This window comes from Streptomyces sp. 4F14, from assembly GCF_048159485.1.
Classification (GTDB): domain Bacteria; phylum Actinomycetota; class Actinomycetes; order Streptomycetales; family Streptomycetaceae; genus Streptomyces.
Genome location: NZ_JBLRVY010000001.1, coordinates 457401 through 514939 on the forward strand (window position 1 = coordinate 457401; position 57539 = coordinate 514939).

Annotated in this window: 48 protein-coding genes, 2 pseudogenes and 1 riboswitch (2 of these 51 cut by a window edge); of the genes and pseudogenes, 33 read left to right on the forward strand and 17 right to left on the reverse strand. The window is 72.4% G+C overall.

The genetic code is table 11. From position 1 onward, the window contains the following. On the forward strand, positions 1–589 hold the 3' portion of the coding sequence (locus ACLZOT_RS01870; RefSeq protein WP_416966861.1) for a helix-turn-helix domain-containing protein. 290 nt of this gene lie to the left of the window's left edge; the window shows 589 of its 879 coding nt (coding positions 291–879); the start codon falls outside the window, past its left edge; it ends in the stop codon at positions 587–589. 67 nt (positions 590–656) lie between these two features. Here ACLZOT_RS01870 and ACLZOT_RS01875 read toward each other — a convergent pair whose 3' ends face one another. Together ACLZOT_RS01875 and ACLZOT_RS01880 are read right to left on the reverse strand one after the other, a co-directional pair. Further along, positions 657–1205, reverse strand: a complete 549-nt coding sequence (locus ACLZOT_RS01875) for an RICIN domain-containing protein (protein ID WP_416966862.1) — start codon at positions 1203–1205, stop codon at positions 657–659. 193 nt (positions 1206–1398) lie between these two features. After that, positions 1399–2046 carry a TetR/AcrR family transcriptional regulator gene (locus ACLZOT_RS01880; protein WP_416966863.1) on the reverse strand — a complete coding sequence of 216 codons (648 nt, stop codon included), beginning with the start codon at positions 2044–2046 and terminating at the stop codon, positions 1399–1401. 151 nt (positions 2047–2197) lie between these two features. On the opposite strand from ACLZOT_RS01880, the gene ACLZOT_RS01885 reads away from it, so the two are divergent. Beyond that, entirely contained in the window at positions 2198–3277 is a 1080-nt protein-coding gene (locus tag ACLZOT_RS01885) for an alkene reductase (protein ID WP_416966864.1), read from the forward strand. Between the two features lie 151 nt (positions 3278–3428). Then, positions 3429–5690, forward strand: coding sequence for a PA14 domain-containing protein (locus ACLZOT_RS01890; RefSeq protein WP_416966865.1), 2262 nt, complete (start codon positions 3429–3431; stop codon positions 5688–5690). A 45-nt stretch (positions 5691–5735) separates the two neighbouring features. Here the strand turns inward: ACLZOT_RS01890 and ACLZOT_RS01895 are convergent, their stop codons facing one another. Further along, a complete protein-coding gene (locus ACLZOT_RS01895; RefSeq protein ID WP_416966866.1) occupies positions 5736–6386 on the reverse strand; it encodes an HAD family hydrolase in 651 nt (216 codons plus the stop codon). Between the two features lie 208 nt (positions 6387–6594). On the opposite strand from ACLZOT_RS01895, the gene ACLZOT_RS01900 reads away from it, so the two are divergent. Next, positions 6595–7164, forward strand: coding sequence for a snapalysin family zinc-dependent metalloprotease (locus ACLZOT_RS01900; RefSeq protein WP_416966867.1), 570 nt, complete (start codon positions 6595–6597; stop codon positions 7162–7164). A 39-nt stretch (positions 7165–7203) separates the two neighbouring features. Here ACLZOT_RS01900 and ACLZOT_RS01905 read toward each other — a convergent pair whose 3' ends face one another. After that, entirely contained in the window at positions 7204–7689 is a 486-nt protein-coding gene (locus ACLZOT_RS01905; RefSeq protein ID WP_416966868.1) for a hypothetical protein, read from the reverse strand. A 312-nt stretch (positions 7690–8001) separates the two neighbouring features. Here ACLZOT_RS01905 and ACLZOT_RS01910 point away from each other — a divergent pair, with 312 nt between their 5' ends. Genes ACLZOT_RS01910 through ACLZOT_RS01920 form a run of 3 tightly spaced genes read left to right on the forward strand, consistent with a single transcriptional unit; the run spans position 8002 to position 14059 of the window. Next, on the forward strand, positions 8002–11820 hold the full coding sequence (locus ACLZOT_RS01910) for a beta-ketoacyl synthase N-terminal-like domain-containing protein (RefSeq protein WP_416966869.1): 3819 nt from the start codon (positions 8002–8004) through the stop codon (positions 11818–11820). Positions 11821–11868: 48 nt separating this feature from the next. Then, on the forward strand, positions 11869–13308 hold the full coding sequence (locus tag ACLZOT_RS01915; RefSeq protein ID WP_416966870.1) for a coproporphyrinogen-III oxidase family protein: 1440 nt from the start codon (positions 11869–11871) through the stop codon (positions 13306–13308). Continuing rightward, positions 13298–14059: an SDR family oxidoreductase gene (locus tag ACLZOT_RS01920; RefSeq protein ID WP_416966871.1), complete on the forward strand. Its 762-nt coding sequence runs from the start codon at positions 13298–13300 to the stop codon at positions 14057–14059. The genes ACLZOT_RS01915 and ACLZOT_RS01920 overlap by 11 nt, the downstream gene beginning before the upstream one ends. Here the strand turns inward: ACLZOT_RS01920 and ACLZOT_RS01925 are convergent. Beyond that, a complete protein-coding gene (locus tag ACLZOT_RS01925) occupies positions 14056–14928 on the reverse strand; it encodes an acyl-CoA thioesterase (protein ID WP_416966872.1) in 873 nt (290 codons plus the stop codon). The genes ACLZOT_RS01920 and ACLZOT_RS01925 overlap by 4 nt on opposite strands. A gap of 119 nt (positions 14929–15047) precedes the next feature. Here ACLZOT_RS01925 and ACLZOT_RS01930 point away from each other — a divergent pair, with 119 nt between their 5' ends. From ACLZOT_RS01930 to ACLZOT_RS01940, 3 genes are all read left to right on the forward strand, one after another. Next, the gene (locus ACLZOT_RS01930) at positions 15048–17201 is read left to right on the forward strand and encodes an MMPL family transporter (RefSeq protein WP_416966873.1); all 2154 of its coding nucleotides are present in this window, start codon (positions 15048–15050) and stop codon (positions 17199–17201) included. Between the two features lie 132 nt (positions 17202–17333). Next, on the forward strand, positions 17334–20081 hold the full coding sequence (locus ACLZOT_RS01935) for a hypothetical protein (protein WP_416966874.1): 2748 nt from the start codon (positions 17334–17336) through the stop codon (positions 20079–20081). A gap of 21 nt (positions 20082–20102) precedes the next feature. After that, positions 20103–21848: a hypothetical protein gene (locus tag ACLZOT_RS01940; protein WP_416966875.1), complete on the forward strand. Its 1746-nt coding sequence runs from the start codon at positions 20103–20105 to the stop codon at positions 21846–21848. A gap of 19 nt (positions 21849–21867) precedes the next feature. On the opposite strand, the gene ACLZOT_RS01945 is transcribed toward ACLZOT_RS01940, so the two are convergent. The 3 genes from ACLZOT_RS01945 to tsaD are packed head-to-tail and all read right to left on the reverse strand — an operon-like array spanning position 21868 to position 23923. Further along, positions 21868–22278: a hypothetical protein gene (locus ACLZOT_RS01945; protein WP_416966876.1), complete on the reverse strand. Its 411-nt coding sequence runs from the start codon at positions 22276–22278 to the stop codon at positions 21868–21870. 47 nt (positions 22279–22325) lie between these two features. Beyond that, on the reverse strand, positions 22326–22892 hold the full coding sequence (locus ACLZOT_RS01950; RefSeq protein ID WP_416966877.1) for a GNAT family N-acetyltransferase: 567 nt from the start codon (positions 22890–22892) through the stop codon (positions 22326–22328). Continuing rightward, entirely contained in the window at positions 22889–23923 is a 1035-nt protein-coding gene (gene tsaD / locus ACLZOT_RS01955) for a tRNA (adenosine(37)-N6)-threonylcarbamoyltransferase complex transferase subunit TsaD (protein ID WP_416966878.1), read from the reverse strand. Before tsaD ends, ACLZOT_RS01950 begins: the two co-directional genes overlap by 4 nt. A gap of 154 nt (positions 23924–24077) precedes the next feature. Here tsaD and cbiT point away from each other — a divergent pair. Both cbiT and cobM read left to right on the forward strand, forming a co-directional pair. Further along, positions 24078–24668 (forward strand): annotated as a pseudogene (cbiT, locus tag ACLZOT_RS01960) (precorrin-6Y C5,15-methyltransferase (decarboxylating) subunit CbiT); the annotation flags it as partial. Continuing rightward, positions 24665–25414, forward strand: coding sequence for a precorrin-4 C(11)-methyltransferase (gene cobM, locus ACLZOT_RS01965; RefSeq protein WP_416966879.1), 750 nt, complete (start codon positions 24665–24667; stop codon positions 25412–25414). The pseudogene cbiT and the gene cobM, both read left to right, overlap by 4 nt. A 4-nt stretch (positions 25415–25418) precedes the next feature. Here cobM and ACLZOT_RS01970 read toward each other — a convergent pair whose 3' ends face one another. Then, positions 25419–26534: a cobalt-precorrin-5B (C(1))-methyltransferase gene (locus ACLZOT_RS01970; protein ID WP_416966880.1), complete on the reverse strand. Its 1116-nt coding sequence runs from the start codon at positions 26532–26534 to the stop codon at positions 25419–25421. Between the two features lie 14 nt (positions 26535–26548). On the opposite strand from ACLZOT_RS01970, the gene ACLZOT_RS01975 reads away from it, so the two are divergent. Continuing rightward, a complete protein-coding gene (locus tag ACLZOT_RS01975; protein WP_416966881.1) occupies positions 26549–27292 on the forward strand; it encodes a cobalt-precorrin-6A reductase in 744 nt (247 codons plus the stop codon). Between the two features lie 79 nt (positions 27293–27371). On the opposite strand, the gene ACLZOT_RS01980 is transcribed toward ACLZOT_RS01975, so the two are convergent. Genes ACLZOT_RS01980 through cobG form a run of 3 tightly spaced genes read right to left on the reverse strand, consistent with a single transcriptional unit; the run spans position 27372 to position 30723 of the window. Then, entirely contained in the window at positions 27372–28865 is a 1494-nt protein-coding gene (locus ACLZOT_RS01980) for a precorrin-2 C(20)-methyltransferase (protein WP_416966882.1), read from the reverse strand. Then, the gene (locus tag ACLZOT_RS01985) at positions 28862–29506 is read right to left on the reverse strand and encodes a precorrin-8X methylmutase (RefSeq protein ID WP_416966883.1); all 645 of its coding nucleotides are present in this window, start codon (positions 29504–29506) and stop codon (positions 28862–28864) included. The genes ACLZOT_RS01980 and ACLZOT_RS01985 overlap by 4 nt, the downstream gene beginning before the upstream one ends. Next, positions 29503–30723: a precorrin-3B synthase gene (gene cobG / locus ACLZOT_RS01990; protein WP_416966884.1), complete on the reverse strand. Its 1221-nt coding sequence runs from the start codon at positions 30721–30723 to the stop codon at positions 29503–29505. Before cobG ends, ACLZOT_RS01985 begins: the two co-directional genes overlap by 4 nt. A gap of 45 nt (positions 30724–30768) precedes the next feature. After that, positions 30769–30906, forward strand: a riboswitch (cobalamin riboswitch). Positions 30907–30939: 33 nt separating this feature from the next. On the opposite strand from cobG, the gene cobN reads away from it, so the two are divergent. After that, positions 30940–34521 (forward strand): cobaltochelatase subunit CobN, encoded by a 3582-nt coding sequence (gene cobN / locus ACLZOT_RS01995; protein ID WP_416966885.1) that lies wholly within the window; start codon positions 30940–30942, stop codon positions 34519–34521. 41 nt (positions 34522–34562) lie between these two features. On the opposite strand, the gene ACLZOT_RS02000 is transcribed toward cobN, so the two are convergent. Then, the gene (locus tag ACLZOT_RS02000; protein ID WP_416966886.1) at positions 34563–35537 is read right to left on the reverse strand and encodes a helix-turn-helix transcriptional regulator; all 975 of its coding nucleotides are present in this window, start codon (positions 35535–35537) and stop codon (positions 34563–34565) included. Positions 35538–35600: 63 nt separating this feature from the next. On the opposite strand from ACLZOT_RS02000, the gene ACLZOT_RS02005 reads away from it, so the two are divergent. Next, positions 35601–36560 (forward strand): alpha/beta fold hydrolase, encoded by a 960-nt coding sequence (locus tag ACLZOT_RS02005; protein ID WP_416966887.1) that lies wholly within the window; start codon positions 35601–35603, stop codon positions 36558–36560. A 132-nt stretch (positions 36561–36692) separates the two neighbouring features. Here ACLZOT_RS02005 and ACLZOT_RS02010 read toward each other — a convergent pair whose 3' ends face one another. Next, complete coding sequence (locus ACLZOT_RS02010; protein WP_416966888.1) at positions 36693–37148, reverse strand: Fur family transcriptional regulator; 456 nt, start codon at positions 37146–37148, stop codon at positions 36693–36695. A gap of 133 nt (positions 37149–37281) precedes the next feature. On the opposite strand from ACLZOT_RS02010, the gene ACLZOT_RS02015 reads away from it, so the two are divergent. The 3 genes from ACLZOT_RS02015 (at position 37282) to ACLZOT_RS02025 (ending at position 39634) form a co-directional block, all read left to right on the forward strand. After that, positions 37282–37923, forward strand: a complete 642-nt coding sequence (locus ACLZOT_RS02015; RefSeq protein WP_416966889.1) for a superoxide dismutase — start codon at positions 37282–37284, stop codon at positions 37921–37923. 278 nt (positions 37924–38201) lie between these two features. Then, the gene (locus ACLZOT_RS02020) at positions 38202–39008 is read left to right on the forward strand and encodes a hypothetical protein (protein WP_416966890.1); all 807 of its coding nucleotides are present in this window, start codon (positions 38202–38204) and stop codon (positions 39006–39008) included. Further along, on the forward strand, positions 39005–39634 hold the full coding sequence (locus ACLZOT_RS02025; RefSeq protein ID WP_416966891.1) for a class F sortase: 630 nt from the start codon (positions 39005–39007) through the stop codon (positions 39632–39634). The genes ACLZOT_RS02020 and ACLZOT_RS02025 overlap by 4 nt, the downstream gene beginning before the upstream one ends. A 172-nt stretch (positions 39635–39806) precedes the next feature. Here the strand turns inward: ACLZOT_RS02025 and ACLZOT_RS02030 are convergent, their stop codons facing one another. Both ACLZOT_RS02030 and ACLZOT_RS02035 read right to left on the reverse strand, forming a co-directional pair. Continuing rightward, positions 39807–40214, reverse strand: coding sequence for a hypothetical protein (locus ACLZOT_RS02030; protein WP_416966892.1), 408 nt, complete (start codon positions 40212–40214; stop codon positions 39807–39809). 363 nt (positions 40215–40577) lie between these two features. Then, positions 40578–42914 (reverse strand): MMPL family transporter, encoded by a 2337-nt coding sequence (locus tag ACLZOT_RS02035; protein ID WP_416966893.1) that lies wholly within the window; start codon positions 42912–42914, stop codon positions 40578–40580. A gap of 144 nt (positions 42915–43058) precedes the next feature. On the opposite strand from ACLZOT_RS02035, the gene ACLZOT_RS02040 reads away from it, so the two are divergent. Then, positions 43059–43697 (forward strand): TetR/AcrR family transcriptional regulator, encoded by a 639-nt coding sequence (locus ACLZOT_RS02040; protein ID WP_416966894.1) that lies wholly within the window; start codon positions 43059–43061, stop codon positions 43695–43697. Between the two features lie 88 nt (positions 43698–43785). On the opposite strand, the pseudogene ACLZOT_RS02045 reads toward ACLZOT_RS02040, so the two are convergent. After that, a pseudogene (locus ACLZOT_RS02045) lies at positions 43786–43971 on the reverse strand (hypothetical protein); the annotation flags it as partial. Between the two features lie 155 nt (positions 43972–44126). Between ACLZOT_RS02045 and ACLZOT_RS02050 the strand changes: the two are divergent. The 14 genes from ACLZOT_RS02050 to ACLZOT_RS02115 form a co-directional block, all read left to right on the forward strand. Continuing rightward, on the forward strand, positions 44127–44378 hold the full coding sequence (locus tag ACLZOT_RS02050) for a hypothetical protein (protein ID WP_416966895.1): 252 nt from the start codon (positions 44127–44129) through the stop codon (positions 44376–44378). Beyond that, positions 44378–46645 (forward strand): heavy metal translocating P-type ATPase, encoded by a 2268-nt coding sequence (locus tag ACLZOT_RS02055; protein WP_416966896.1) that lies wholly within the window; start codon positions 44378–44380, stop codon positions 46643–46645. Before ACLZOT_RS02050 ends, ACLZOT_RS02055 begins: the two co-directional genes overlap by 1 nt. Next, on the forward strand, positions 46642–47163 hold the full coding sequence (locus ACLZOT_RS02060; protein WP_416966897.1) for a copper chaperone PCu(A)C: 522 nt from the start codon (positions 46642–46644) through the stop codon (positions 47161–47163). Before ACLZOT_RS02055 ends, ACLZOT_RS02060 begins: the two co-directional genes overlap by 4 nt. Positions 47164–47297: 134 nt before the next feature. Next, positions 47298–47960, forward strand: a complete 663-nt coding sequence (locus tag ACLZOT_RS02065) for a hypothetical protein (protein ID WP_416966898.1) — start codon at positions 47298–47300, stop codon at positions 47958–47960. A gap of 153 nt (positions 47961–48113) precedes the next feature. Continuing rightward, positions 48114–48701, forward strand: coding sequence for a sigma-70 family RNA polymerase sigma factor (locus ACLZOT_RS02070; RefSeq protein ID WP_416966899.1), 588 nt, complete (start codon positions 48114–48116; stop codon positions 48699–48701). A gap of 154 nt (positions 48702–48855) precedes the next feature. Further along, positions 48856–49611, forward strand: coding sequence for an aspartyl/asparaginyl beta-hydroxylase domain-containing protein (locus tag ACLZOT_RS02075; protein ID WP_416966900.1), 756 nt, complete (start codon positions 48856–48858; stop codon positions 49609–49611). Between the two features lie 198 nt (positions 49612–49809). Continuing rightward, positions 49810–51183, forward strand: coding sequence for an MFS transporter (locus ACLZOT_RS02080; protein WP_416966901.1), 1374 nt, complete (start codon positions 49810–49812; stop codon positions 51181–51183). Between the two features lie 31 nt (positions 51184–51214). Continuing rightward, on the forward strand, positions 51215–52264 hold the full coding sequence (locus ACLZOT_RS02085; RefSeq protein WP_416966902.1) for a beta-ketoacyl-ACP synthase III: 1050 nt from the start codon (positions 51215–51217) through the stop codon (positions 52262–52264). Next, positions 52261–52500, forward strand: coding sequence for an acyl carrier protein (locus ACLZOT_RS02090; RefSeq protein ID WP_416966903.1), 240 nt, complete (start codon positions 52261–52263; stop codon positions 52498–52500). The genes ACLZOT_RS02085 and ACLZOT_RS02090 overlap by 4 nt, the downstream gene beginning before the upstream one ends. A 23-nt stretch (positions 52501–52523) precedes the next feature. Continuing rightward, the gene (locus ACLZOT_RS02095; protein ID WP_416966904.1) at positions 52524–53414 is read left to right on the forward strand and encodes a TauD/TfdA dioxygenase family protein; all 891 of its coding nucleotides are present in this window, start codon (positions 52524–52526) and stop codon (positions 53412–53414) included. After that, the gene (locus ACLZOT_RS02100) at positions 53411–53947 is read left to right on the forward strand and encodes an FcoT family thioesterase (RefSeq protein ID WP_416966905.1); all 537 of its coding nucleotides are present in this window, start codon (positions 53411–53413) and stop codon (positions 53945–53947) included. The genes ACLZOT_RS02095 and ACLZOT_RS02100 overlap by 4 nt, the downstream gene beginning before the upstream one ends. Before the next feature lie 20 nt (positions 53948–53967). Beyond that, positions 53968–55551 (forward strand): fatty acid--CoA ligase, encoded by a 1584-nt coding sequence (locus ACLZOT_RS02105; protein WP_416966906.1) that lies wholly within the window; start codon positions 53968–53970, stop codon positions 55549–55551. Positions 55552–55594: 43 nt separating this feature from the next. Next, complete coding sequence (locus ACLZOT_RS02110; RefSeq protein ID WP_416966907.1) at positions 55595–55852, forward strand: phosphopantetheine-binding protein; 258 nt, start codon at positions 55595–55597, stop codon at positions 55850–55852. Continuing rightward, positions 55839–57539, forward strand: partial view of an amino acid adenylation domain-containing protein gene (locus ACLZOT_RS02115; protein ID WP_416966908.1) — the 5' portion only. Its footprint extends 2766 nt past the window's final position; 1701 of the gene's 4467 nt are visible here — the first part of the coding sequence; it begins with the start codon at positions 55839–55841; its stop codon lies off the right edge, out of view. Before ACLZOT_RS02110 ends, ACLZOT_RS02115 begins: the two co-directional genes overlap by 14 nt.

A 57539-nucleotide genomic window follows, 5' to 3' on the forward strand; every position in this document is an offset into this window, starting at 1 on the left:
CTTCGAGCCGGACGTCCTGGACACCGCCACCGCCCGCCTCCTCGCCCCCGTCACCGCGCACGACGCACCCGCCGTCCTCACCCCCCACCCGGACGACGCCCCCTGGGCCGAACGCACGGCCCGTCAACTCCTCGACGAACACCGCGCCCTGGGCCGACGCCCCCTCGACCTCCACCACGCGCTGCGCCGCAACCTCCTCCAAGCTCTCCTGCTGCGCCTCGCCCACGGCACCGGCACCCCGGCCGGCCCCTCACCCACCACCCGCCGGGCCGCGCTCCACCAACGGTTCCTCGACACCCTGGAGCTCCGCTTCCGCGAACTGCACCACGTGGACGACTACGCCCGGCTGCTGGGCTGCTCGGTCCGCACCCTCACCCGCGCCGCCCAGGACGCCGGCCACGACGGCGCCCGCCAGGTCATCGACCGACGCCGCCTCCTCGAAGCCCGCCGCCTCCTCGGCCCCGCCGGCTGGCCCGCCGCCACCGTCGCCGCCCACCTGAACTTCCCCGACTCCGCCGACTTCGGCCGTTTCTTCCGCCACCACACGGGCCACGCCCCCGGAGCCTGGGCGGCGCAGCAAAGCAGCTGAGACGCCGTCCCGGAAACGCCGGGGGAGGGGCCGCCGAAAGCGGTCCCTCCCCCCAGGGCCGACTGGGTCAGAAGCCCAGCTTCCACTTCTGGTAGCCCCCGCCGTTGCAGCCCGTCACATAGGCGGCGCCGGCGTAGTTGCTGTCCACGCAGGTGTTGAACAGGACGTTCGTGAGTTCGATCTGGTCCCAGCTCGACCCCTTGGCGGCGAAACGCTGGTTCCAGTTGGGGTTGCTGGATTCGTCGCACCAGTAGGTCATCAGCGCGCCGTTGGCGTTGACGTGCAGGCACCTTCCGGTCGCCTTGTTCTTCAGCTGGACGATGTCATAGGCGTCGTGGCGGACGTAGATCGGCTGCCAGGTCTGGTACGCGTTCCCCTGCTGGCAGGGCAGCGTGTAGATGCTCCCCGTGCCGTCGGCGTCCAGACAGCGCCCGGTCTCCCAGTTGCGCAGGAAGTTCTCCCCGACGTAGGCGGAGGCGGGGGTCGTGCTCATGAACAGCGCCCCCACGGACATCCCCACGGCGAGGGCCGCCGTCGAACCCCGGCGGGCGAAACGCCCGAGCCCGGTCCGGACGGAGGACCGCGCGTCCGTCTTCAGTTCTTCCGTGTTCGCCATGCCTGGCTCCTCTTCTCCCCTGGATGAATCGCCGATCGGAACAGGGGCGGCCGCCCTCGGACGACGATGCTGCCAGCCGGGCGGGGCCGATCCGGCGCCGTCGGCTCCTGAGCGGCTAAGTACAGGGAAACCGGACGCGAACCTGCCGGGCCGGTGAGCACGGGAGCGCGTTGAAGGGTGGGTGAACAGCGGGTCAGGCGGTCGGCGACGGCGGCCTCGCGTGTCCTCCCTCCGTCAGCGCGCCCATCGCCTGATCGAGCAGGACGGCGAGGGGGACCGAGCCCTCGCAGGCCACCCACGCTCGCGCGGCCGCGTCCAGGCAGGCGAGGGCGGCTGTGACCAGCGCGGCCGGCCGGGGATCCGTCGGCCGGGCGGCACCGGCTTCCAGTCGCCCGGCGATCTCCGGCACCAGCTCTTCCTGCCACTTCAACTGCTTCTCGAAGTGCCGGGCACGCAGTGACGGTGTCTCCTGCAGCATGCGCAGAAAGCTCAGCGTCTGCTCGGGTGCTTCCTCGTTCACCCGCACCAGGACGTCGAACGCCCGGCGCAGCGCCACCCAGGGCCGCTCCTCGTCGGGGCGGGCGGCGAGCGCTTCCGCGACGTGCTGGCCGTCGCCCTCCAGGCCGACCAGCACGATGTCTTCCTTCGTCCCGAAGTACCGGAACAGGCTGGCGCGCGACAGGCCCGCTTCGGCGGCGATCTGGTCGGCGGTCGTCCGCTCGAAGCCCTGGGAGGTGAAGAGCCGGAGCGCCACCTCGGTCACTTCCGCGCGGACTGTCGCCCGCATGCGTTCACGCAGACCGGGGGGCTTCGGTGAGGTGTGGTCGGAGGAGTGGGTCATACGAGAAATGTTACATCTGCGACTCACCTTGAGACTGAGTCTCAAAGAGATGTAGAGTCTCTCGGTAGAGGGTCCAGTCGAACGGAATGCCGCGAAACGGCACCCTGCCGCCTGCCTCCGTCACCCCACCTGCTCTTCGAGGGAAACCGCTATGACTACCGCATTCGACCCGATCGACCTGGGCGGCAAGGCGCTGGCCAACCGCATCGCGATGGCGCCGATGACCCGCAGCCGCGCCGACGCCTCCACGGCCACGGCGACGGAGCTGATGGCCACCTACTACGCCCAGCGCGCGAGCGCGGGCCTGATCATCACCGAGGGCATCCAGCCGTCGGTCGTCGGCCAGGGCTACACCAACACCCCCGGCCTGCACTCCGCGGCACAGGTCGACGCCTGGCGGAAGGTGACCGATGCTGTCCACGCCCGGGGCGGCACGATCTTCGCGCAGCTCATGCACACCGGCCGGATCGGCCACCCCAGCCTGCTGCCCGACGGACTCACCCCCGTGGCCCCCTCCGCCGTCACCCCGGCGGGCCAGGTGTTCACCTACGAGGGCCCCCAGGACTACGTCACGCCCGAGGAGCTGGACGGGGACGACATCACCCGGACGATCGCCGACTACGCCGACGCCGCGCGCAACGCGATCGCCGCGGGTTTCGACGGCGTGGAGATCCATGGGGCGAACGGCTACCTGATCCACCAGTTCCTCGCCCCCAACACCAACCTGCGCACCGACAACTGGGGAGGCGGCGCCGCGGACCGGGTCCGCTTCGGCATCGCGGTCGCCACGGCCGTCACGGAGGCGATAGGCGGCCACCGGACCGGCTTCCGCATCTCCCCCGGCAACCCCTACAACGACATCGCCGAGACCGACCCGGCGGACGTGCTGGAGACCTACACCGCCCTGACGGCCGGTCTCGCCCGGCTGGACCTCGCCTACCTCCACCTGCTGGAGGGTCCGGACCGCGACCTGACCGCCCGGCTGCGCAAGGACTGGCCGGCGGCGTTCGTCCTCAACCCCTTCACCCACCCCGAGACCACCGGACCCGACGCCCTCGCCCGCATCGAGGACGGCACCGCGGACATGATCACCTTCGGTGCGATGTTCCTGGCCAACCCGGACCTGCCCGCCCGCCTCGCGGCAGGAGGTCCCTACAACACCCCCGACGCGGCCACCTTCTACGGCGGTGACCACCGCGGTTACACCGACTACCCGACGCTGACCGGCTGACACGAGTGGGCCCCTCACCCCGGGGCGGGGGAGAAGTGGTTGACGTGATTCCGCGCGAACCCCCTTTCGTCAGCGATCTTGTGAATGGCACCATCAGGCCGACATGCACAGGTTGTTCACATCTCCTGACCGAAAAGGCGACCGTCGGCACATGCGTATATCCCCCGGCGTGGCACGCCGCACCACGGGTGTGGCCGTGCTTTCCCTGGCCACGGCCCTGACCGGACTGGCCTTCCCCGCCCCCGCGCAGGCGGCCGTGACCTGCGCGCCCGGCGCGTGGAAGGCCCAGTACTACGCCAACGCGACCCTCACCGGCACCCCGAGGGCCACCGTCTGTGATGCCGCCATCGCCGAGAACTACGGCCTCGGCGACCCCGCCGGAGTCACCCTGCCGAGGGACAGGTTCGGTGTCCGCTGGACCACCACCCGCGACTTCGGCTCCGGCGGCCCCTTCGACCTCACCCTCGCCGTCCAGGACGGCGCCCGCGTCTACCTCGACGGCTCCCGCAAGATCGACCTGTGGCGCGACGTCAGCCGGACACAGAAGAAGACCCTCCGCCTCACCGTCCCGCGCGGAACCCACACCCTGCGCGTGGACTTCGCCGCCTTCACCGGCGCCGCGGACATCACCTTCGCCTACCGGCCCGTCACCGGCGCCGCCGACAGGACCGCGCCCCTGACCCCGGCCGGCGTGAAGGCCGCCTACGCCCCGGCCACCCTGAAGGCGACCCTGGCCTGGTCCCGCAATCCCGAGCTGGACCTGGCCGGTTACCGCGTCTACCGCCGCACGGCAGGCACCGCCGGCTGGAGCCCGCGCACCAGCACGCCGATCACCGGCACCGGCTTCACCGACACACCCCCGGCCACCGGCGCCACGTACGAGTACGCCCTGCGCGCAGCCGACCGCACCGGCCACCTCTCCCCGCTGTCCGCCCCGGCCCGCGTCGTCAGCGCCGACCGGACGGCCCCCGCCACCCCGACCGGGCTCGCGGCCACGTACGACGACCTCGGCGCCCGGCTCTCCTGGTCCGCGGTGACCGGGGCGAACGCCTACGAGGTGCAGCGCTCCCTCGCGCCCGAAGGACCGTTCGCCCCCCTCGCCACGCCCACACAGAGCACCGCCCTGACCGACCCCGCCGTCACCGTGGGCACGACCTACCACTACCGCGTACGCGCCCTGGACAGCGCGGGCAACGCCTCCGCTTACTCCGCGCCCGTCCGACTCGCCGCGACCGAGCCCAAACCCCTGCCGCCGACCGCCGTTTCGGCCAACGGCTGGGTCGACCGCAACACCGTCGGCTGGCGGTACACCGGCAACGCCGCCCACCGGTTCCACGTCTACGCCGCCGAGTCCGCCGACGGCCCCTGGACCCGGCTGACCGACACCCCGGTCACCGGCTCCGCGTACGACGACTTCGCGGCGCCCGTCGGCCGGGCACGCCACTACCAGGTCAGGACGGTCACGGCGCGCGGCACGGAGTCCGACCCGTCGGCGACGGCCTCCGCCACCCGCACCGGCGACGTCACCCCGCCGCACATGCCGTACGGCCTGGACGCGTGGGACGGCACCGACGGCGTGCACATCGCCTGGACGGCCAACTCCGACGACACGGACCACTACCTCGTGATGCGCAAGCCGATGTTCGGCGCGTGGGAGCAGATCGCCGTGGTGCGGGGCGCCTCGTACCTGGACGCCGCCGCTCAGGTCGACGTGCAGTTCGGCTACACCGTCCGCGCCGTCGACGCGGCCGGCAACGTCTCTCCCCTGCCCGAGCCCGGCTACGGCACCGTCTACGGCAAGCGTCTGCCCGTCCGCGAGAAGCCGGCCGCACCCGCCTCGGTGACCGCGACGGCCGCGAACGGCGACGTCACGGTGGAGTGGACCGCGAGCACCTCGGCCGACGTGGCCGGCTACTACGTCTACCGCACGACCTCCCCGGACCCGACGTCGGCGTACTCGGTCTCTCCGCTGCTCACCGGAACGACGTTCACGAACGAGAACGTGCCCGCCGGCAAGACCTGGTACTACGTCGTACGCGCCGTCAGCACGTACAGCATGTGGTCCGACTTCTCGCCGGTGGCCGAGGCCACGGTGCCCTGCCCGGCCATGACCGCGCCGCCCACTCCCCGGATCACCGGAGGCGGCAGGGGCGCGGACCACGTCCGGCTCGACTGGGAGGCGGGAGCGTGCGACCAGGGAGCCACCGTCTCGTACAACGTCTACCGCTCCACATCCGCCTCGGACGTCTTCACCCCTGAACACCGCATCGCCACGGGCGTGACCCGGCCGACGTACACGGACCCGGCCCTGGCCCGCGCGTATTACTACTACGTCGTCACGGCCGTGGCCGCCGACGGCACCGAATCGGCGCCGCAGTCCAGGCCGTTCGAGATCTCGACGCAGGCGCCCTGAGACGCGAGGCACCGGGGAGCCCCTGCGGATACGGCGGGCCGTGTCTCATCCCGCCGTTCTGACGACGTGTCCGATCGCGGTCGCGACGTCCTCGGCGACATGGGTGGGCCGGTAGGAGGCCTGGGCCCACGGCTGCCCGTTCGACACCCACACGCTGCGCAGCCCGAGCGCGTCGGCGCCCGCGATGTCGGCGTGCGGGGAATCGCCGATGACCCACGCGCCCGCGAGCGACGCTCCGACGGCGGCCGCGGCAGCGTGAAAGATCTCCGGTCCGGGTTTCCCGCGGCCGACCGCCTCGGAGATCACCCAGCCCTGGACGAGCCGATCGAGCCCGGTACGACGGATCTTGGCTTCCTGCTGGACGGTGCGGCCGTTGGTGACGATCACACAGGTCCAGCCGGCGGTCAGCGCTTCGGCCAGGGCCTCCCGGGACGGGTCGGCCAGTACGACGCGATCGGCGGCGCCATGGTCGAGCAGGGCGTGGACGGCCGCTTCGGGCACCGTGTCCCGGTACCGGTCGGTCATGGCCGCGGCGACATCCTGGCGGGCGGTGTAGCCGCCGGCGTCGAGAGTCGTCACCCAGGTGAGGTCGGTGTCGGGGAGGCGATGCTCGGAGAGGAACGCGGCAACGGCCTCACGGAAGGCGGCGTCGCGGTCGACCAGGGTGTTGTCGAGGTCCAGCATCAGCAGCGGCATGACCGGGAGTAGACCACGGGCGGTGATCTCGGGGCAGGTGGGTTTCGTGCAACTTCCTTTCCGGAGAGGGTTCGTGACGGAGAATGTGTATGACAGGTGCATGACCTGATGGGGTTCCGGGGCATACCATCGCAAGGCCCCGAAGGGCGGCCGACGGCACAACCGGCCCCACCGGGGCCTGACCCCCCCCACAGATGAAGGAGCAGCAATGCCCCTCAGCACATGGCTCAAGGCAGGCACGTGCGCCGCGGCGCTCACCCTCGCCATGGCGGGCGTCGCGACCGCCGCCCCCGTGAGTGAATCGACCGCCGACCGGCTGGCGGTCGTGACCCTCCGGTACGACGACAGCCGCGCGGGAGGCTGGGAAGCCGCGATCGCGGCCGGAGTCGCCTCGTGGAACGCGAACGTCAGCAACGTCAGGCTGGTGGAGGCTGCACCCGGTGCGAGTGCCGAGATCGTGATCGTCGCCACCACGGGCTGGCCGCAGGCCACGCTCGGCCCCGTCCGCCCCGGCCGCCAGGTCCGCGTCGAACTCGGCAGCCAGGCCGTGAGCGACGGCTACGACAAGACCCGGATCGCCGCCCACGAACTGGGCCACAGCCTCGGCCTGCCGGACACCAAACCCGGCCCCTGCTCCCAGCTGATGTCGGGCTCCAGCGCGGGCACGGCCTGCACCAACGCCGTACCCGACACGAGGGAACGCTCCCGCGTGCAGACCAACTACGCGAGCGCCACCCTCGTACCCACGGCCGGCCGCACCCTCGTCGACGCCCCCTGACCCCGACGGCGCCTCCCGGAACCCCGGACCGGGAGGCGCCTACCCGGTGAACGCGTAGGTCCGGACCGGGTCGAGGTGCAGTTCGTACGGCCCGAAGCAGTCGGCCGCGAGCGTCGCGACGGGAGCTCCGCAGGGGCAGGCCCGGTTGAGTCCCTCGCTGCCGGTGGGGCCGCAACACCCGCTGCTGTTCTCCCAGGCGGGCAGGGGGCCGAGACCGTCGGCGTCGTCCGGATGCACGACCACGGTGCCCCGGTTGCCCGCCGAGATGACGAAGCCGTCCTCCCCGGAGACCAGAAGTCCGCGCGACTGAGCCGGCTTGGGGTCCTCCTGATCGTCCTGGCGGACGTAGGGGAACCCCCAGGGCTCGGGATCGATCGCATAGCGGCCGCGTGGAACGGTGGAGGGCGCCCGGCGTGTCTCCTTGTCCCGGTCGCGATCGTCGACCGGGGCGTCCGGCACGGCAGGCAACTCGGCCAGCTCCGGCGTGATCGCGGCGCCGCACCTGGAACAGAGGAAGACGGTCATCCCCTTATTGTACGCCCTTCAGGGGGGCGTGCGGTGGTATTTTCGCGCCTGTTGAGAGCCACTGGAGCGCTTGTTCGCTCCCTCTGTACCTCCTTGCGCCCTTCCTTGCCGCGCCCCTAGCCTTGCGCGGATACGCCAAAGCAATCATTTATTGCGCTTGCGTATGAAGAGCCCCAAAAGGCAACAGGGGTTCTGGATTCCGGCACTGAAAATTCCTGTGGCGCTCCACCATCGTGGCGGCTGTCCCGGATCGTGACCCTGTGTCGGGCCGCGCCGCACGGCAGCGCCCTCATCCGCCGAAGGAGAATCGGCATGGATGCTGAGCCCATCGCCTTAGTAGGCATCGGGTGCACGCTCCCAGGACACGTCCATGGCACGGACGACATACACACCGTTCTGCGGGAAGGGCGCGACTGCGTCGAGGAGATCCCGCCCAGCCGGTGGGACGTGGACGCGTTCTACGACCCCGACCCCCTGGCCCCCGGCAAGACCTACACCCGCCACGGCGGGTTCGTCGACGACGTCGACCGCTTCGACGCCGCGTTCTTCGGGATCTCCGACGCCGAGGCGACCCGGATGGACCCCCAGCAGCGGCTGCTGCTCCAGACCGTGTGGCACGCCCTGGAACACGCGGGGCAGAACCCCGACGACCTCAGGGGCAGCAGCACCGGCGTCTTCCTGGCCCTGATGAACAGCAACAGCTACTTCATCGTCAAGCACGACGCCGGCGGCATGACCGGCATCACCGGCTTCGACGCGATGAGCGACGCCATGAGCATCAGCGCCGGCCGGATCGCCCACTTCCTCGACCTCAAGGGCCCCTGCTTCACCGTCGACACCGCCTGCTCCGGCTCGCTGGTCGCCCTGCACCTGGCCCGGCAGTCCATCCTCACCGGGGAGTGCGACTCCGCGATCGTGGCCGGCGCCAACCTGATCCTCAACCCGCAGGTCCACATCGCCTTCTGCAAGCTGGGCCTGTTCTCGCCCAGCGGCCAGTGCCGCGCGTTCGACGCGCAGGCCGACGGCTACGTCCGCAGCGAAGGCTGCGTGGCCGTCCTGCTGCGCCGCCAGTCCCTCGCCGAGGAACGCGGCGACCCCGTCCTCGCCACCGTCGTCGGCACCGCGGTCAACCACGACGGCCACACCCCCGCCCTCACCACCCCCGGCAGCCGCACCCAGGAAGAGGTCATCCGCGCCGCGCTCACCCGTACCGGCGTCGACCCCGCCCACATCGGCTACGTCGAGGCACACGGCACCGGCACCCCGGTCGGCGACCCCATCGAGATGGGCGCCATCGTGCGCACGTACGGCCGCTCCCGCCCCGCGGACCGGCCGCTGTACGTCGGCTCGGCGAAGAGCAACTTCGGGCACACCGAAGCCGCCGCCGGACTCCTCGGCCTGGTCAAGGCGGCCCTCTCCCTGCACCACGAGACCATCTACCCCAGCATCCACGTCGACCGCCTCAACCCGCGCATCGACCTGGCCGGCGCCCCGGTCGAGATCCCCGCCGAGCCCGTGCCCTGGCCGCGCGGCGGCACACCCCGGCTGGCCGCCGTCAACTCCTACGGCTACAGCGGCACCAACGCCCACGCCATCCTGCGCGAGGCCCCCGCACCCCGCGCCGCCGAGGCGAAACCCCGCCCCGCCGAACTGCTCGCGCTGTCCGCCAGGTCCGCCGCGAGCCTGGACGCCCTGGCCGACCGCTGGGCGGACCACCTCGCCCGCACCGACCGCGAGAGCCTGCCGGATGCCCTCTTCACCGCCGCCGCCGGACGCGCCGTACACCGCCACCGCCTCGCGGTCACCGGGCGCGGCGGTATCGAGATCGCGGGCGCGCTGAGGCTGTGGCGCACCCGCCGCACGCCGCCGTCCGTGAGCAGCGGGCACGCCGGCAAGCGGGCCCGCACCGCCTTCGTCTTCACCGGGCAGGGCGTGCAGTACCCCGGGATGGGCCGTGAACTGTACGACAGCGAGGCGGTGTTCGCCGACGCGATCGACCGGTGCGCGGAGGTCCTCGACGGCGAACTGCCGCTGCCCCTGCGGCGCCTGCTCTTCGACGAGCGGGCCCCGGGAGCCCTCGACGACACCCGCCTCGCCCAGCCCGCGCTGTTCGCCGTCGAGTACGCGCTCGCCGCACAGCTCCGCGCCTGGGGTGTCGTCCCCGAGGTGATGGCCGGGCACAGCGTCGGCGAGATCGTCGCCGCCTGCGTCGCGGGCGTCCTGTCCCTGGAGGACGCCGCCCGGTTCACCGCGCTGCGGGGCCGCCTCATGGGCGAACTCCCGCGCGACGGAGTGATGCTGGCCGTCGAGGCCGACCCGCAGGCCGTCCAGGGGTGGCTGGCCGGGCGGGAGGACGACGTGTCGGTGGCCGCCGTCAACGGGCCGCGCGCCGTCGTCGTATCGGGCCGGGCCGAGGCCGTCGACGAGGTCGCGCGGCTGGTCCGGGAGCGGGGTGGCCGTACCACCCGGCTGCGTACGTCCCACGCCTTCCACTCGCCGCTGATCGAGCCGATCCTGCCCGAACTGTCCAAGGCGGCGGCCGGTCTGCGCCCGCGGGCCCCGGCGGTGGCGGTGCTCTCCGGTGTCACGGGCGAGGTCCTGACCGGCGAGGAGGGCCCGGAGCACTGGAGCAGGCAGGCCCGCGTCCCGGTCCGCTTCCACGACGCCCTGCGCGCGATGGCCGGCCGGGGCGTCACCGTCGTCGTGGAGATCGGCCCGCACCCCGCGCTGCGGGCGCACGTACCGGGGGAGTTCACGGCGGTCCCCACCCTCCGGCGCGACGGACACGACGTACACCACCTCCTCGCCGCGGCGGGCGCCCTGTTCACGGCGGGGGCCGCAGTCGACCTGCCCGCCCTCCACCAGGGGCGGCGCCGTACCTCGTCGGCGCCGCGCTACCCCTTCCGCAGGGACCGCTACTGGGTGACCCCCGCACCGGACACCGGCCAGGACGAACCGGCCGCGCCCGAGCCCCCGGCCCGGACCGTCCAGCGGTACGACGTACGGCCCGGCACCCCGTGGGCGGACCACCGGGTCCTCGGCTCCACGGTCTTCCCCGCCACCGGCCACCTCGAACTCGCCGTGCGCGCCTACACGTCGGCCGACGGCCACGGTGCCGCGCCGGTCGAGCTGACCGACGTCGACTTCGTCCGGCCGCTCCTGCTGGCCCCCGCCAAGGCGGGCGGCGTGGACGTCGCCCTGGAGGGGGACGGCTCCCGCTTCCGGTTCACCGTCGGGGACGGGCCGGCCCGCTACTGCCAGGGAAAGGTCGGACCGGCCGCGCGGGAGGACTGGTCGGGCGACCCGCCCGAGGAACTGCGCGCCGGCCTGCCCGAGCGGCTCGCCGCCGGACGGCTCTACGGACTGCTGCGCGAGGACGGCCTGGAGTACGGCGCGAGCTTCTCCACCGTCCGCGAGCTGTGGCTCGCCGAGGAGGGCGGACAGGCGCTGGGCCGGATCACGGCCGCCCCGGACGGCGCCTCCCGCGCCGGCCACGACCACCGGCTCGCCACCCTGCTCGACGGCTGCCTGCACCTGACCGCCGCCGCCGGGCGGGCCGGCACCGCCAGGGGCGCCTACGTCCCGGTCGGCGTCCGGCGGATGGTGCTGCGCGGCCCGCTGCCCGACCAGGTCTGGGGCCACGTCCAGTTGCGGCTGGGCGGCTCCGGGACCGCGCTGTCCGCCCGGGTGCGCGTCCTCGACGACACCGGCGATGTCCTCGCGGAGCTGACGGACGTCGAGTTCCGGCGTATCGCCTCGCTGACCGACACCTCGGCGGTCCCCGCGCCCCCGGCCGAGGCGGGCCGCCCCGGCGACACACGGCGCGAACTGCGCGGACGCGTCGAGAGCCGGCCGGACGCGGAACGCCGGCAGATCGTCATCGACTGGCTCACCGACGAGATCACCGACACCCTCGGACGCATGTCGAGCGAGCTGGAGATCGACCTCCACGACCTCGACCCCTCCCTGGCCCTGCTGGAGATCGGCCTCGACTCCCTGAACATCACCGAACTCCAGCGGCGCATCCAGGAGAAGCTCGACTTCCGCTTCAAGGCGATGGAGGCACTGGAGTACCAGAGCATCGACGAACTCGCGGAGTACCTCCTGCGGCGCGTCGTCCTCGCGGACTAGCTCCCCGCACCCCATCCGGCAGATCCCAGAGGGGAAGTGCCAACGACCGTGTTGAGCACCGACTACGTCAACGACTACCTGGACAGCCACTTAGCCGAGCGCCAGGTCAACAAGATCCAGCACGGCTTCCCGTCACCCCGGTACTGGAACGAACTGTCCGTACCGCTCGACGAGATCGGCGAGGACCGCCGCTTCCTGAACGAGAAGACCGGACAGTCCCCGGTCTTCCTGTACGTCGGCGTCCCGTACTGCATCAAGACCGACCCGGGGAAGTGCGGCTACTGCCTGTTCCCCGTCGAGGAGTTCCAGGGCAACGCCGCCCTGGAGAACTACTACGGCTACGTCGAACGCGAAGCCGAGATGTACCGCGAGCAGATGGAGGGCGCCGTCCTCGCCGGAGCGTACTTCGGCGGCGGCACCTCGAACCTCTACAAGGCGCCCGTCTACCACCGCCTGATGGACATGGTCCGCCGGCTCTTCCCGGAGATCCAGGCGAGCGCGGACCTCACCCTGGAGGGCATCCCCCAGCTGTTCACCCGGCAGAAGATGGAAGCCATCCGGGCCTGTGGGATGAACCGCATCAGCATGGGCGTCCAGCAGGTCAACGAGCACCTCAACAGCCTCAGCGGACGCAAGCAGACCACCGGACACGTCGTCCAGAGCCTCCAGTGGGCGCGCGAACTCGGCCTGTCCGCCAACGTCGACATCATCTTCGGCTGGCCCCAGCAGACCGTCGACAGCATGCTGGAGGACCTGGAGACCCTGGTCTCCTGGGACGTGTACGACATCACCCACTACGAGCTGAACGTCGGCGGGCCCACCGACTTCGCGCTCAACCGCTTCCACGAACTCCCCAGCACCCTGGTCAACCTGGAGATGTACCGGGCCGGCCGCGACTTCCTGCTCGACCGGGGCTACGAGCAGCTGTCGACGTACAACTTCCGCCGCCCAGGCGACCCCGTGGCCCGGGACTTCCGCGAGGGCTACGTCCCGCGCTTCGAGCACATGGACACCCTCGGGCTCGGCTACGCGGCGATCACCTTCTTCGGCAACCCGGCGCTCCCGCAGGGCCGTTCGTGGTCGTTCATCAACCAGCGCAGCCTCGCCCACTACAAGGCGGCCGTCGACGCGGGACGCTTTCCCGTGGAGCGGGGCTTCCGGCACTCCCCGGACGACTGGCTGATGATGCTGCTCTTCCGCAGCCTCATCAGCACCGAGGTCGACCTCGTCCAGTACCGTGCCGCCTTCGGCCTCGACGTCTACGAGAAGTACGCCACCGTCTGGGACGTCCTGGCCGAACGGGGCTACGCGGAGATCACCCCGGAGCGCATCCGGCTCGTCGGCGACGGCGCGTTCTACGCCCCCATGCTCTCCGCGCTGCTGGCCGAGGAGCGCTACCGCGAACTGCGCGAGGAGGCCGCACGGCGCAAGAAGGAGGCCCGCCAGGCCGTACCGCTGCCCGCGCCCGGAGTGACCGGTGGCGGCTGACCTGCCCCTGGCCGGACGCGGCTGCGTCGTCACCGGCGGCTCGCGGGGGATCGGCGCCGCGGTCGTCCGGCTGGCGCTGGCCCAGGGCGCGGACGTCGTCTTCGGCTACCACAGCGACGAGAAACGCGCCCACGCCCTCGCCGACGAACTGCGCGCCGCCCACCCCGGCCGGACCTGCGTCCCCCTGTACAGCGAGGTCGCCGACGCGGCGCAGGCCGAGGTCTTCGCCGCGTCGGCCCTGGCCGCACTGGACCGGTTCGACGTCCTCGTCAACAACGCGGGCGTCAACCGGGACACGCTGCTGGCCCGGATGAACCCGCAGCAGTGGCACGACGTCATCGGCACCAACCTGGACAGCATGTACACCGTGACCAGGCCCCTGCTGATGCCCCTGGTGAAACAGCGCGGCGGCGCCATCGTCAACATCGCCTCGTCGTCCGGGCTGCACGGCATCCCCGGCCAGACCGCCTACTCCGCGGCCAAGGCCGGGATCATCGGCTTCACCAAGGCCCTGGCCAAGGAGATCGGCGCCCGGGGCGTCACCGTCAACGCCGTCGCCCCCGGCCTCATCGAGACCGACATGACCGCGGCGATCCCCGGCGACAAGGCCGAACTCCTCAGGTCCCTCATCCCCTCGCACACCTTCGGCACCCCCGAGGACGTCGCCCACCTGGTGTGCTTCCTCGCCTCCGACCGGGCCCGCTACATCACCGGGCAGGCCATCGAGATCTCGGGCGGCCTGGTGGTCTAGCCCGGACCCCGGGGCCCGCGCACCCGGATCAGCCCCTCCTGGGCCAGGGTCGCCACCCGCGTCCCCTCGCGGGTGAAGACCCGGCCCAGGACCAGGCCCCGCCCCTCGGAGGCCACCGGCGTCTCCAGGGCGCACAGCAGCCAGTCGTCCGCGCGCAGCGGGCCGTGCAGCCACACCGTGTAGTCGACGCTCCAGCCGCTGGCGTTCAGCCACGACACCCCGTGCCGGACCAGGACGGTGTCCAGCATGACGACGTCGCAGACGTACACCAGCAGACAGGCATGCAGCAGCCGGGCGTCGTCGGGCGGCCGGGCCCCGGCCCGTACCCACACCTCGGTCCGGTCGGACACCAGCGACGGGTCCTTCTCCACGTCGAAGCTGAGCGGCCCCGCGAAGCGCAGCTCGTACGGCGTGCCGAGCGGCTGCATCACCGCGCCGAACGCCTCGCTGAGGCGTTCCTCGTACGTCGGCAGCACCTCGGGATCCGGCACGGACGGCATCGCGTCCTGGTGACCGAGCCCCGCCTCGGGGCGGTGGAAGGAAGCGGTCAGGGCGAACACCTCCTGACCCTGCTGGAGCGCGCTCACCCGCCGGGTCGCGAAGGACGCGCTGTCGCGCACCCGCTCCACCCGGTACACGAACGGCGTCCCCGGCAGCGCGGCCCGCAGGAAGAAACCGTGCGCCGAGTGCGCGTCCAGCCCGGCCGGCACCGTACGACCGGCGGCAGCCAGCGCCTGCGCGGCCAGATGACCGCCGTACACCGGGGACGACGGCGCCAGCGGCGGGCGGCCGAGGAACCGCTCGCCGTCGCCCTCGCCGGGCAGGGGATCGACGTCGAGCAGTTCCAGCAGCACACGGTCCCACTCCATGCAGCACCACTTCCCGCCCGCCGCCGAATCAACCGAACGGCCTTGAAACGCCGTGAAGTCGAGGTTCCATCAGGCGCACCATGGAGAGGGACACGACCACTCTGCCGGGAGGTCCCGCCATGCCCGACCGCTTCGGCGCGGCACTGTACAGGCGGCGCGTCACCGTCCTGTGGGCGAGCGTGTGCGTCCTCGTCCTCGCCGCGCTCGGCGGCCTCGGCGTGGAACACCGCCTGCGGCACGGCGGGCTCTCCGACCCCCACGCCCCGTCCACCCGCGCCGCCCGCCTCGTCTCCGAACGGTTCCCCGGCGCGGACGGCGACCTGCTGCTCGTGCTCGGCGGCGCGGGCCCCGTCGACTCGGCCCGGGCGGCCTCCCTCGGCACCGCCCTGACCCGCCGCGCCGAACAGGCCCCCGGCGTCCGGGCCGCCACCTCCTACTGGACGGCGGGCCGAGTGCCGGCGCTGCGCTCGCACGACGCCACCCTCGCCCTCGTGTCGGTCTCCCTGGACGGCGACGAGGACACCCGCGCCAGGACCGCGAAACGCCTCGTCCCCGACCTGCGACGGCAGACACCGGAACTGGACGTCGCCGCCGCGGGACCCGCGCAGGTCCAGGCGGAGGTCGGCGACCGCACCGCCCACGACCTGCTGCTCGCCGAGGCCATCGCCATGCCGGTCACCCTCGTCCTGCTCCTGCTGGTCTTCGGCGGCGCGCTCGCCGCCGCCCTGCCGCTGGTCGTCGGACTGCTGTCGGTGCTGATCAGCCGGGCCGTACTGAACGCCCTGGCGGGCGCGGTACCGATCTCGGTGTACTCGATGAACTCCACCACCGCGCTCGGCCTCGGCCTCGGCATCGACTACAGCCTCTTCGTCCTCGCCCGCTTCCGCGAGGAACTGCGCGGCGGCGCCACCGTGCAAGAGGCCCTCGTACCGACCGTCCGCAGAGCCGGGCGCACCGTCGCCTTCTCCGGCCTGACCGTCGCCGTGTCCCTGGTCGCCCTCCTCGTCTTCCCCCAGTTCTTCCTGCGGTCCTTCGCCTACGGCGGCATCGTGGTCGTCCTGTCCGCCGCCGCCGGGGCGGTCCTCGTCCTGCCCGCCCTGCTCGCCGTCCTGGGCCACCGGGTCGACCGCTACGACGTCTTCGCCCGCCTGCGCACCCCCGAGACCGGCCGGTGGTACCGCTTCGCCCAGGCCGTGATGCGCCGCCCGCTGCTCTACGGCGGCGGCGCGGTCCTCGTCCTCGCCGTCCTCGCCTCCCCCTTCACCCGGGTCCAGCCCGGCCTGTTCGACGACCGCTCGCTGCCCGCCGACTCCCAGGTGCACCGCGCCACCCAGCTCCTGCGCGACCAGTTCGACGACGAGGTGCTGCGCACCGTCCAGGTCGTCGTGGAGGGCCCGCCCGCGACCCTGGAGGCGTACGCCGAGGCGCTGTCGCAGGTGCCCGACGTCCGCAGGGTGACGGCGGCGACCGGCACCTACGCGGCGGGCCGTGAGGTCCAGGGGCCGGGCACCGGGCTCGTCGCCGGGAACAGCGCGCTGCTGTCCGTGGTCTCCGGTGTCGAGCAGGACTCCCCGGCCGGGACCCGGCTCGTCAACCGGCTGCGCGACGTGCCGGCGCCGGACGCGGCCCGGGTGTCGGTGGGCGGACAGGCCGCGGAGGTCGCCGACAGCACGGCGGCCATCGCCCGGGCGACCCCGGCGGCCATCGGTATCGTCGTCGGCTCCTCCCTGGTCCTGCTGTTCCTGTTCACCGGGAGCGTCCTGATGCCGGTGAAGGCGCTGGCCCTCAACACGCTCAGCCTCAGTGCCACGTTCGGGGCGATGGTCTTCGTCTTCCAGGAGGGCCACCTGTCGTTCCTCGTCGGCAGCCCCCAGCACACCGGCACCCTGGACGCGGCCATCCCGATCCTGACCTTCTGCGTGGCCTTCGGCCTCTCCATGGACTACGAGGTCTTCCTGCTCTCCCGCATCCGCGAACGCCACCGGATCACCGGCGACAACACGGAGTCGGTGGCTCACGGCCTCCAGCACACCGGCCGGATCATCACGGCCGCAGCGCTTCTCGTCGCCGTCGTCCTGTGCGTGTTCGCCGTCTCCGGGGTGACTCTCCTGAAACTCCTCGGCGTGGGCCTCGCCCTCGCGGTCGTCCTCGACGCGACCCTCGTCCGCGCCGTCCTCGTCCCGTCCTTCATGCGCCTCGCGGGCCGCGCCAACTGGTGGGCCCCCGGCCCGCTGCGCCGGCTGCACGACCGGGTGGGGCTGCGCGAGGAGTGAAGATTCGAAGGAGAACCGGCGGAAAACGCCTGACGCGGTGTCATGCCGGAGTATCGATTTCCAGGTGAATTCACGCCTTCTGTGCGCACAAAGGGAATATGTGTGCGTACGGATCGAGGGGGAGGAACCGCCATGGCACTCGTCGTCACCTTCACGGGCCGGACTCCGCTCACCACACCGGGATCGGGGTCCTGGCTGAGGGTCTGGTCGTACACGATCCAGCCGACCTCGCCTGCCGAGCTGCTGCCGGGGCAGCGCGTCGCACTGGCCCTGCCCGCCGACGCGGACGTGCGCGACCCCGCGCTGTTCCCCGGCGTACCGGCGCTGACCGGGACCTTCCTGGAGACCGACGACGGGGTGAGCCGCCAGTACGTGGGACGCGCGGTGAGCGGGACCGGCACCCAGACCATCTCCTTCGTCGCCCCGCAGGCCCAGCAGAACCGCGAACTGATGCTGGTCACGCAGTCCCAGCCGGGCCGTCCCTGGTCGGTGAAGCCCTTCGCGACCAGCACGTCGGGGCCGAGCGACAACGTCGGCACCCTGCCCGCGCCCGCTCCGGCCCCCGGTCCGGGACCGGGCCGCCCGGTCGGTGACTTCGCGGGCGCGGTCCCGTACGCGAGCGAGCTGTTCGGGGTCTACCAGCCCCTGCCGGGCTGGCTCGGCCACTCCTCCACCGCGCGGGCCGCCGCCGCGCTCGGCGCGGCGCTGCCGAAGGGAACGCCGGGCGCGGGCACGCTCGGCGAGGGACCCTTGGCGGCGCTGGCCCCGCTGGCGGTGTGGGGCAACCGGCCGCCGACGGACGGCATCCTCTCGCCGGTCGGCCTGGTCAACCTCTTCCGGGAGTACTTCTTCGAGTTCGACACCTTCCTCGGCACACCCGTCGGCCACCTGTGGCTGAGTCCGGGCGGCACCGTCGAGGTGGTGGAGACCTCCACCCGGCGCACCCTGGTCGAGCGGACCGCCGAGCAGTCCGAGACGGCCACCCGCAAGACCGAGGAGGCGCTCACCGACCAGACCGACCTGGCCGACGCGGTCAAGGAGTCCAACGCCAACGAGACCTCGCTCGGCGTCACCTCGAACGCGAGCGCCAACTACGTCGGCATCGTGCACGCCGACGTCAGCGCCAGCTACAGCACCAAGAACACCACGAACACGTCCTCCGAGGTCAGCCACAAGCACTCCCGGACCCAGAGCTCCAAGGCCAGCAGCGAGATCACCCGGAACTTCAAGACCACCTTCAAGACGGTCACCGAGACCACCGACACCTCCAGCCGCCGGTACGTCGTACAGAACACCACCGACAAGCTCGTCAACTACGAGCTGCGCCGCAAGATGCGCAAGGTCGGGGTCCAGCTCCAGCACATCGGCACCCAGCTGAGCTGGCAGGTCTTCGTCGCCGACCCGGGCCGCGCGCTCGGCCTCGGCGAACTCGTGCACGTGGTGCCCGCCCCGGACCTCACCGCCCTCAAACAGCCGGTCAAACCCCCGCCCCTCGCCCAGGCCCACGTCACCTTCTCGGACAACTACCCGATCCAGCGGACCGAGGACAGCAAGAACGCCCCGCACCAGGACGCCGACTGGTACAAGCAGGACGGCTGGGACCGGCTGTGGCGGGGCGAGGAGGACGAGTACATCGTCGCCCACTTCGACTACTCCGCGCCGCCGCCGGGACCGGGCTGGAAACTCAGCACGGCCGCCGGCAACGAGATCCGCAAGGTCTCCGCGACGACCAGCAGCGGGCAGGTCGCCAAGTTCCTCGCCACCTACGAGGTGGTGGACCCGACGTCCGGCCGGTTCCGGATCAACTGCACCAACGTCCACTTCGGGGGCGGCACGTACATCGCGTTCACCCTCGCCCTCGTCTGGGAGCCGCCGCCACCGGAGAAGGACCCCGCCCTTCAGCAGTACCTCGCCGAACTCGCCGTGTACGAGCACGAGGCCGCCAAGGTCCAGCGCGCCGCGTACGCGCAGGCGGTGCACGACCGGCTCGACCTGATCGCCAAGGTCGGGCAGCGGGACTCCGAGGACCTCCGCAAGGAGGAACGGCACAGCGTCTTCGCCGACCTGATCGGCCAACTCGACCTGTTCCAGGGCCAGGACGAGAAGCGCCACCTGTCGGCCGAACTGATCCGCGGGATGTTCGACGTCGACCAGATGCTGTACTTCGTCGAACCGGACTACTGGCGCCCGACACCCACCCCCGGTACCCCCGAGGCAGCGTGGCCGGGCCCCGACGCGGTGGGCCGCTACCCGGTGCCGCCGCACGACTGGGAGGCCACCTCCGGCGACCCCGTCGGCGGCGCCACGGTCACCAGCCGCTTCAGCCACACCGGCGCGGTCAACCCGCCGCGCGCCACCACCTCCACACCCCTGGACAAGCTGGAGCACCGGGTCGACTACCTCATCACCGAGAACACCCCGCCCGCACCCACCGGCAGCTCCCTCGGCTGGCTGATCCAGGCCGACGGCGACGAGCGGCGCAACGAGTTCCTCAACGCCTCCTGGGTCAAGGCCGTCCTGCCGGTCCGCCCCGGCCACGAACTCGACGCCCTGGGCTGGCTGTCCAGCGCCCACGTCGAGGGCGACGCCGCCCTGGACAAGGAGTACGCCTGGCAGACCGGCGACCCGGCCGACTGGCAGGGCAAGTCGATCGGCTGGGTCCTCCAGGCGCTCGCCGCCGAACTCCAGGCCCGCAACACCGACATCACCCGCACCCTCGCCGCCGAGCGGGTCTTCGAGACCGGCTTCGACCCCCTCGACGGCGGCTTCCGCCCCGCCGACCCCTACCAGATCTTCGACCAGTGGACCGAGGTCCTCCCCACCGACCAGGTGGTGGCCGTCGAGGTCACCTACGACCCCCGGACGGGGCGTCAGCTGTGACGGCCGGGACCCGGTGACGCCGTGCGGCTGACCGTCGTCAACGCCAACCCCGCCGTACCGCTGTGGACCCACTTCCTGCTGCGGAAGTGGACCGCCACCGTGGAGACACGCGCCCAGGGCGCCGGTGCGGGGCAGCCCGTGCCGGTGACCGTGGGGCCCTCGGGGTTCACCGTCGATCTCGCGCCCGACGCCGCCTGGCTGCGCCTGGTGATCGACGCGGGCGTCGAAGTGGACCGCACGGCCTACCCGTTGCTCCGCATCCAGCAGGAGTTCACGCTCACGCCGGACGGCCGGCTCGTCCCGCTCGGCTGGCGCAAGGGCCCGGCGTACGACCCCCTCGGCCGCCCGAAGGGGATCCCGGCGCTCCACCCGCTGCTGGCCGTCACCGGCTCCACCGTCGGGCTGAACGTGCGGTTCGTCGACATCACCGACCTCTACAACGCCCTGCACGGCCGCTCGGCCTGGGCCCAGACCCTGAACCTCCTGCGCGGCACCGACCGCACGATCCGCGCCCTGGCGAGCCTGGGCGGCCACCCCCTGGTCTGGTACGCCGTCCTGCCCGCCAGCACCTACCGCCTGCCCCGGATCAAACCGGCCGTCATGATCATGCCGGCCGACTACGGCGCGATCACCTACGAGAACAGCCTCGCCGGCTTGCAGTCCCCGTCGCACCGAGTCTCCTCCGCCATCCCGAACAACTACATCCAGTCCGGGCTGGAGATCCTCGCGAGGGTGCTGACCGAGCCGCTGACGGACGACCGGTACGAGAAGCTCCTCGGCCCCTACATCGCCCTGCGCAAGACGTTCCGCGGCAACCCGGCCGCCCTGCCCGGACCCCTGCACCACTTCCGGGGCGTCCTGTCGTACCTCCCCGATCCCGGCAAGGATCCCGAACCCCAGTACTGGGACGTCCCGCTCGGCTTCGAGCGGGCGATCCACGACGAGAAGTACGTCCTGCTGCTGCCGGTGATGAACGGCGGCCAGGGCGGCGTCATCGTGGCTCCCGGGCTCGACGAGCTGACCGCAGGCGCCGTCGCGACCGTCTACACCCACGGCACGGCCCTGGACGCCGACACCCTCACCGTCGACAAGCCGGTGGTGATGGCCTACAGCCAGGCCGGCGGCAACGCCTTCACCAGCGCCGGCAACAACCTCGGGAAGATCGGCGGCCTCGTGCTGTTCGAGACCTTCTACACCAACGAATTCCCGGACGACGCGAGCAACCACCGGCTGCTGCTGGGCAAGGACGTCATCCCCAAGCTGCTCCAGGAGAAGGTCAAGGTCGTCGTGATCGGCCGCTGGCGCGAGCGCGCGCACCACTACCTGCCCGGCGGCAGGATCCTGCGCGGCATGACCGTCTTCCCCGACGCCGCCAACTACCACCTGCTGGACTATCCGCTGCCCCCCGACGGCCGGCTGGCCTCGGCGCACCCCGTCGTCGCGTTCCGCTACTCACGTCTCGTGAACGGCAAGCAGGACAAGGCCCTCGACCTGATCCTCGGCTCGGACGACCCCGCCCACATCGACGACCCCACAGCCCGGAGCGAGGCGGCGGTCGAGGCGTCGATCGCCGCGTACCGCAAGGCGGGCCTCAGTGACGAGGCCGTCGTGCGCCGGGTGTTCTCGGCGAAGTACCTGCCGGACGACCTGGGCGCGGGCGGCTTCTACCAGCACAACCTCATCCTGGCGGGGGGCCAGCACCTGGACGCGAGGACGAGGACGTACCGGGGATTCGTCCACGAGGCGCTGAAGGTGTTCGGCCCCTGAAGCCTTCGCCGGGCCGGGGTCAGCAGGGCTCCAGGTCCCAGAATCCGCCGTCGGACCTCTCCCGCGCGGAGAACGTCCTCCCGTCGGGCCGGTGGACGAGGAACCGCCCGCACGCGTACCCGCAGTCGTGCGTGAAGTCGCCGACCGCGACACTCGTCGCCAGCTCCCCGGCCAGCGCCGCCGCGAGGGAGCCGAGCCGCTCGCCACGGACCTCCAGCGGGGACGTGACGGTGACGAGCGTCCGGTACCCGGCGTCCTGCCGCACGACGTCCAGGCTCGTCGTCACCCCCTGCCTCTCCGGCGGCAGGTCCAGCCAGTCGCCGAACGGCACCATGTCCTCGACCGGCGTCCGCAACTGCCCCGACAGCGCCGTCCGCAGGTCGTCCCACGACAGGCTGTCCAGGAAAGAGATCTCGAAGGGCTCAAGCATCCGCTGCCCGCCCTCCCCACGCCGCACCTCCACACATGACCAGGACGCTACAACGGTTCGGGTGCCAGGTGGTGGGCGGGATGGCGGGGGCCGAGGAAGACGACGATGCCGTTGCCGTCGGGGGAGGGATGGGTGGCCTGGGCCCAGCCCTGGCGGCGGTAGAAGGCGAGGGCGCGGGGCGAGCGGGTGGAGGTGAGGAGCCAGGCGCGGTCGCCGGGCGCGTCCGCGGTGACCGCCGACAGGAGGCCGGCGGCCAGGCCGGTGCCGTGGAAGGCGGGGCGGACGGCGAGTTCGTCGATCTCGCGGGCGCCGACCAGCCAGTCGAGGGTGCGGTCGGCGCCCAGGCCGGCGGCGGCCTGGGGGTAGCAGCGGTCGGTGGGGAAGGGCGCGCGGGTCGTCCACGCCGTGGTGAAGCCGGCGAGGCCGGTGCCGGTGAAGGCGAGCGCGGCGGTGAAGCCGGGACGGTGCACGTCGTGCACGAGCCGGCCGACGAACTCGACGGCCTTCTCCTCGTCCTCGTGCCAGGGCGGTGCGCAGAACGCCGAGGCGTACACCTCGCGCAACGCGTCGGCGTGGCCGAGGAGTTCGGCGCCGGTGAGGATCAGCGTCTTCATACGGTCACCGGCACCAGGGACGCGTACTCCAGGGGCGCCGACGGGTCGACCGACACGTCCAGCGGCGCGGGGTCGGCTCCGGCGCGGACGAGGAGGTCACCGACGGCGGCGATCATCGCGCCGTTGTCCGTGCACAGCCGCAGAGGCGGCACCCGCAGTTCGATCCCCGCCGCCCGGCAGCGTTCCTCGGCGAGCGCCCGCACTCGCGAGTTAGCGGCGACCCCGCCGACCACCACCAGCGTCCCCACACCGTGCTCCCGGCAGGCGGCCACCGCCTTGCGGGTCAGGACGTCGGCCACCGCCTCCTGGAGCGAGGCCGCACCGTCGGCGACCGGCAGCTCCCGGCCCGCGTACCCCTCGGCCCAGCGCGCGGCGGCCGTCTTGAGCCCGGAGAAGGAGAAGTCGTACGACCCCGGCAGCGGGCGCGGGAAGGCGACGGCGCGCGGGTCGCCGTCCCGTGCCGTGCGGTCGATCGCCGGGCCGCCGGGATACGGCAGCCCGAAGACCCGCGCGACCTTGTCGAAGCACTCCCCGGCGGCGTCGTCGAGGGTGTCCCCGAGGTGGACGATCCGGTCGCGGGCCAGGTCGCGTACGAGGAGCAGGGAGGTGTGGCCGCCGGAGACGATCAGCACCATGCAGGGGTCGGGGAGCGGTCCGTGCTCCAGGGTGTCGGCGGCGACGTGACCGGCGAGGTGGTGGACGCCGTACAGGGGGACGCCGAGCGCGTAGGCGATGCTCTTCGCGCCGGCCAGCCCGACCTGGAGCGCGCCGGACAGCCCCGGTCCGGTGGTGACGGCTACGGCGTCGACGTCGGCCAGGGAGAGGCCGGCCTCGTCGAGGGCCCGGCGGACGACGGGGCGCAGTGCGTGGAGGTGCGCGCGGGAGGCGATCTCGGGCACGACACCGCCGTAGCGGGCGTGTTCGTCCATGCTCGACGCGATGGCGTGTCCCAGGAGCCGTCCGTCCCGGACCAGTCCGGCGTCGGTCTCGTCGCAGGACGACTCGATGCCGAGTACGACCGGAGCTGCCATCGCCCACCCTCTTCTGCATGGCCAAAGTTGTTGCAAGTAGTGTGCAATAAGAATCCGGGGATGTGTACCCGAACACGGAGACGCAGGCCACGGCCCCGTAGAGTGCTTCTCTGTCGCCCCTGTCCCGAACCCGAGGTACCGAGCAGTGACCCCCGTACGTCCCTCCGCCGTCCCCGGCCTGCCGGACGACGCCTACGACCACGACGGCCAGCTCACCAAACGCCACGTTCGCGCCGTCACCCTCGCCGTCCTCGCGCCCGTACCCGGCGAACTCCTGTGGGACATCGGCGGCGGCTCCGGCTCGATCGCGATCGAGTGGATGCGCGCCCACCCCTCCTGCCGCGCGGTGAGCGTCGAACGCGACCCGGCGCGCGCCGAACGCATCACCGGCAACGCGCACCGCCTGGGCGTACCCGGCCTGCGCGTCGTCACCGGCGCCGCGCCCGCCGTCCTCGCCGAACTCCCGCCGCCCGACGCGGTGTTCATAGGCGGCGGCCTCACCGCGCCCGGACTCCTCGACGCCTGCTGGACGGCCCTGCGCCCCGGCGGACGGCTCGTCGCGAACACGGTGACGCTGGAGTCGGAGGCGCTGCTCGCCGCCGCCCACCGGCGCCACGGCGGGGAGCTGGTGAGGCTCGCGGTGGCCCACGCCGTGCCCGTCGGCGGGTTCACCGGGTGGCGGCAGGCGATGCCCGTGACGCAGTGGTCCGTACAGAAGAACCCCGAACCAGGAGTGGACAGTTGACCGTGTACTTCATCGGCGCCGGACCCGGCGCCGCCGACCTGATCACCGTGCGCGGCGCCCGCACCCTCGCCGCCTGCGGGGTGTGCCTGTACGCGGGGAGCCTCGTCCCGCGCGACCTGCTCGCCGAATGCCCGCCCGGCGCACGGCTGGTGGACACCGCGCAGCTCGATCTCGACCAGATCACCGCCGAGTTGCTGCGCGCGCACGAGGAGGGCCACGACGTGGCGCGGCTGCACTCCGGGGACCCGTCCGTGTTCAGCGCGGTCGCCGAGCAGATGCGGCGCCTCGACGCGGCCGGCGTGCCGTACGAAGTCGTCCCCGGCGTACCGGCGTTCGCCGCCGCCGCGGCAGCCCTGAAGCGGGAGCTGACCGTGCCGACCGTCGGCCAGACCGTGATCCTGACCCGCGTCGCCAGCCGGGCCACCGCCATGCCCGAGGGGGAGGAGCTCGCGACCCTCGGCCGCAGCGGGGCGCTCATCGTCCTGCACCTCGCGGCGAAGTACGCCGACCGGGTCGTCGCCGAACTCCTCCCGCACTACGGCGCCGACTGCCCGGCCGCCGTCGTCGCCTACGCCTCCCGTCCCGACGAGCTGATCATCCGGGGGACCCTGGAGGAGATCGCCGGGAAGGTGAAGGAGGCGGGGGTGCTGCGCACGGCCGTCATCATGGTCGGACGGACCCTGGGCGCCGAGGAGTTCGGCGACAGCCACCTGTACTCCCCGCAGCGCGAACGGCACCTCTGCTGACCGCTCACGCCACCGGACTGCGCCCCACGACCGTCCCCGCCCGGTCGATGCAGATCACGTCCACCGCGACCGGCGCCCCGCGCAGCACGGCCAGCGCCTCGTCGCGCGCGGCGACCGCCACCAGGTCCCCGAGCGGCACCCCGGCCGCCGCGCACAGCTGGAGCGCGGCGAGCCCGGTGTTGGCCCCGGCGACCTCGGCGGCCAGCGCAGGCGAGGCGCCGCCGCGCCGGGCGAGGTCCGCGAGGAACCCCTTGTCGACCTGGGAGCGCGCGGAGTGCAGGTCCAGATGACCGGCGGCCAGCTTCGACAGCTTGGCGAACCCGCCGCAGACCGTGAGCCGCTCGACGGGATGCCGCCGTACGTACTTCAGGACCGCGCCCGCGAAGTCCCCCATGTCCAGGAGCGCGTCCTCGGGCAGCCCGTACACGCCGACGACCGTCTTCTCCGACGTCGACCCCGTGCACCCGGCGACATGCGTACGCCCGGCCGCCCGCGCGACGTCGACCCCGCGCCGGATGGAGTCGATCCACGCCGAGCACGAGTACGGCACGACGATCCCGGTCGTGCCCAGGATCGACAGCCCGCCCAGGATGCCGAGGCGGGGGTTCCAGGTGGAGCGGGCGATCTCCTCGCCGTGGTCGACGGAGACGGTGATCTCGACGTCGCCGCCGTCGCCGTACCGCGAGGCGAGGGCCGCGACGTGCTCGCGCATCATCTGGCGGGGGACCGGGTTGACGGCGGGTTCGCCGACGGGCAGCGGCAGGCCGGGGCGGGTGACCGTGCCGACGCCCGGACCCGCCCGGAAGACGACGCCGGAACCCGCCGGGAGCCGCCGTACGCTCGCGCGGACCAGCGCGCCGTGCGTGACGTCCGGGTCGTCCCCGGCGTCCTTCACGACCCCGGCCGTGGCCCGGCCCTCGGCCAGTTCCTCGGCCGCCAGCGCGAACGCCGGGGTCTGGCCCCGGGGCAGCGTGATCGTCACCGGGTCGGGGAAGTCCCCGGTCAGCAGGGCGGTGTACGCGGCCGTCGTCGCGGCGGTCGCACAGGCGCCGGTCGTCCAGCCGGGACGCAGACCGGTGTGCTTCAGTTGGGCGCCGCGCGCGCCCTTGGGCTCATTCAAGAAAGGTGACCTTCGTGCACGTACTGATTCTCGGTGGTACCGGTGAGGCCCGCAGCCTTGCCGAACTCCTGGCGGGACAGGCGCTGCGGGTCACGACCTCGCTGGCCGGGCGGGTCGCCGCGCCCCGTCTGCCGCCGGGTGAGGTGCGGATCGGCGGCTTCGGCGGCGCCGACGGGCTCGCCGCGTGGCTGCGTGAGCAGGCGGTGGACGCGGTCGTCGACGCCACCCACCCGTTCGCCGGGACCATCAGCTTCAACGCGGCACGCGCCGCCGCCGCGACCCGGGTTCCGCTCCTCGCCCTGCGCCGCCCCGGCTGGGTCCCCGGGGAGGGGGACGACTGGCACGAGGCGGACTCCCTGGAGCACGCGGCGAGTCTGCTGCCCGCGCTCGGCCGCCGGGTCTTCCTGACCACCGGCCGCATGGGCCTCGCCGCCTTCGCCGGCCTGGACGAGCTGTGGTTCCTCGTCCGGTCCGTCGACGCACCCGAAGCCCCGCACCCCGCCCGCATGGAGGTCCTCCTCGACCGGGGTCCGTTCTCCCTCGCCGGGGAGCGCGAACTGCTGCGCCGGCACCGCGTCGACGTGCTCGTCACGAAGGACAGCGGGGGAGCGGCCACGGCACCGAAACTGACGGCTGCCCGGGAGGCGGGGGTGCCGGTGGTCGTGGTGCGCAGGCCGGGGGTGCCGGAAGGAGTGACCGTGGCGGAGGGGGTGGAGGAGGCGGCGAGGTGGGTCGCCGGGCGCGGCTGCGGGGCTTGACGTGAGCCTCGCGTGAACGCTTCGAGGGAGCGTTCCCCTGCCCTTCCCCTGCGCACCCCTCCAGTCCCCCCCGAAGCGGCTACGAACCCGCCTCGGGATACCGCCGGGGCGTCCAGACGATCTCCTCCCCGTCCCCCCGCCGCACAGCCTGCGTCTGCGACGAGCCGACCAGCAGAATCGTCCGCATGTCCACCTCGCCCGGATCGAGATCGGCGAGCCGCACGATCCGTACCCGCTCCCCGGACCCGCCCACATCCCGCGCGACCACGACCGGCGTGTCCGGCGACCGGTGCTCCAGCAGCAGCTCACGCGCCTTGCCCACCTGCCAGTCACGGCTGCGGGAACCGGGGTTGTACAGCGCGAGCACCAGATCCGCCGAGGCCGCCGCGCGCAGCCGCTCGGCGATGACGTCCCAGGGCTTGAGGCGGTCGGAGAGGGAGACCGTCGCGTAGTCGTGGCCCAGCGGCGCCCCCGCGCGGGCGGCTGCCGCGTTCGCGGCGGTCACGCCGGGCAGGACCCGGACGGGTACGTCCCTGTAGGCGTCCTGCGAGGCGGCCTCCAGGACGGCGGTCGCCATCGCGAAGACCCCGGGGTCCCCGCCGGAGACGACGGCGACCCGCCTCCCCCTGCGGGCGAGCTGGAGCGCGAACTCGGCGCGTTCCGCCTCGACCCGGTTGTCCGAGCCGTGCCGCCGCTGGCCGGGACGGACCGGCACCCGGTCCAGGTAGGTGGTGTAGCCGACCAGGTCGTCGGCGCCGGCCAGCGCACCCCGCGACTCGGGCGTCAGCCACAGCGGCCCGGCGGGACCGGTGCCGACCACGACGACCTCACCCGACTCCCGCACGGGAACGGGGGAGTCGACCCGGCTCGGCAGGACGGCGACGGAGAAGTACGGCACCGACCCGGCGTCCACGTCGGCGAGTCCGGCGAGCCGCTCCCCGTCCATGGTGGCCCGCTCGACGTACCGCGCCTCGTCCAGGCGTCCCGAACTCTCCAGCGCGGTGCGGACCTTGGTGAAGGTGCGGCCCAGCTTCATCACCACGGCCGTGTCCGTGGCGGCGAGGCGCGCGGTGAGTTCCTCCTCCGGCAGGGTGCCCGGCAGGATCGTCAGCACCTCCTCGCCCTCGGCGAGCGGGGTGCCCAGCCGGGCCGCCGCCGCGCTCACGGACGTGACACCGGGGATCACCTCGGTGTCGTAGCGGTCGGCGAGCCGCTTGTGCATGTGCATGTAGGAGCCGTAGAAGAGCGGGTCCCCCTCGGCGAGGACGGCGACCGTGCGCCCGGCGTCGAGGTGCGCGGCGAGCCGGGCCGACGCCTCGGCGTAGAACTCCTCCATGGCGCCCTTGTATCCGCCGGGGTGGTCGGTGGTCTCCGTCGTGACGGGGTAGACCAGCGGCTCCTCGACGTGGTCGGCACGGAGGTGCTTGGCCGCGATCGAGCGCGCGATGGACCGGCCGTGCCGTGCGCTGTGGTAGGCGACCACATCGGCCTCGGCGATGACCTCGACGGCCCGCACGGTCATCAACGACGGGTCGCCGGGGCCGAGTCCGACGCCGTACAGCTTCCCGCTCACTCTTCCTCGCTCGCGATCGCGTTGAGCGCGGCGGCGGCGATGGCACTGCCACCGCGCCGGCCGCGCACCACCAGGTACTCCAGGCCGGAGGGGTGGGCGGCGAGCGCGTCCTTGGACTCGGCGGCGCCCACGAAACCCACGGGGACGCCGATGACGGCGGCCGGGCGGGGCGCCCCCTCCTCGATCATCTCCAGCAGCCGGAACAGCGCGGTCGGCGCGTTCCCGACGGCGACGACCGCACCCTCCAGCCGGTCCCGCCACAGTTCGAGGGCGGCGGCACTGCGCGTGGTGCCCAGCTTCGCGGCGAGCGCGGGGACGGCCGGGTCGGAGAGCGTGCACAGCACGTCGTTGGCGGCGGGAAGCCGCTTGCGCGTCACGCCGCTGGCCACCATCTGGACGTCGGTGAAGATCGGCGCCCCCGCGCGCAGGGCCTCGCGGGCGCGCGCCACCACGTCCGGCGTGTACGCCAGGTCCCGGACGAGGTCGGTCATCCCGCAGGCGTGGATCATCCGGACCGCGACCTGGGAGACGTCGGCGGGCAGCCCCGCGAGGTCCGCCTCCGCGCGGATGGTGGCGAACGACTGGCGGTAGATCGCCGCGCCGTCCTTCTCGTACTCGAACACCGTGCTCCTACGGGTCATGCGTGACGGGCCGCCGCCACATCGGCGGCGAGGGTGGACAGGGAGGACGGCGTCCCGGCGATCCGGTAGCCGCCGCCGGGGACGGCGAGGACATCGACGTGGTCGCCGCTCGGCCGGCCGCAGCGGCGCTCGCAGCCGGACCAGTGCACGGGGAGCCCGCCGCCGGTCGCCAGACAGGCCGCGGCGTCGGTACGGACGTCCGCGTGCGCCTTCGCGCAGCCGGGCCGGCCGATGCAGGCGCCGACGCCGGACCAGGGGGAGCCGGGGCCGGTGACCAGGCCCACGGCGTCGAGGCCGGTGAGCCGGCCGACCGGGACCGACGGGAGGACGACCCCGCGCCAGGGCGTCAGCCGCAGTTCGCCGGACGCGGTGTCCGTGAGGGCGTCCCACTGTGTGGCGGTGAGCCGGCCCATCGGCGCGAGGACGGACAGGCTCGCCGTGCCGTCCGGTGCGCGGACCACGCCGAGTTCCGGTGCACCGGACCGAGGCCACGCGGGACGCGCCACCTCACCCAGGCGCAGGATCAACTCCTCACCTCTGCCGGGGAGTTCGGACACCCGCCAGACCCGTCCGCCGCTCACCTCGACGAAGGCCTCGGCCACGCCCACCGCGACCCGCGCGGCGTCCCCGGCCGGCACGGACACGGCGTCCGGCGACGCCCCGACCCGCACCCACGCGGTCCCGTCCGGCGCGGCCAGCACGGTCACGTCGGCGCCGAGCGCCGCCACGTCCCCGCGCCCGTCGTCCAGCGCGAACAGGAACCGCCCGGACAGCCCGGCCGCCGTGGGGCTCGCGCACAGCAGCGCGTCCACCTCCCGCAGCCACGGCCGTACCTCGGCGAGGCCGCGTCCGTCGAGGCCGGACAGCGGGGAGGCGACGACGTTGCGGACGCGTTCGTGCGGCCACGACGGCAGCAGCCCGGCGGTCTCCAGACGGTCCGCCAGCTCGCCGCCGCCATCGGGGGCGAGGCCACGGAGCTGAACGTTTCCGCGCGAGGTCAAGTGCAGCTCGCCGTCGCCGAGTTCGCGCGCGGCGAGGCCGAGGGTCCGGGCCTGGCCGGTGGTCAGGACCCCGCCGGGAATCCGGACGCGGGCGAGCGCGCCATCGTCCGCCGCGTGCAGGCGCAGCGCACCGGGACAGGCGTCGCCGCGGCCCCGGGAGACCGCTGTGGCCTGGGACGACGGACGGAAGGTTGGCGTGGGCACGGCCGTGAGCATACCGACCATCACACCGGCCTGTATGCCCCGCCCTCTTCCCTCGACCCTTACTATGCCTCTCGGTGGATCATGAGGGTCCGCCACCGCCCGAGGGAGGAAGCCGGTGCGAGTCCGGCACGGTCCCGCCACTGTGAACCCGGCCACCGGGTCAGTCAGGAACTCCCGCCGTCCAGTTCGCACCCGGGGCGTGGACACCCCGAGGAAGGCAGACGCCGCATGATCCTGCTCCTGTCGACGTCCGACACCGACCTGCTCAGCGCCCGCGCCGCAGGCGGCCCGGTCCCCTACCGGTACGCCAACCCCGCCCGCCTCCCCCTCGACGACCTGCCCGCGCTCCTCGACGGCGCCGACCTCGTCGTCGTCCGTCTCCTCGGCGGGCTGCGCGCCTGGCAGGACGGCCTCGACCTGCTCCTCGCCGACGGCCGCCCGGTCGTCGTCCTCACCGGCGAACAGGCCCCCGACGCCCAGCTGATGGCCGCCTCCACGATCCCCGTCGGCATCGCCGCCGAGGCGCACGCCTACCTCGCGCACGGCGGCCCCGCCAACCTGGAGCAGCTCGCCCGGTTCCTGTCCGACACGGTCCTGCTGACCGGCCACGGCTTCGACTCCCCGGCGCCCGCGCCGAGCTGGGGACCGCTGGAACGCGAGCCCCGCACGGCCGAGGGCCCGACGGTCGCCGTGCTCTACTACCGCGCCCACCACATGAGCGGCAACACCGGCTTCGTGCACGCCCTGTGCGACGCGGTCGAGGAGGCGGGTGCCCGCGCGCTGCCGCTGTACGTCGCCTCGCTGCGGTCCCCGGAACCCGAGCTGATCTCCGTCCTCGGCGCCGCCGACGCCATCGTCACGACCGTCCTCGCGGCCGGCGGCACCCGCCCCGCCGAGGCGTCCGCGGGCGGCGACGACGAGTCCTGGGACGCGGGCGCGCTCACCTCCCTCGACGTACCGATCCTCCAGGCCCTGTGCCTCACCGGCTCGCGCGCCGCCTGGGAGGAGAACGACGAGGGCGTCTCCCCGCTCGACGCGGCCAGCCAGATCGCCGTACCCGAGTTCGACGGCCGCCTGATCACCGTCCCGTTCTCCTTCAAGGAGATCGACGCCGACGGCCTGCCCGCGTACGTCGCCGACCCCGAGCGCGCGGCCCGCGTCGCCGGGATCGCCGTACGGCACGCTCTGTTGAAGCACATCCCGGCCGCCGGGAAGCGGGTCGCGCTGGTGCTGTCGGCGTACCCGACCAAGCACTCCCGCATCGGCAACGCGGTCGGCCTCGACACCCCGGCCAGCGCGATCGCGCTGCTGCGCAGGCTGCGGGCGGAGGGGTACGTCTTCGACGACGTCCCCGGCATGGCCTCCGGTGACGGGGACGAGCTGATCCGGGCGCTCATCGAGGCGGGCGGGCACGACCAGGACTGGCTGACCGAGGAGCAGCTCGCGCGCAACCCGGTGCGGATCCCGGCGGCCGACTACCGGCGCTGGTTCGCCTCGCTGCCGGGGGAGTTGAGGGCGGCGGTCGAGGAGAAGTGGGGGCCGGCGCCGGGGGAGATGTTCGTCGACCGCAGCGCCAACCCGGAAGGCGACATCGTCCTCGCGGCGCTGCGCTTCGGGAACCTCCTGGTCCTCATCCAGCCGCCGCGCGGCTTCGGCGAGAACCCCATCGCGATCTACCACGACCCCGATCTCCCGCCCTCCCACCACTACCTGGCCGCCTACCGCTGGATCGCCGCCGCCCAGGACGACGGCGGTTTCGGCGCCGACGCGATGATCCACCTCGGCAAGCACGGCAACCTGGAGTGGCTCCCCGGCAAGAACGCGGGCCTGTCCGCCGCCTGCGGCCCCGACGCCGCGCTCGGCGACCTCCCGCTGATCTACCCCTTCCTCGTCAACGACCCCGGCGAGGGCACCCAGGCCAAACGCCGCGTCCACGCCACCCTCGTCGACCACCTCGTCCCGCCGATGGCCCGCGCCGACTCCTACGGCGACATCGCGCGCCTGGAACAACTCCTCGACGAACACGCCCAGATCGCCGCCATGGACCCGGCGAAGCTCCCCGCGATCCGCGCCCAGATCTGGACCCTCATCCAGGCCGCCCGCCTCGACCACGACCTCGGCCTCGACGACCGCCCCGACGACGACGGCTTCGACGACTTCCTCCTGCACGTCGACGGCTGGCTCTGCGAGATCAAGGACGCCCAGATCCGCGACGGCCTGCACGTCCTGGGTAACCCGCCGCAGGGCGCCGACCACGTCAACCTGGTCCTCGCGATCCTGCGCGCCCGCCAGATCTGGGGCGGCACCACGGCCCTGCCCGGCCTGCGCGAGGCCCTCGGCCTCGACGAGTCGGCGGCGACCCGCACCACGGCCGACGCGGCGGAGGAACAGGCCCGCGCGCTGGTGCAGTCGATGGAGGACGCGGGCTGGGACCCGGCGGCGATCCCGACCGAGCACGGCGAACAGGCCGCCGCCGTCCTGGAGTTCGCGGCCCGCGAGGTCGTCCCGCGCCTGGCGGCGACCACGGCTGAGCTGGACCACGTGGTGCACGCGCTGGCGGGCGGTTTCGTCCCCGCAGGCCCCTCGGGCTCCCCGCTGCGCGGGCTGGTCAACGTCCTGCCGACCGGCCGCAACTTCTACTCCGTCGACCCCAAGGCGGTCCCCTCACGCCTCGCCTGGGAGACCGGACAGGCCCTCGCCGACTCCCTCCTGGAGCGCTACCGCACGGACAACGGCGACTGGCCCACCTCCGTCGGCCTGTCCCTGTGGGGCACGAGCGCGATGCGCACAGCGGGCGACGACGTCGCCGAGGCCCTCGCCCTGCTCGGCGTCCGCCCGGTCTGGGACGACGCCTCCCGCCGCGTGACCGGCCTGGAGCCCATCCCCCACGACGAGCTGGGCCGCCCCCGCATCGACGTCACCCTGCGCATCTCCGGCTTCTTCCGGGACGCGTTCCCCCACACGATCGCCCTGCTGGACGACGCCGTACGCCTGGCCGCCTCGCTCGACGAACCGGCCTCCGTGAACCACGTACGCGCCCACGTCCAGGCCGACCTGGCGGACCACGGCGACGAACGCCGGGCCACCACCCGCATCTTCGGCTCCCGTCCCGGTACCTACGGCGCCGGTCTCCTCCAGCTCATCGACTCCCGCGACTGGCGCACGGACGCCGACCTCGCCGAGGTCTACACGGTGTGGGGCGGCTACGCGTACGGCCGCGAACTGGACGGGCGTCCCGCGCGCGAGGAGATGGAGACGGCCTACAAGCGCATCGCGGTCGCCGCCAAGAACACCGACACCCGCGAGCACGACATCGCCGACTCCGACGACTACTTCCAGTACCACGGCGGCATGGTCGCCACCGTCCGCGCCCTGCGCGGCACCGCCCCCGAGGCGTACATCGGCGACTCCACCCGCCCCGAGACCGTCCGCACCCGCACCCTCGTCGAGGAGACCTCCCGCGTCTTCCGCGCCCGCGTCGTCAACCCCCGCTGGATCGAGGCGATGCGCCGCCACGGCTACAAGGGCGCCTTCGAACTCGCCGCGACCGTGGACTACTTGTTCGGCTACGACGCGACGACGGGTGTGGTGGCCGACTGGATGTACGACAAGCTCACCGAGACGTACGTCCTCGACCCGGCCAACCGGGAGTTCCTCCAGCAGGCCAACCCCTGGGCGCTGCACGGCATCGCGGAACGCCTGCTGGAGGCGGAGTCGCGCGGCATGTGGGAGAAGCCGGACCCGGCGGTGCTGGACGCGCTGCGGCAGGTGTACCTGGAGACGGAGGGGGATCTGGAGGGCGGGGAGTAGGACCGGTAGCCCCGGGGTGCGACGCCCGGCACGATCGTCTCTCACGGACGTCCGGGCGTCGCCGTGCCGCCGTACCGTTCGGCGAGGCTGTTGCCGATGGCGGCGAGGTGGTCCCGTACGCCTTGGGGGCTGGTGATGTCGAGCCACTCGACGAGTCCGGCGAGGTGGCCGGCGAGTCCGTACTCGCTGGGGCCGCGGATCACGACGGTGATGCGTCCGTCGGCGGTGACGCCTCCTGTTTCGAGGTGGTCGCCGAGGGCGGTGCGGAGGTGGTCGATGCCGTCGGGTGCGCAGGTCCCGTGGATCTCGACGGGCGGGGTGCGCCTGAGCTCGACGTCGTCGGCGATCTCGCGCCAGCTTTCGGCGAGGTCGACGCCTGCGGGCAGGAGGACGGGCCGGTCGGTCGGGACGGCGGACGAGACGCGGTCGACCCGGAAGGTCCGCCGGCCGGTCTCCGTGTAGGCGACGAGGTACCAGGACGGACCCTTGGCGACGACACCCAGCGGGTGAACGATCCGCTCGGACCCGGCGCCCGCGCTGTCGACGTACCCCAGCCGGACCTGGACGCCGCGCACAACGGCGTCCCGCAGGCCGTCGAGGAAGCGAGGGGGCGGCGGGGCGGCGCGGTTCCAGTCCCACCCCCGCGGGTCCAGGAGCAGCGAGGATGCCGCGGCCTCGGCCTGTGCCCGGAAGGGCTCCGGCAGGGCGCGCACGAGTTTGCGCAGCGCGGATCTGACGGCCGGGGTCCCCGGCGCGGCGGGGCCCGCGGCGAGGAACAGGGCGAGGGCCTCGCTCTCGGTCAGCCCGGATAGGTCGGTGCGGGCGCCGCCGAGGAGCCGCCAGCCGCCTCCCCGGCCCTGGACCGAGTAGACGGGGATGCCGCTCATGGCCAGTGCGTCGAGGTCGCGGCGCGCGGTGCGCTCGGACACTTCGAGCTCCTTGGCGACTTCCGCGGCCGTGACCTGCTCGCGCCGTTGCAGCATGAGGAGGACGGCCACCAGTCGATCGGTTCGCATGCCGGCAACCCTGCCCGTCAAACAGGTCACGAGGTGACCGGTATACGTCCCTACGTTGGCGGCATGAACTCACCGACGCACCCCACCGCATTCCCCGAGCCCATCCTGATCGCCGTCAACGGCGTGGAGTTGGAGGTCTTCGAAGCGGGTCGGCACAACGCCGGGAAGCCCGTCGTGCTCTGCCACGGCTGGCCGGATCTCGCCTTCACCTGGCGCCATCAGGTGCCCGCCCTCGTCGCCGCGGGTTACCACGTCATCGCGCCCAACCAGCGCGGCTACGGCAACTCCTCACGCCCCGCCGAGGTCACCGCCTACGACGTCGCGCACCTGGCCGGCGATCTCGTCGCCCTGCTCGACCACTACGGCTACGAGGACGCGACCTTCGTCGGCCATGACTGGGGGGCGATGGTCGTGTGGAGTCTCGCCCTGCTGCATCCGGTGCGGGTGGACAAGGTGATCTGCCTCAGCCTGCCGTACCCCGTACGCGGCGAGACGCCCTGGCTCGCGTTCATGGAGGCGATGCTCGGCAGCGACTACTACTTCGTCCACTTCAACCGGCAACCCGGCGTCGCCGACGCCGTGTTCGACGAGAACCCCGCACGGTTCCTGCGCAACCTGTACCGCAAGAACGAGCCCCTCAAGGAGCCGCAGCCGGGGATGGTGATGATCGATCTCGCCCGGGCGGAGACTCCCCTCGGAGAGCCCCTGATGAGCGACAGCGACCTGGCCGTCTACGTCTCCGCCTTCGAGAAGTCCGGGTTCACCGGCGGCATCAACTGGTACCGGAACCTCGACCGCGACTGGCACCTGCTCGCCGACGTCGACCCGGTCGTCCACCGGCCCGCCCTGATGATCTACGGCGACCGCGACGCCGTGGCCCGGGCCGAGAACCTCGCGGAGTTCGTGCCCGGCGTCGAGGAGGTCCACCTCGACGCCGGGCACTGGATCCAGCAGGAGAGGCCCGAGGAGACGAACCGCGCGATCCTGGAATGGCTGAAACGCCATGACGCCGACCCGGCCTGAGGGTCCGTCCGGTGGATCGAGGCCAAGAGCCCGGGCAGCTATTGCCCATGAGTTGCAATAACAACTAGTCTGCAAGAAGTGTGAGGCGGCGCTCTTGCTTGACGGCGTCCCAACCCGGCGCCGCCTCACCCTTCATCTCCGCCGGTCGGCGCAGCTCGCACAGTGTCCGTACACGAACAGCGACCCCGACGCGTCCGGCCTGAGGCCCGTCAGCTCCTCGATCCGGGCCGCGACGTCCGCGAGGCGCTCCGGCGCCAGCGTCGCGACGGAGCCGCAGGCACGGCACACGGCGTGGTGGTGGGGCCGCTCGGTCAGCCCGTACCGCGTCGGACCGGGACCCGGCATCGTGTGCGTCAGTCCGGCGGCGGTCAGCGCCTCCAGCGTCCGGTACACGGTGGCCGCGTGGACGGCCTTCCCGCTCTCGGCCAGCCGCTCGCACGCCTCGCCGATCGAGAGATGTCCCCCGGCGGCACGCAGCGCCTCCACGATCCGCAACCGGCCCGGCGTGCACCTGAACCCGTGCCGCCGCAGCAGGGCACGAGCCTCCGTCGCGTTGGCGACCTGCGGCGATCGGCGGGTTTCCGGCACGGTGACGCCCCCTCGTTCCACGGCTGCGCGACATGACCACAGACCTAGGACCAATGCCCGATCCGCGCTCCGCCACATCTGCTGTTAGCGTGCAACTGCACACTGTTTGCAATTATGTCGGAGGACGTTGGACATGGCGGTTTACACGCTCCCGGAGCTCCCCTACGACTACGCCGCGCTCGAACCGGTCATCAACCCGCAGATCATCGAGCTGCACCACGACAAGCACCACGCTGCGTACGTGAAGGGTGCCAACGACACGCTGGAGCAGCTCGCCGAAGCGCGCGACAAGGAGCAGTGGGGGTCGATCAACGGGCTGGAGAAGAACCTCGCGTTCCACCTCTCCGGGCACATCCTCCACTCCATCTACTGGCACAACATGACCGGCGACGGCGGCGGCGAGCCCCTCGCGGCCGACGGGGTCGGGGAGTTGGCCGACGCGATCACCGAGTCCTTCGGTTCCTTCGCGGGGTTCAAGGCGCAGCTCACCAAGGCCGCCGCCACGACGCAGGGTTCCGGCTGGGGTGTCCTCGCCTACGAGCCGCTCAGCGGGCGCCTCGTCGTCGAGCAGGTCTACGACCACCAGGGCAACGTCGGCCAGGGCTCGGTGCCGGTCCTCGTCTTCGACGCCTGGGAGCACGCCTTCTACCTCCAGTACAAGAACCAGAAGGTCGACTTCATCGACGCGATGTGGGCGGTCGTCAACTGGCAGGACGTCGCGAAGCGTTACGCCGCCGCGAAGTCCCGTGCGGATGTGCTGCTGCTCAACCCGTGATTCCCTGCGGGTTTTTGGGCGTCCTGCCTCGTGATCGTCTTCTCAACCTTCACGCACGGCAGGCGGTAGGACGAAGGGCTCTCCCGAGGACGTGACTCGGGGGAGCCCTTCGGTCGTTCCGGCAACGGGTCGTCGCGGGCTTTGAACACCGGCCGACCTTCCTGCGTTACATGGGTAACTGCAACATGGTCGCAATAAGCGACCGGCCTCCGGGCTCGGCAGTGATCCGTCCGATATGCGGCTCCCTCTGCGGAGTCCGCGGAAATGGAACGCACGCGATGTCCAAGCGACCCGTCCGCCTCGCGGTACTCGCCGCTCTCCCCGCCGCCGCCCTGCTCACCCTGGCGGGCTCCCTCCCGGCGCTCGCGGCGGAGGACACCCCGGCCTACCAGATCGACCTGGAGCAGCTGAACGACTCCGGCTCCAGGGGGACGGTCCTGCTCAGCGCCCGCGGCACGGAACTGACGGTGTGGATCAAGTCCGAGGGCATGGTGCCGGGCCAGCCCTCGGCGCAGCACCTGCACGGATCCACCGAGGGACACGACTTCGTCTGCCCGGACGACAGCGCGGACACCAACGGCGACGGCATCCTCAACAACACCGAGGCCACCGTCCACTACGGCGACATCAACATCGCGCTCACCGTCTCGGGCGACACCGACGCGGTCAAGAGCGGCCTGGCGGTGGACCGGATGCCGGTCGCCGACAAGGAGGGCAAGATCTCCTACAAGCGGACCATCCCGGTCTCGCAGGACGTCATCGACCACATCAAGGACCTGCACGTCGTCCAGCACGGCATCGACCGCAACGGCAACGACAAGTACGACTTCGAGGGCGCCGGCAAGAGCGAACTCGACCCGAAGCTCCCGCAGGAGGCGACGGCACCGACCAACTGCGGTGAGGTCAAGGGCGCTTCGGTCGGCTCGGTGCCGGTGGGCGGTGTCGAGACCGGCAGCGGGTCCACCTCGGCCGGCATGTCCCCGGGGACGATGATCGGCGCGGCCGGCGCCGCCACGGCCGCCGCGGTCGGCACGCTGTTCGTCGTCCGCCGCCGGGCCGGCGTCAAGGCCGGAGGTGCCGCGTGAGCCGTACCGCCGCACGCACCCGGCCCGGCGCACGCCGCGTCACCGCGTCCGTGATCGCGACCGCCGTCACCGCCCTGCTGCTCACCGCCTGCGCGGGGCAGGACACCGCCCCGCAGGCGGTCCCGGGGCAGGGAGTGCAGCTCGCCACCCCCGGGCAGACTGTCGCCGCTCTGGACAGGTCCGTGCCGACCAAGGTCACCATCCCCTCCCTCGGCGTGTCGAGCGAGCTGGAGACCCTCGGCCAGAACGCCAAGGGCGAGATGACGACCCCCGAGAACCCGGATCTGGCGGGCTGGTACGAACCCGGCCCCACCCCCGGCTCCGAGGGGCCGGCCGTCATCGCCGGCCACGTGACCTGGAACGGCGCGGACGCCGTCTTCAAGAAACTCAAGACCCTCAAGGCCGGTGACACCGTCGAGGTGTCCCGCGAGGACGGGAGGACGGCCACCTTCACCGTGGACCGGGTCGAGGAGTACGAGAAAGCGGCATTCCCCACCCTGGAGGTCTACAAGAACGTCGACCACGCCGGGCTGCGACTGATCACCTGCGGCGGGGAGTTCGACGCGGCCCGGCACTACTACCCCAACAACACGGTGGTGTTCGCCAGCATGACCGGCGTCGCCTAGCGGTTCAGGGACGCCGCCTGCCGTGCACCGACCGGACCTGGAACAGCCTGGGGTGTACGCCGGTGGCGATCCTGGCGGCCTGCCGTCAGATCTGCCGGGGCTCGACGCCGGGAGGCAGCCGGCCGAGATGTCCCCGGAAGTACGTCAGCGGCAGTCCCGCACGGTATCTCGCTCATGGGTCCCGGGGGTGACCGTGTCGGCGACCCGGCATTCGAGGGTCGCCAGTACCCCGGGCAGCAGAGGAGTGATCGTGGATCAGCATCCCGTCGACGGCGATCGCACCGACGCCCGTCTCCTCGGCGGTGCGGTACGCGTCCCGGGTGGTCCGGGCCCGTGTGATCTCGTCCGGGGTGGGGGCGAACGCCGCGTTGGCCGACGGGACTTGGGGCGGGTGGATGCACCACTTGCCGTCGAAGTCGCTCTGGTACGCCCCCTCGTCGCGGAAGCCGGGAAACGGGTGGTCGACGGCGTCGACACCTGCCGCTCGTGCCGCGGCGACGACGGTCGCGCGCAGTGCCAGAAGTCGCCGGGGCAGCCCCGTACCGGACGGAAGTCGGTGTCGACGCGAGTGTGCGGCCACGCCGACAGGTCCCCGGCGCCGAGGACGACCGCCTCTGGCCGAGCGGGGTGTCGAACCACTGCACCGTGTCGAGGCCGTTGACCCGCACGGCGCGGACGGTGTCACCCCGGTCGTACTCGTTCAGCGCCTTGACGATGTTGGCCCGGCCTTTGACCTTCGCGCCGGGTGCGCAGGCGTCTTCGAGGCAGAGGCTCGCTTCGAACGGGGGAACTCGTGGAGCACCCCGAAGCCCGCGCAGCCTGAACTACCTCACGATCCACAGGATGTGACGGTTTCTCCGGCAACCCGCACGGCGGTCTGTCCGGCGCCGTCTCTTCTTCGCCGATGGCCTGACGGCAGGGTGGGAAGAGACGGTGCCGTCGGTCAGCCGGTGGTCTGGGTCTGCCGGGCCGGGGTGGGACGGGGCGGCGGGATCTTCTGGGCGAGCTTGTCGCCCTCGACGTCGAGGTCGGGCAGCAGGCGGTCCAGCCGGGCGGGGATCCACCAGGCTTTCTCCCGGGCGAGTGCCATGGTGGCCGGGATGAAGGTCATGCGGATGAGGAAGGCGTCGATGAGGATGCCCGCGGCCAGCGCGAAGCCGGCCTGTTTGATCATGGGCTGGGCGTTGAAGACGAAGCCGGCGAAGACGGAGATCATGATGGTGGCCGCCGCCAGGACGACGGAGGCGGCGCGGGCGAAGCCGGTGACGGTGGCGTCGACGGCGGTGGCCCCGTGTACGTGTGCTTCGCGTATGGAGGTCACCAGGAACATCTGGTAGTCCATGGCGAGTCCGTAGAGGACGCCGGTGATGATGATGGGCAGCAGGCTCACGACCGGCGCGGTGGCGTCGAGTCCGATCAGGCCCTGCAACCAGCCCCACTGGAAGACGGCCGTGGTGATGCCGAAGGTGGCGGCGATGCTCAGCAGGAAGCCGAGGGTGGCCGTCACCGGGACCATGAGGGAGCGGAAGACCAGGAGCAGGAGGACGAGGGACAGCCCGAGGACGGTGGCCACGTAGAGGGGCAGGACGTCGGCGAGCCGGTCGGAGACGTCGATCGCGAGGGTGGTGAAGCCGGCGATGCCGATGTCGGCGCCGTGGGTCGCGCGGATCTGCGCGCTCCTGTCCCGCAGGGCCGTGGCGAGATCCTTGGTGGCGTCGTCGTTGGGGCCGCTGCCGGGTATCAGGCTGAGGACGGCGGTGGTGCCGGTCCGGCTCATCCCGGCGAGGGAGACCGAGGTGGTGCCCTCGACGCCGCGCAGGTCCGAGGTCACGGCGGCGAGGGTCTCGGGGGAGAGGGCCCGACCGTTCGTGGCGGAGCCGACGGCGATCAGGAGGGGGCCGTTGTAGCCGGGGCCGTACGCGTCGCTGACCAGGTCGTAGCTGCGTCGCTGCCCGGTGTCGGTGTTGTAGCTCGCGCCGGAGGGCAGGCCGAGCTTCATGCCGGCGGCGGGCATCGCCAGGATCGCGGGGATCAGGATCGAGGCCGCGAGGGCGGCGTACCTGTGGCGGACCAGGAAGGTTCCCCAGCGGACCGTCCGGGTGTGTTCGGCGCCTCGCGCACGCTCCTGTTCCCTTCGCCGGGTACGGGCGGGGCAGACGCGTTCTTTGACCAGGCCCAGCAGGGCGGGCAGCAGGGTCAGGGCGAGCAGGACGGCGATGGCGATCGTGCCGGCCGCGACGACGGCCATGGTGCTGAGGAGCGTGATGCCGATGACCAGGAGCCCGGCCAGAGCGATGATGACCGTGCTGCCGGCGAAGAAGACCGCGCTCCCGGCGGTGCCGAGCGCCCGGGCGGTCGCTTCGTGGGGGTCCATGCCCTGGTCGAGGATCAGCCGGCGTTCCCGGTTGACGATGAACAACGCGTAGTCGATCCCCACGGCCAGCCCCAGCATGAGGGCCAGCACGGCGGCGAGTGAGTGGATCTCGAACACGGTGGAGAGGGTGAAGGCGCCACCGACGCCCACGGTGACGCCGGTCAGGGCGATCACGAGCGGCAGGCCCGCGGCGACGACCGATCCCAGAGTGACCAGCAGGACCAGAGCCGCCACGGCGACGCCGACGACCTCCCCGACGCCGATGATGTCGGGGATCTCCATCATCGCCGCCGACGGCAGGACGTCGAGGCCGCCGGCCGTGGCCTGTCGGGTGGCGGCCCGGATGACGCTGTCGATCGTCCCGGCGGGAAGTTCGAAGGTCTGGGCGTCGAACTGGAACTGCATCAGCGCGGTCGCGCCATCGGCGGAGACGACGACCCCCGGCACCGGCCGGCCGTCCTGCTCCAAGGGGACGGGAACCTTGTCGGAGGACGGCACCCCGGCGGCTCGGGCGACCGCTGCCTGAGCCCGTATCAGGGGGCTGTTCTCGCCCTTGGCGGCCTCCTGGGACAGGGCTTTCCTGACGTCGATGACGTGGTCGTGGCGGTAGACGGCGTCCACGGCCGCCACCAGGGCGGACCGGGCCTTCTCGTCGTCGATCCGGGCGCCTTCCGGGGCGGTGAAGAGCAGCATGCCCTGGCCGCCCGACGCCTCCGGCAGGGAGGTGGCCAGGCCGTCGATGACCTTCTGGGACGGGGTGCCGTCGATGCGCACCTCGTTGCTGAGCCTGACCGGATGGGTCACGAGCAGCAGTACGACCGCCGCCAGCACGGCCAGCCATCCTCCGATGACGTACCAGGGCTTGCCGTAGGCGAACCTGCCCAGCCGGTACAGCAGAACGGACACAGACTTCTCCCTCTGTCTCGGGCGGTCCGGGAGGCCGGACGCCACGCGAAGTGAGAGAGTACTATCAAAGCGATAGTGTTCTATCAATGCGGTAGGGAGCTATCAGATACGGTGGCCTCATCCGAGATCAGGGGAGAGTCACAGATGGCAACGACGGACGGCCGCGCGACCCGGCGCCGGGTCGACGCCCGCACCAACGTGGAGCGGATCACCGCTGCGGGGCGTACGGTGCTGGGCAGGGGCGAAGCCTCCCTGGACCAGATCGCGACAGAAGCCGGCGTCGGTATCGCCACGCTCTACCGCCACTTCCCCAACCGCGAGGCGATCGTCCGGGCCGTGCTGGAGGACATCCTCGAAACCGACCTCCTCCCCCTGATCGAGCAGGCCGCCGACTCCCCGCACACCCGCCAGGCCCTTCAGGACATCGCCACGCGTCTGCTCGACCTGATCACCGAGGAACGGGGACTGGTCACCTTCGCCGGAAACTTCGCCGACGTCGCGGTGGAGGTCCTCCAGCGCTTCAGCGCCTCACTCCACCCCCTCCTGGTGCGCGCGCAGCAGGCCGACGAGATCCGCCCCGACCTCACCGCCGAGGACATCCCGCACTTCCTCGTCATGGCCGTCGCCGGCCTCGCGCTCCCCGGCGCCACACCCTCACTGCGCGCCCGGTTCATCGCCCTGCTCTTCGACTCGCTCAACCCGGCCAACGCGACTCCTCTGCCCCCGCTGCTCATCGAGGAGAACGACCTGCGTACTTCGCTCGGCAACGTCGCCCGCACCTGATCCACGGCGCCCGGCCTGCCGCGTCACAGGTTCCGAGCCATCGCGCACGCTGCTGACTGGGGCTGGATCCCACTTCTCAAGGTGTCGCTGTGCGCGCGGTGGCCGAGAGGGCGCCGCGCCAGGGGAAGTCCAGGCGGAGGTGGCCGGGGCGGCGGTTGCGGGAGCCGGACTGGAGGGCGTTCGGGCCGAGGATCTGGCGCAGGGCCGCGTGCAGGACGTGGGTGCCGGAGTGGGTCTGGCGGGCGCGGAGCCGCCGTTCGGGGTCACCGACGGCCAGTTGGCTGGGCGTCGCCCGACCCGGCGGTCCCTGTGACGCGTACCACGATTGGTCGCTGGAACTCGGCGCCCCGCCGCGCCGACTACTGGGGCGGTACGGCTCCGACCGCCGTCTGGCACAAGACGGTTCGACATGACCAGGAAAGGCCGGGCATGGCCGATATTCCGCGCTCACCCCGATCCGCCGGCAGATTTCTGCCCCCGCCCGCGCTGTGGGGCTTCCTGCTCCTGATGGTGCTGGTGTTCTCGGTGTCGTACGCCGTCGGCAGGGCGGCGGGGCCGGTGGCGCCCGGTATGCACGGCACGGGAAGCGGCGGTGGGAGCGGTGAGGGGACGGGCGACACCCCGGGGACGGGCGGCGGCATGGAGGACATGCCGGGGATGGGCCACGGGAGCGGTGAGTGATGGCGGGCGCGTCGACGGCGGACCTCGTGGTCACGGACATCACCGTGGGCGGGATGACCTGCGCGGCCTGTGTCCGGCGGGTGGAGAAGAAGCTCGCCAAGCTGGAGGGCGTCACGGCCACGGTCAACCTGGCCACGGGGCTCGCCCGGGTCAGCCACCCGGCCGGTGTGGCGCCCGTGGACCTCGTCACCGCGGTCGAACAGGCCGGGTACCAGGCCGCGTTGCCCGTGAGCGAGGACAAGGCGGACGAGGGCGACACCGAGGCCCGCATCGAGCGGGAACGGCTGCTGGTCACCGCGCTGCTGGCGGTGCCGGTGCTGGTGCTGTCGATGGCGCCGGCGCTCCAGTTCCGCAACTGGCAGTGGCTGTGCTTCATGCTGGCGGCTCCGGTCGCGGTGTGGAGCGCCTGGCCCTTCCACATCAGGGCCCTGCGCGGGCTGCGGCACTCCACGGCCACCATGGACACCCTGGTCTCGCTCGGGGTGGTGGCGTCGTTCTCCTGGTCGGTGTACGCGCTGTTCTTCGGCGGGGCGGGCGAGCCCGGGATGCGGATGCCGTTCAGCCTGGTGCCCTCCGCCTCCGAGGGCATGGCCCACGTGTATCTCGAAGCCGCCGTGAGTGTGCCCCTGTTCGTCCTGGCCGGGCGGTACCTGGAGGGGCGGGCCCGGCGGGGGACCGGGGCGGCACTGCGGTCGCTGGCCGAACTCGCGGCCAAGAAGGTGTCCGTGAAGGACGCGCACGGCGAACGGTCCATCCCCATCGAGCAGTTGCGGGTGGGGCAGGTCTTCGTGGTGCGGCCCGGCGAGCGGGTCGCCACCGACGGCCGGGTGACCGAGGGCAGTTCCGCCGTGGACCTGTCCCTGGTCACCGGGGAGAGTGAACCGGTGGAGGTGAGCCCCGGCTCGGCCCTGGTCGGCGGCGCCGTCAACGCCGGCGGGCTGCTGCTCGTCGAGGCGACGGCCGTCGGCGCGGACACCCAGCTGGCCCGCATCACCCGGCTGGTCACCGAGGCGCAGGCCGGGAAGGCGCGGGCGCAGCGGCTGGCCGACGCGGTCGCCGGGGTCTTCGTCCCCGTCGTGATGGCGATCGCGGTGACCGTCCTCGGGTTCTGGCTGGGCGCCGGAGCCGACCCGCAGGCGGCGATCACGGCCTGCGTGGCCGTCCTCGTCGTGGCCTGCCCCTGTGCCCTGGGGCTGGCGACACCGACCGCCCTGATGGCCGCCACCGGGCGCGGCGCCCAGCTGGGCGTGCTGGTGAGCGGACCGCAGACGCTGGAGGCACTCCAGCACGTGGACACGGTCGTCCTGGACAAGACCGGCACCCTGACCACCGGTCACATGACGGTGGCCCGGGTCACCGTGGTGCCGGGGGCGCTCGGGCAGGACGAGGTGGTGCGGCTGGCCGGCGCGGTGGAGCAGGGCTCCGAGCACCCGATCGGACGGGCGGTCACCGCGTACGCGCGCCGTACGGAGGGCGCCGGACCGCTGCCGGACGTCACCGGCTTCGCCGCCGTACCGGGACACGGGGTCAGCGGCCGGGTGGACGGCGTCACGGTCGAGGCGGGCGCACCCGACGGCGAGTTGCCGCAGGTGCTGGCCGAGGCGCTGGCGGCGGCGGAGGAGGCCGCGCACACGCCGGTCCTGGTCAGGGTCGAGGGTCGGCCCGAGGCGCTGATCGCCGTCGGCGACCTGGTGCGGCCCGGCAGTTTCCGGGCCGTGGAGCGACTGCGGCGCCTGGGCATCCGTCCGGTGCTGGCCACCGGTGACCACAGGGCGCCGGCCGAGGCCGTCGCCGCCGCGCTCGGCATCGACGAGGTGCGGGCCCGCTGCACTCCCGAGGACAAGGCCGCCCTCGTACGGCAGTTGAAGGAGGAAGGGGCCCGGGTCGCGGTGGTCGGCGACGGGGTGAACGACGCCGCCGCGCTCGCCGGAGCCGATCTGGGCATCGCCATGGGCAGCGGCACCGACGTGGCCATCGGAGCGGCCGACCTGACGCTGGCGCGCGGGGACATCGAGGCGCTCGTCGACGCGGTCCTGCTGGCCCGCCGCACCCTGGGCACGATCCGCGCCAACCTGGCGTGGGCGTTCGGCTACAACGTCGTCACCGTGCCGCTGGCCATGGTCGGCCTGCTCGACCCCATGGTCGCCGCCGCGGCGATGTCGCTGAGTTCCGTACTGGTGGTGGCCAACAGCCTGCGGCTGCGCGCCTGGCAGCCGTCGCCGGGCCGGGGGCGCGGGACGCGGACCGCGAAGGCGGGTGTCCGATGAGGAACTTCAAGGGCCTCGACCGCAAGCGGATACGGGACGGGGCGCTGGCCGCCCTGGTGCCCGTCGCGGCGTGCAGTGTGGCGCTGGCCGGCCTGACCGCCTGGGCCGGTACGGGCAGGGCCGGGAGCCCGGCCCGGATCAGTGTCACCGGCGGACGCGTCCTGCTGCCCTCCGCCGGGATACCGGAGACGGCGGCGTTCTTCGACCTGGCCAACCGGGGCGGCTCGGCCGACACCCTGGTGCGGATCACGGCACGGGGCGTCTCCGGTGAGGTGACGCTCTCCCAGCACCGGATGCGGCAGCGGAACGCGGCCTACGGGGCGGAGATCGACTCCGTCTCCGTCGCGGCGGGCGACAGCCTCGCGATGTCGCCGACCGGTGTCGACCTGACGGTGCCCGTGCCGGCGGGCGGGTGGCAGCCGGGCGACCTGGTGTCCTTCACCCTGGAGTTCCGCCGCAGCGGACCGGTCGAGGCGGTGGCCGTCGTGGTGAAACCCGGTTCGCTGTCGTTCCAGTAGTCGTTCTTCGAGGGCCCCGGGTTCCCGTGCATCTGCTATGACGTGCGTCACCTCGGCGCGGGTGAGTCGGAGGGCGGGGGTTCGTACGTACCCCCTGATGACGTTCGGACGCCGGGTGCGAGGATGGGCGGACTATGACTGTCCGAGGGGGGTACCGCGCGGTGCGGGCCGGTGTGTTCGCCGCCGTCTGCGTGCTGCTCGCCGCCCTCGGACACGCGGCGATGTCGGGCCCTGTGCCCTGGTCGGCCCTGGCCGCCGGCGCGGTCGGGACCGGCGTGGTCGGCTGGCTGCTGGCCGGCCGGGAACGCGGACGCCCGCTGATCGTCGCGGTCGTGACCGGCGCCCAGGCGGTGCTGCACGAGACGTTCGCCCTGGCACAGACGTCCGCGTCGACCGCCGCCCCCGCCGCCATGCACCACCACGGCCCCTCGGCCGGCATGGGCTCGATGGACATGGGGTCCATGGCCGGGATGGACATGGGATCCACCCCTCACGCGGCCCACGACATGACCGGCATGAACGGCACGGCCTCGGCCGGCATGTTCGCCGCGCACCTCCTGGCCGCGGTCCTGTGCGGGCTGTGGCTGGCCCACGGCGAGCGCGCGGCCTTCCGCGTCCTGCGGACGGCGGCGGCCTGGCTGGCGGCACCCCTGCGCCTGCTGCTGGCGCTGCCCGAGCCGTTCCACCGCCCGTCCGTGCGCGGGCGCCGTACGGCCGCCGCACCGGCCCCCGTACGTCTGCTGCTGTGCTGTTCCCTCACCTTCCGCGGGCCGCCCGTGGGTGCCGCTGTCCGCTGAGACAGCCGGATCCACCGGAGCCCCTGCGGTGTCGCGCTTCTGGACGGGCTCCGGGCATCGCCGTACCTCCGCGTACGGACGCACCCCTCTGCGCCGGTGAGCCCCGCCCCCCTGCGGGCCGGGCGCCGGAAGACCCGAGAAGGACATCACCCGATGATCTCTGTCCTGCCCGCCTCCCGGGCGGACCGCGCCTCGGTGGACGCGTCGGCGACCGCCTGGGCGCTGGCCGCCCGCGCGGGAGACCCCGAAGCGGCCGACCACTTCGTGCGCGCCCTCCACGGTGACGTGCTGCGCTACGTCACCCATCTCAGCGGTGATCACCAGACCGCCCATGACCTGACCCAGGACACCTTCGCCCGCGCGCTCGGCAGCCTGCACCGCTTCGAGGGGCGGGCCTCGGCCCGTACCTGGCTGCTGTCGATAGCCCGCCGGGCGGTGGCCGACAGCCTGCGGCGTGCCGCGGCCCGCCCCCGGATCGCCGACGCCGTGGACTGGCGGACGGCGCACGAGTGCGCCCAGCCGCGCGGCCTGCCGGGCTTCGACGACGGCGTGGCCCTGCTCGACCTCCTGGAGACCCTGTCAGAGGAACGCCGGGAGGCGTTCCTGCTCACCCAGGTGGTCGGACTGTCGTACGAGGAGGCGGCCGGGTTCCTCGGCTGTCCTGTGGGCACGGTCCGTTCCCGGGTCTCCCGCGCCCGTGCGGTTCTCGGCGGGCTGCTGCGGGACGCCGAGGCGCTCTGACGCCTCCCGCGCCGAGGCCGTTCACCTGCGGCGACAGCGGGAGAGGGCCAACTCTCCCGCTGCCCGCCGGAATTGACGGAATCTCGCGGGAACTTCCCGGCTCCTTCACCCGACTACTACTGCGACACCGATCCGGCAGCCGGAAGGGGCTCGCATGACACCTGAGATGGAGGACGCCTTCGCGGCGATCCGAGGCGAGCACGGCGCTGACTCCCTCCGCCGTGTGGAACGGATGCTGGAGCCCGGCGGAGGCGGGGAGCGTCACCCGCTCCAGCGAGGGGCCAAGTGGATCCTGCCGGGGCTGTCCCCGACGCCCTGGCACGATCCCCGCGGCCATCCCGAACTGGCCCCCGTCGTCGAGGCGTTCGAGGCCGCCCACCCGGCGATCAAGCAGGAGCTGGCCGCGGCCTGGGCGGGACGCCGGGAGGCGTTCTCGGACTACGAGCACTATCTGACCCGGCAGGAGGACTGGCAGGCCCTCTACCTGTACCGGGGCGGGGGACTGGTCGGGGAGTCGGCGGACACCGCGCCCACGGCGTACAAGGTCCTCGACGAGTTCGCCGTCGAGACCGGCAAGATATGCCCCCTCCTCGAATGCCATTTCTCCACCCTGCTGCCGGGCGCGTCCATCGCCCCGCATTGCGACCTGTGGAACTTCAGCATCAACCTGCATCTCGCCGTGGACATTCCAGACGGGTGCAGCATCACGGTGGCCGGTGAAACACGTTCCTGGACGGAAGGGAAATGTCTCCTCTTCGACTACTCCTTCGAGCATGAGGCGCGCAATGCCGGAGACCGGCCCCGCACCTGCCTTCTCGTAGACCTCTGGCACCCGGAGACGACTATTCCGGAACGCCAGGCGCTCACCGTCCTCATCGCTGAGATCAGGCGCCTCATGGGAGACGGCTGACCATCTGAAGCGGATATCCGGCAGTGTGGCACTGCCGGAATTCAGCGCTGCCCTGAAATGGTATTTATGCTTTCCGTAAGTGTTCTTCCGTGAATTGTTCTCAAGCTTTCTTCCGGGTGTTAGGGTGACCGAAAATGATCGACCGGTTCATCTATTCGTTCCATTGATTCCCGTTGATGCGGGAGGGGGATTTCGGCCGTGCGGGCACGACTGTCTCTTCTTGTTCTGGCACTGGCCCAGCTGGTCATAGCCCTCGACTACAACATCGTCTACGTCGCCCTCCCCGACATCGGAACCGGCCTCGGCTTCTCCCCGCACGACCTCCAGTGGGTGGTCAGCGCCTACGTCGTGACGACGGGCGGCTTCCTCCTGCTGGGCGGCCGGACGGCCGACCTGCTGGGCCGGCGCCGGACCTTCGTCGTCGCCGCCCTCGTGTACGCGGGATCGTCTCTGGTGGGCGGCTTGTCGGAGTCGGCGGGCGTCCTGGTCGCGGTCCGCGCGGTACAGGGCATCGGCGGCTCCCTGCTGTTCCCGGCCACCCTCTCCCTGATCAACACGATCTACGAGGAAGGCCCCGCCCGGAACCGCGCCCTGGCGGTGTGGGGCGCGGCGGGGGCCGGTGGCCTGTGCTTCGGGTCGCTGCTCGGCGGGGTGCTCGTCGAGGCGTTCGGCTGGCCGTCGGTGTTCTTCGTCAACGTCCCCGTGGCGGCGGCCCTGGCGTGGGCGGGGTGGCGGCTGTTCCCGGCCGACGGCCCGCGTACCGGCACCCGGCGGTTCGACGTCACCGGCGCACTGACCGCCACCGGCGGGATCACCCTCTTCGTGTTCCTGCTGATACACGCCCCCGAGGCGGGCTGGACCAGCCCGTCCGCCCTGATCGGCGCAGTACTCTCGGTCACCCTGCTGGCCGTCTTCGCGGTCGTCGAGACCCGCACCCGCGACCCCCTGGTGCCGGCCCGGCTGTTCGCCCACCGGGGCCTGGTCGCCGCGATGGCGATCACCGCCCTCTACAGCGCGACCTTCAGCTCCCTGCCCTACTTCCTCACCCTCTATTTCCAGCACGTGCGCGACTACAGCGCGTTCGCGACCGGCCTGGCGTTCCTCGTCCCGGCCGTGGTGACCGCCCTGGGCACGCAGGCCGGGGAGCGGGCCGTCGCCCGGGTCGGCGTGCGCCGCATGCTGGTCGGCGGCATGGCCCTGGGCGCGGCGGGGGCCGCCGCCCTCGGTCTCGCGCTCACCGGGGACGGCTCCTACGCCCTGCTGCTGCCGGGGATCGTGCTGCTTGGCCTCGGCCAGGGCGCTGCCTGGACCGGGATGTGGATCGTCGCCGCCTCCGGGATCGCCGCCGAGGACCAGGGCGTCGCCTCGGGCATGGCCTCCACCACGCTCCAGGCGGGCGGGGCGGTCGGCCTCGCCCTGCTGGTCGCCCTGTCCGGCAGCGTCGGCCAGGGCCCGCCGGACGAGGCCCTGCTGACCGGGATACGCACCGCCGTGTTCGCCGTCGCCGCCGTCCTGTGCTGCGGAGTCCCGCTCACCCTCGCCCTGCGCAAGGCCGCTCCGGTCGCCGCCTAGTTCCCCTTCTCACCCCACGAGGAGTACCGCTGTGCCCAGCGACACCTTCGGCCCGCCCGCTCGGACGGCCGTCCTGTGCGGCCTCGCCGGATGGGTACCGCCCCGCGTGGTCACCAACGACGAACTCGCCGACCGCCTCGACACCGACGACACCTGGATCCGCACCCGCACCGGGATCCGCAGCCGCCACCTCGCCGACCCCGGCCAGGCCACCTCCGACCTCGCCGTCGAAGCCGGCCGCCGCGCCCTGCGCTCCGCGGGCGGCGAGCCCGCCGACACGGTGATCGTCACCACGACCACCCCGGACCGTCCCTGCCCCGCCACCGCCCCCGTGGTGGCCGCCCGCCTGGGCCTGACGGGAGCGGCGGCCTTCGACGTCGGGGCGGTGTGCACCGGGTTCGTGTACGGCCTCGCGACCGCCGCCGGACTGATCGCCGCCGGCGTCGCCCGCCGGGTCCTGCTGATCGGCGCGGACACCTACTCCGGCATCGTCGACCCGCTGGACCGCGCCAACGCGATCATCTTCGGGGACGGCGCCGGAGCGGTCGTCCTGCGCGCGGGAGACGCCGACGAGCCGGGCGCGGTCGGCCACTTCGACCTCGGCAGCGACGGCGCCCACGAGGACCTGATCACCGTCGAGGCCGGCGGCTCCCGCCAGCGCTCCACCACCGTCGAACCCACCCACGCGCAACGCCACTTCGCGATGCGCGGCAAGGAGGTCTACCGGCACGCCGTGACCCGCATGGCCGCCTCGGCGCGGGCCACCCTGGAGCACGCCGGCTGGAAGACCGACGACGTCGACCACTTCGTCCCGCACCAGGCCAACCTGCGCATCCTGCACTCCGTCGCGGACGACCTGGGCCTGCCGAGAGAGCGCTGCGTCGTCAACGTCGACACCGTCGGCAACACCGGAGCCGCCTCCATCCCGCTCGCCCTCGCCGACGCCGTCGCCCGGCGGCGCGTACGGCCCGGCGACCGGCTCCTGATCACCGCCTTCGGCGGTGGCCTCACCTGGGGTTCCTGCCTGACGACCTGGCCCGACCTCGCCGATCACCCGCAACCGGAACGGACCACACCATGAGCACCTACGAACAGATCGTCGACGTCATCGTCCACCTGCACGACGTACCCGCCGGCCTGATCCGCCCCGAGGCCACCCTCGGCGCGCTCGATGTGGACTCCCTGACCACGGTCGAGATCAGCATCCGCATCGAACGCGACCTCGGCGTCACCGTCGGCGACGACGAACTCCAGCCCGACCTCACCCTGGGCCGGCTCGCCGACCTGGTCGACTCCCGGCGCACCACCACCGTCTGACCTCCCCGAAAGGACCGGCAGCCATGCAGATCACCGACCAGCCCGGCGCCGAACTCGGCGTCATCGTCGAGGACTTCGACCACACCACGGCCTCCGCAGCGGACATCCGCACCCTCAAGGAGGCCGTCTACACCAAGAAGATCGCCGTACTGAAGGGACAGCACCTCACCCCCGAGGAGTTCCTCGCCCTCGGCCGGCGCCTCGGCCGCCCCGAGACCTACTACGAGCCGATGTACAAGCACCCCGACGTCCCGGAGATCTTCGTCTCCTCCAACGTCCCCGAGAACGGCAAGCAGATAGGCGTACCGAAGACCGGCAAGTTCTGGCACGCCGACTACCAGTTCATGCCCGACCCCTTCGGCATCACCCTGATCCACCCCCAGGTCGTCCCGGAGAAGAACCGCGGCACCTACTTCATCGACATGGGCCGCGCCTACGAGCGGCTGTCCGCGGAGCTGAAGAAGGAGATCGAGGGAACGCGCTGCCGGCACTCCGTGCGCAAGTACTTCAAGATCCGCCCGCACGACGTCTACCGCCCGATCTCCGAGATCATCGACGAGGTCGAGACGAGGACCCCGCCGGTCCTCCAGCCCACCACCTTCACCCACCCGATGACCGGCGAGACCGTCCTCTACCTCAGCGAGGGCTTCACCGTCGGCATCGAGAACGAGGCCGGCGACCCCCTCGACGACGAACTCCTCAATCGCCTCTTCGAGGCCACCGGCCAGCTCGACGAGACCTACGAACACGAGGGCATCCACCTCCAGACCTTCGAGAAGGGCGACCTGCTGGTCTGGGACAACCGCAGCCTCGTCCACCGCGCCCGCCACACCACCACCCCCGAGCCGACCGTCTCCCACCGCGTCACCGTCCACGACGAGCGCAAGCTCTACGACGGGATGCGCGCCGCGTGACCGCGCCCGCCGACGCCCCGCCGCAGCGGTCGTACCCCACCGACGAGGACCTGCTCGCCCGGGTCCTGACGCCCTACAAGGCGCACTGCGAGTACCTGAGAACCGCCGAGGTGACGGCCGCCGCCGGGCTCTCGGCCGCGCGCTGCGCGTTCGCGATCCCCGAGTCCTGCTACATCGACGACACCGGCCACCTGAACGCGGTCGAGGCCAACATCGCCTACAACCAGATGATGTACTACCTGGTCGCCAAGTCGGTGAAAGAGGGACTGCTGACCGGGTTCGAGGAGTGGACCCTCGACGACTTCTGGCGCCACCAGCTCCCCGACATCCTCATCGCCCGCTTCACGGCGAACTTCCGGCGCCCCGTCGACCCCCGCGACTTCACCGGCGAGCTGGAGTTCCGCTCCGTGACCCGGCGCACCCCCGCCGGCGGCAGCCCCTTCCTCCACGCCCAGACCGCCTTCCGCTACCGGGACGCCCACGGCGGCCGCAGCGACGGCGAGGCGACCCTCGCGTTCGTCAACATCCCCTGACCCACCGGAGGCACAGCTTCATGGAGACATCCACGGCGCCCCAGCACCAGGGCACCAGGCTGCACCACCCCGGACTGAGCACCCTCGTCCACACCACCCGCTTCCACGCCGGCCGCCGGCCCGAGGCCGCGGCGGTGCTCTGCGAGGGCCGCACCCTGACCTACGCGGACCTGCACCGCCACAGCAACCGCCTCGCCCACGCCCTCAGAGCGGCGGGACTCGCCGAGGGCGACCGGGTGGCCTACCTGGGCAAGGAGTCCGAGCACTACTACGAGGCCCTCTTCGCCTGCGCCAAGACCGGCACCGTGCTGGTCCCGGTCAACTGGCGGCTCACCGCGCCCGAGGTCAGCCACATCCTCCAGGACTCCGGCACCCGGCTGCTGTTCCTGGAGGAGGAGTTCGCCCCGATCGTCGCGGGCATGGACACCGAGCCCCCCGAAACGATCGTCCACCTGAGCGAGGTCGAGACCTGGAGCGCCGGACACCCCGACGGGGAGCCGGAGTTCGACCCCACCCCCGACACCCCTGTCGCCCAGCTCTACACCAGCGGCACCACCGGCCTGCCCAAAGGCGTCGTCATCGCCCACCGCAGCTTCTTCGCGATCCGCGACGGGCTCGCCAGCGAGCAACTGGACTGGATCGACTGGCGCTCCGGCGACATCGCCCTGATCGGCATCCCCGGCTTCCACATCGGCGGCCTGTGGTGGGCCACGCAGAACTTCAACGCCGGTACGACGGTGGTCGCGATGCGCGCCTTCGCCGCCCGGCAGGCCGTGGACCTCATCCGCGACCTCGGCATCACCACCGCCTGCGTGGTCCCGGCGATGCTGCGCATGATGCTCACCGAACCCAAGGTGAGCGCCGAGGACTTCACCACCCTGCGCAAGACCGTGTACGGCGGCTCCCCGATCTCGGAGGCGCTCCTTGAGGAGAGCCTCGCCGTCCTGGACTGCGAGTTCGCCCAGATCTACGGCCTGACCGAGACCGGCAACACCGCCGTCTGCCTGCCCCCGGCCGCCCACGTCCCCGGCGGACCGCTCATGCAGGCCGCCGGGCACCCCTACCCGGGCGTGCGGGCCAAGGTGATCGACGGCGACGGCCGCGAACTGCCGCCCGGCGCCATCGGCGAGGTCTGCCTGCACACTCCCGCCCGGATGGTCGAGTACTGGGGACTGCCCGACAAGACGGCCGAGACGCTCGTCGACGGCTGGATCCACACCGGCGACGCCGGCTACCTCGACGAGGACGGGTACGTGTTCATCCGCGACCGCATCAAGGACGCCATCCTCGTCGCCGGCGAGAACGTCTACCCCGCCGAGATCGAGAACGTCCTGGAAGCCCACCCCGGCGTGGGGGAGGCGGTCGTCGTCGGCATCCCCGACGAGCGGTGGGGCGAGAAGGTGCACGCCTTCGTCGTACCGGCCGCGGGCGAGCGGCCCAGCCCACGGGACCTGCACACCTTCCTCGTCGGACGGCTGGCCGCGTTCAAACTGCCCGCGAGCTACGAGTTCACCGAGCACGTCCCGCGCAACCCCAGCGGCAAGATCCTCCGGCGTGAACTGCGCGACCGGTTCTGGAGCGACACCGCGCGCAAGGTCAACTGACCCGCTCGCACATCACCGCACGAGCCACCGAGAGAGAGCCCCCATGCCCGAACCCCTCACCCTGGACGGCTTCCGCGCGGACCTCGCGGAGTGCCTGTTCCTGGAACCCGGCGACGTCGACCTGGAGGACAGCCCGCTCGACTCGGGGCTGGACTCGCTGCGCATCACCACCCTGCTGGAACGCTGGCAGGCGGCCGGCGCCGACGTGACCTTCGTCGAGCTGGCCGAGCGCACCTCCTTCGCCCAGTGGTGGCAGCTCATCACCGAACGCGGGCAGGGAGCCGGCCGTGCCGAAGCCTGAACGCCGCCCGCTGCTGGCCGCCCAGAACGGCATCTGGGCCGGGCAGCAGCTCGACACGGACAGCCCCGCCTACAACACCGCCGAATACCTGCGCATCGCAGGACCGATCGACACGGCCGTCTTCGACCGGGCCCTGCACCACGTCGTCGCCGAGACCGAGGCCCTGAACGTCACCTTCGTCACCGACGACACCGGCCGCCCCTGGCAGGTCGACACCCCGGCCGGCGACTGGCACACCCACATCGCCGACCTCACCGCCGAACCCGACCCGCACGCCGCCGCCCTGGCCTGGATGGACCAGGACATGGCCCGCCCCCTCGACCTCACCCGCGACCCGCTCTTCGGCCACGCCCTGCTGCGCACCGGGCCGCGGGAGTTCGTCTGGTACCACCGCGTCCACCACATCGCCCTCGACGGCTTCGGCCTGTCCCTGGTGGCCCGCCGCGTCGCCGAGGTGTACACCGCCCTCATGGCCGGGGAGCCCGTCCCCGGCAGCGGCTTCGGCACCCTGGAGTCGGTCCGCGACGAGGAAGCCACCTACCGTGCCTCCGCCCGCCACACCCTGGACCGGGCGTACTGGACCGGCCGCTACGCCGACCGCCCGCCGGTGGCCACCCCGGCGGACCGCTCCGCCCTGCCCGCCCGCACCTTCCACCGCCACGTCACCGACCTCGCTCCCGACCGGGCCGACCACCTGCGCACGATCGCCCGCGAACTCTCCGTGACCTGGTCGGAAGTACTGCTCGCGGTCACCGTCGCCCACCTGCACCGGGTCACCCGGGCACCGGAGATCGTGCTGAGTCTGCCGGCGATGGGCCGCCTCGGCTCGGTCTCCCTGCGGGTGCCCGCGATGGTCCGCAACATCCTGCCCCTGCGCGTGCCCGTCGCCCCCGGCGACAGCCTCCGCGACCTCGCCCCCAGGGTCTCGCGCGAACTGCGCGCCGGGCTCCCGCACCAGCGCTACCGCTACGAGCAACTGCGCCGCGACCTGAAACTCGTGGGCGGACAGCGCCGCCTGTCCGGGCCGGGCGTGAACATCATGCCGTTCGCGTACGGCCTGACCTTCGCCGGCCATCCCAGCACCGTCCACAACGTGTCCGCCGGACCTGTCGACGACCTGGCCGTCAACGTCTACGACCGTGGCGACGGCACCGGGCTGCGCGTCGCCGTCGACACCCACCCCGACCTGTACACGCGGGACGGCACGGCCGCCTTTCTGGAGGGGCTCCTCGCGCTGCTGGAGGAGGCCCTCGCCGACCCTGACCGGCCGCTCGGCGAGACGCCTGCGCACGACCCCGGCCCCGATCCCGTCCCCAGGCCTGTCCCCGGTCCCGTTTCTGTCCTGGACGGCGGCCCGCTGCCCACGCCGGTCCGCCCCGTGCTGAACCTCATCGCCGACCACGCGGCCCGCCGGGGCGGCGCCGTCGCCGTCGAACACGCCGGGACCGTGCTCACGTACGCCCAACTCCTCGGCAGCGCACGGGACATCGCCGGCCGCCTGACCGCCCGGGGCGTCGGCCGGGGCGACCTGGTGGCGGTCGCCCTGCCCCGGGGCACCGACGCCGTCACCGCCGTCCTCGGCGTGCTGATGTCCGGCGCCGCCTACAGCCCCCTCGACCCGAAGGCCCCTGCCGACCGCACGGCCCGCCTGCTCGCCGACACCGCCCCGGCGCTCGTCCTGACCAGC

Excerpts from the sequence above, each read along its gene's own strand:
- ACLZOT_RS01875 (WP_416966862.1), bottom strand. The coding sequence starts at position 1,205 with ATGGCGAACACGGAAGAACTGAAGACGGACGCGCGGTCCTCCGTCCGG.
- ACLZOT_RS01880 (WP_416966863.1), bottom strand. The coding sequence starts at position 2,046 with ATGACCCACTCCTCCGACCACACCTCACCGAAGCCCCCCGGTCTGCGT.
- ACLZOT_RS01885 (WP_416966864.1), top strand. The coding sequence starts at position 2,198 with ATGACTACCGCATTCGACCCGATCGACCTGGGCGGCAAGGCGCTGGCC.
- ACLZOT_RS01890 (WP_416966865.1), top strand. The coding sequence starts at position 3,429 with ATGCGTATATCCCCCGGCGTGGCACGCCGCACCACGGGTGTGGCCGTG.
- ACLZOT_RS01895 (WP_416966866.1), bottom strand. The coding sequence starts at position 6,386 with ATGCCGCTGCTGATGCTGGACCTCGACAACACCCTGGTCGACCGCGAC.
- ACLZOT_RS01900 (WP_416966867.1), top strand. The coding sequence starts at position 6,595 with ATGCCCCTCAGCACATGGCTCAAGGCAGGCACGTGCGCCGCGGCGCTC.
- ACLZOT_RS01905 (WP_416966868.1), bottom strand. The coding sequence starts at position 7,689 with ATGACCGTCTTCCTCTGTTCCAGGTGCGGCGCCGCGATCACGCCGGAG.
- ACLZOT_RS01910 (WP_416966869.1), top strand. The coding sequence starts at position 8,002 with ATGGATGCTGAGCCCATCGCCTTAGTAGGCATCGGGTGCACGCTCCCA.
- ACLZOT_RS01925 (WP_416966872.1), bottom strand. The coding sequence starts at position 14,928 with ATGGAGTGGGACCGTGTGCTGCTGGAACTGCTCGACGTCGATCCCCTG.
- ACLZOT_RS01930 (WP_416966873.1), top strand. The coding sequence starts at position 15,048 with ATGCCCGACCGCTTCGGCGCGGCACTGTACAGGCGGCGCGTCACCGTC.
- ACLZOT_RS01935 (WP_416966874.1), top strand. The coding sequence starts at position 17,334 with ATGGCACTCGTCGTCACCTTCACGGGCCGGACTCCGCTCACCACACCG.
- ACLZOT_RS01945 (WP_416966876.1), bottom strand. The coding sequence starts at position 22,278 with ATGCTTGAGCCCTTCGAGATCTCTTTCCTGGACAGCCTGTCGTGGGAC.
- ACLZOT_RS01950 (WP_416966877.1), bottom strand. The coding sequence starts at position 22,892 with ATGAAGACGCTGATCCTCACCGGCGCCGAACTCCTCGGCCACGCCGAC.
- tsaD (WP_416966878.1), bottom strand. The coding sequence starts at position 23,923 with ATGGCAGCTCCGGTCGTACTCGGCATCGAGTCGTCCTGCGACGAGACC.
- ACLZOT_RS01985 (WP_416966883.1), bottom strand. The coding sequence starts at position 29,506 with ATGACCCGTAGGAGCACGGTGTTCGAGTACGAGAAGGACGGCGCGGCG.
- cobG (WP_416966884.1), bottom strand. The coding sequence starts at position 30,723 with ATGCTCACGGCCGTGCCCACGCCAACCTTCCGTCCGTCGTCCCAGGCC.
- cobN (WP_416966885.1), top strand. The coding sequence starts at position 30,940 with ATGATCCTGCTCCTGTCGACGTCCGACACCGACCTGCTCAGCGCCCGC.
- ACLZOT_RS02000 (WP_416966886.1), bottom strand. The coding sequence starts at position 35,537 with ATGCGAACCGATCGACTGGTGGCCGTCCTCCTCATGCTGCAACGGCGC.
- ACLZOT_RS02005 (WP_416966887.1), top strand. The coding sequence starts at position 35,601 with ATGAACTCACCGACGCACCCCACCGCATTCCCCGAGCCCATCCTGATC.
- ACLZOT_RS02015 (WP_416966889.1), top strand. The coding sequence starts at position 37,282 with ATGGCGGTTTACACGCTCCCGGAGCTCCCCTACGACTACGCCGCGCTC.
- ACLZOT_RS02020 (WP_416966890.1), top strand. The coding sequence starts at position 38,202 with ATGTCCAAGCGACCCGTCCGCCTCGCGGTACTCGCCGCTCTCCCCGCC.
- ACLZOT_RS02040 (WP_416966894.1), top strand. The coding sequence starts at position 43,059 with ATGGCAACGACGGACGGCCGCGCGACCCGGCGCCGGGTCGACGCCCGC.
- ACLZOT_RS02050 (WP_416966895.1), top strand. The coding sequence starts at position 44,127 with ATGGCCGATATTCCGCGCTCACCCCGATCCGCCGGCAGATTTCTGCCC.
- ACLZOT_RS02055 (WP_416966896.1), top strand. The coding sequence starts at position 44,378 with ATGGCGGGCGCGTCGACGGCGGACCTCGTGGTCACGGACATCACCGTG.
- ACLZOT_RS02060 (WP_416966897.1), top strand. The coding sequence starts at position 46,642 with ATGAGGAACTTCAAGGGCCTCGACCGCAAGCGGATACGGGACGGGGCG.
- ACLZOT_RS02065 (WP_416966898.1), top strand. The coding sequence starts at position 47,298 with ATGACTGTCCGAGGGGGGTACCGCGCGGTGCGGGCCGGTGTGTTCGCC.
- ACLZOT_RS02070 (WP_416966899.1), top strand. The coding sequence starts at position 48,114 with ATGATCTCTGTCCTGCCCGCCTCCCGGGCGGACCGCGCCTCGGTGGAC.
- ACLZOT_RS02075 (WP_416966900.1), top strand. The coding sequence starts at position 48,856 with ATGACACCTGAGATGGAGGACGCCTTCGCGGCGATCCGAGGCGAGCAC.
- ACLZOT_RS02090 (WP_416966903.1), top strand. The coding sequence starts at position 52,261 with ATGAGCACCTACGAACAGATCGTCGACGTCATCGTCCACCTGCACGAC.
- ACLZOT_RS02095 (WP_416966904.1), top strand. The coding sequence starts at position 52,524 with ATGCAGATCACCGACCAGCCCGGCGCCGAACTCGGCGTCATCGTCGAG.
- ACLZOT_RS02105 (WP_416966906.1), top strand. The coding sequence starts at position 53,968 with ATGGAGACATCCACGGCGCCCCAGCACCAGGGCACCAGGCTGCACCAC.
- ACLZOT_RS02110 (WP_416966907.1), top strand. The coding sequence starts at position 55,595 with ATGCCCGAACCCCTCACCCTGGACGGCTTCCGCGCGGACCTCGCGGAG.